40 protein-coding genes are annotated in these 47290 nt (G+C 62.2%); 31 read left to right on the forward strand and 9 right to left on the reverse strand.

All coding sequences use genetic code 11. The features are described 5' to 3' along the window. Nucleotides 1-2: 2 nt before the first annotated feature. Nucleotides 3-236: a DUF6894 family protein gene (locus tag Q3C01_RS36245; RefSeq protein WP_458150070.1), complete on the reverse strand. Its 234-nt coding sequence runs from the start codon at nt 234-236 to the stop codon at nt 3-5. Nucleotides 237-469: 233 nt separating this feature from the next. On the opposite strand from Q3C01_RS36245, the gene Q3C01_RS36250 reads away from it, so the two are divergent. The 6 genes from Q3C01_RS36250 (at nt 470) to Q3C01_RS36275 (ending at nt 8812) form a co-directional block, all read left to right on the forward strand. Further along, nucleotides 470-967, forward strand: a complete 498-nt coding sequence (locus Q3C01_RS36250) for a Crp/Fnr family transcriptional regulator (RefSeq protein WP_458150071.1) — start codon at nt 470-472, stop codon at nt 965-967. Between the two features lie 633 nt (nt 968-1600). Continuing rightward, nucleotides 1601-3511 (forward strand): bifunctional 5-dehydro-2-deoxygluconokinase/5-dehydro-2-deoxyphosphogluconate aldolase, encoded by a 1911-nt coding sequence (locus Q3C01_RS36255; RefSeq protein ID WP_458150072.1) that lies wholly within the window; start codon nt 1601-1603, stop codon nt 3509-3511. Between the two features lie 255 nt (nt 3512-3766). Further along, on the forward strand, nt 3767-4573 hold the full coding sequence (gene iolB, locus Q3C01_RS36260; RefSeq protein ID WP_458150073.1) for a 5-deoxy-glucuronate isomerase: 807 nt from the start codon (nt 3767-3769) through the stop codon (nt 4571-4573). Nucleotides 4574-5003: 430 nt separating this feature from the next. Beyond that, nucleotides 5004-6569 carry a sugar ABC transporter ATP-binding protein gene (locus Q3C01_RS36265; protein WP_458150074.1) on the forward strand — a complete coding sequence of 522 codons (1566 nt, stop codon included), beginning with the start codon at nt 5004-5006 and terminating at the stop codon, nt 6567-6569. Continuing rightward, nucleotides 6566-7558 (forward strand): ABC transporter permease, encoded by a 993-nt coding sequence (locus tag Q3C01_RS36270; protein WP_458150075.1) that lies wholly within the window; start codon nt 6566-6568, stop codon nt 7556-7558. The genes Q3C01_RS36265 and Q3C01_RS36270 overlap by 4 nt, the downstream gene beginning before the upstream one ends. 102 nt (nt 7559-7660) lie before the next feature. Continuing rightward, entirely contained in the window at nt 7661-8812 is a 1152-nt protein-coding gene (locus Q3C01_RS36275; RefSeq protein ID WP_458150076.1) for a substrate-binding domain-containing protein, read from the forward strand. 77 nt (nt 8813-8889) lie between these two features. Here the strand turns inward: Q3C01_RS36275 and Q3C01_RS36280 are convergent, their stop codons facing one another. Further along, nucleotides 8890-9684, reverse strand: a complete 795-nt coding sequence (locus Q3C01_RS36280; protein ID WP_458150077.1) for a DeoR/GlpR family DNA-binding transcription regulator — start codon at nt 9682-9684, stop codon at nt 8890-8892. A 264-nt stretch (nt 9685-9948) separates the two neighbouring features. Here Q3C01_RS36280 and deoC point away from each other — a divergent pair, with 264 nt between their 5' ends. From deoC to rbsK, 3 genes are all read left to right on the forward strand, one after another. Next, nucleotides 9949-10959: a deoxyribose-phosphate aldolase gene (gene deoC, locus Q3C01_RS36285; RefSeq protein ID WP_458150106.1), complete on the forward strand. Its 1011-nt coding sequence runs from the start codon at nt 9949-9951 to the stop codon at nt 10957-10959. Nucleotides 10960-10969: 10 nt separating this feature from the next. Next, on the forward strand, nt 10970-13357 hold the full coding sequence (locus tag Q3C01_RS36290) for an aldehyde dehydrogenase family protein (protein WP_458150078.1): 2388 nt from the start codon (nt 10970-10972) through the stop codon (nt 13355-13357). Between the two features lie 162 nt (nt 13358-13519). Continuing rightward, nucleotides 13520-14443, forward strand: a complete 924-nt coding sequence (gene rbsK / locus Q3C01_RS36295) for a ribokinase (RefSeq protein ID WP_458150079.1) — start codon at nt 13520-13522, stop codon at nt 14441-14443. Between the two features lie 91 nt (nt 14444-14534). On the opposite strand, the gene lpdA is transcribed toward rbsK, so the two are convergent. The 4 genes from lpdA to Q3C01_RS36315 are packed head-to-tail and all read right to left on the reverse strand — an operon-like array spanning nt 14535 to nt 19483. After that, nucleotides 14535-15932 (reverse strand): dihydrolipoyl dehydrogenase, encoded by a 1398-nt coding sequence (gene lpdA, locus Q3C01_RS36300; protein WP_458150080.1) that lies wholly within the window; start codon nt 15930-15932, stop codon nt 14535-14537. 4 nt (nt 15933-15936) lie between these two features. Further along, complete coding sequence (locus Q3C01_RS36305; RefSeq protein ID WP_458150081.1) at nt 15937-17208, reverse strand: dihydrolipoamide acetyltransferase family protein; 1272 nt, start codon at nt 17206-17208, stop codon at nt 15937-15939. Between the two features lies 1 nt (nt 17209). Next, nucleotides 17210-18223 (reverse strand): alpha-ketoacid dehydrogenase subunit beta, encoded by a 1014-nt coding sequence (locus Q3C01_RS36310; RefSeq protein ID WP_458150082.1) that lies wholly within the window; start codon nt 18221-18223, stop codon nt 17210-17212. A 3-nt stretch (nt 18224-18226) separates the two neighbouring features. Further along, on the reverse strand, nt 18227-19483 hold the full coding sequence (locus Q3C01_RS36315; RefSeq protein ID WP_458150107.1) for a 3-methyl-2-oxobutanoate dehydrogenase (2-methylpropanoyl-transferring) subunit alpha: 1257 nt from the start codon (nt 19481-19483) through the stop codon (nt 18227-18229). Between the two features lie 29 nt (nt 19484-19512). On the opposite strand from Q3C01_RS36315, the gene Q3C01_RS36320 reads away from it, so the two are divergent. From Q3C01_RS36320 to Q3C01_RS36350, 7 genes are all read left to right on the forward strand, one after another. After that, nucleotides 19513-19824, forward strand: coding sequence for a hypothetical protein (locus tag Q3C01_RS36320; protein WP_458150083.1), 312 nt, complete (start codon nt 19513-19515; stop codon nt 19822-19824). A gap of 56 nt (nt 19825-19880) precedes the next feature. Continuing rightward, a complete protein-coding gene (locus Q3C01_RS36325; protein WP_458150084.1) occupies nt 19881-20393 on the forward strand; it encodes an Lrp/AsnC family transcriptional regulator in 513 nt (170 codons plus the stop codon). A 284-nt stretch (nt 20394-20677) separates the two neighbouring features. Continuing rightward, on the forward strand, nt 20678-22279 hold the full coding sequence (locus Q3C01_RS36330) for an ABC transporter substrate-binding protein (RefSeq protein WP_458150085.1): 1602 nt from the start codon (nt 20678-20680) through the stop codon (nt 22277-22279). A gap of 80 nt (nt 22280-22359) precedes the next feature. Further along, entirely contained in the window at nt 22360-23370 is a 1011-nt protein-coding gene (locus Q3C01_RS36335; RefSeq protein ID WP_458150086.1) for an ABC transporter permease subunit, read from the forward strand. Further along, nucleotides 23367-24272, forward strand: a complete 906-nt coding sequence (locus Q3C01_RS36340) for an ABC transporter permease subunit (RefSeq protein WP_458150087.1) — start codon at nt 23367-23369, stop codon at nt 24270-24272. The genes Q3C01_RS36335 and Q3C01_RS36340 overlap by 4 nt, the downstream gene beginning before the upstream one ends. Before the next feature lie 28 nt (nt 24273-24300). Continuing rightward, nucleotides 24301-25338 (forward strand): ABC transporter ATP-binding protein, encoded by a 1038-nt coding sequence (locus tag Q3C01_RS36345; RefSeq protein WP_458150088.1) that lies wholly within the window; start codon nt 24301-24303, stop codon nt 25336-25338. Next, nucleotides 25335-26312 carry a peptide ABC transporter ATP-binding protein gene (locus tag Q3C01_RS36350; protein ID WP_458150089.1) on the forward strand — a complete coding sequence of 326 codons (978 nt, stop codon included), beginning with the start codon at nt 25335-25337 and terminating at the stop codon, nt 26310-26312. The genes Q3C01_RS36345 and Q3C01_RS36350 overlap by 4 nt, the downstream gene beginning before the upstream one ends. 683 nt (nt 26313-26995) lie before the next feature. Here the strand turns inward: Q3C01_RS36350 and Q3C01_RS36355 are convergent. After that, nucleotides 26996-27202 carry a hypothetical protein gene (locus Q3C01_RS36355; RefSeq protein WP_458150090.1) on the reverse strand — a complete coding sequence of 69 codons (207 nt, stop codon included), beginning with the start codon at nt 27200-27202 and terminating at the stop codon, nt 26996-26998. Between the two features lie 1181 nt (nt 27203-28383). Between Q3C01_RS36355 and Q3C01_RS36360 the strand changes: the two genes are divergently transcribed. The 15 genes from Q3C01_RS36360 (at nt 28384) to Q3C01_RS36430 (ending at nt 46213) form a co-directional block, all read left to right on the forward strand. Further along, complete coding sequence (locus Q3C01_RS36360; RefSeq protein ID WP_458150108.1) at nt 28384-30408, forward strand: TonB-dependent receptor; 2025 nt, start codon at nt 28384-28386, stop codon at nt 30406-30408. A gap of 69 nt (nt 30409-30477) precedes the next feature. Then, nucleotides 30478-30909, forward strand: coding sequence for a ParB N-terminal domain-containing protein (locus tag Q3C01_RS36365; RefSeq protein ID WP_458150109.1), 432 nt, complete (start codon nt 30478-30480; stop codon nt 30907-30909). Then, the gene (locus Q3C01_RS36370; protein WP_458150091.1) at nt 30906-32297 is read left to right on the forward strand and encodes a Y4yA family PLP-dependent enzyme; all 1392 of its coding nucleotides are present in this window, start codon (nt 30906-30908) and stop codon (nt 32295-32297) included. The genes Q3C01_RS36365 and Q3C01_RS36370 overlap by 4 nt, the downstream gene beginning before the upstream one ends. After that, complete coding sequence (locus tag Q3C01_RS36375) at nt 32279-33289, forward strand: PLP-dependent cysteine synthase family protein (RefSeq protein ID WP_458150092.1); 1011 nt, start codon at nt 32279-32281, stop codon at nt 33287-33289. Before Q3C01_RS36370 ends, Q3C01_RS36375 begins: the two co-directional genes overlap by 19 nt. Next, the gene (locus Q3C01_RS36380) at nt 33286-34425 is read left to right on the forward strand and encodes an NAD/NADP octopine/nopaline dehydrogenase family protein (protein ID WP_458150093.1); all 1140 of its coding nucleotides are present in this window, start codon (nt 33286-33288) and stop codon (nt 34423-34425) included. Before Q3C01_RS36375 ends, Q3C01_RS36380 begins: the two co-directional genes overlap by 4 nt. Then, the gene (locus Q3C01_RS36385) at nt 34425-36314 is read left to right on the forward strand and encodes an IucA/IucC family protein (protein ID WP_458150095.1); all 1890 of its coding nucleotides are present in this window, start codon (nt 34425-34427) and stop codon (nt 36312-36314) included. The genes Q3C01_RS36380 and Q3C01_RS36385 overlap by 1 nt, the downstream gene beginning before the upstream one ends. Then, the gene (locus Q3C01_RS36390; protein ID WP_458150096.1) at nt 36311-37528 is read left to right on the forward strand and encodes an MFS transporter; all 1218 of its coding nucleotides are present in this window, start codon (nt 36311-36313) and stop codon (nt 37526-37528) included. Before Q3C01_RS36385 ends, Q3C01_RS36390 begins: the two co-directional genes overlap by 4 nt. Nucleotides 37529-37530: 2 nt before the next feature. Then, a complete protein-coding gene (locus Q3C01_RS36395; protein WP_458150097.1) occupies nt 37531-38700 on the forward strand; it encodes an ABC transporter substrate-binding protein in 1170 nt (389 codons plus the stop codon). Next, nucleotides 38700-39767 carry a FecCD family ABC transporter permease gene (locus Q3C01_RS36400; RefSeq protein ID WP_458150098.1) on the forward strand — a complete coding sequence of 356 codons (1068 nt, stop codon included), beginning with the start codon at nt 38700-38702 and terminating at the stop codon, nt 39765-39767. Before Q3C01_RS36395 ends, Q3C01_RS36400 begins: the two co-directional genes overlap by 1 nt. Next, nucleotides 39761-40513, forward strand: coding sequence for an ABC transporter ATP-binding protein (locus Q3C01_RS36405; RefSeq protein ID WP_458150099.1), 753 nt, complete (start codon nt 39761-39763; stop codon nt 40511-40513). Before Q3C01_RS36400 ends, Q3C01_RS36405 begins: the two co-directional genes overlap by 7 nt. Before the next feature lie 537 nt (nt 40514-41050). After that, nucleotides 41051-42001, forward strand: coding sequence for a PDR/VanB family oxidoreductase (locus tag Q3C01_RS36410; RefSeq protein ID WP_458150100.1), 951 nt, complete (start codon nt 41051-41053; stop codon nt 41999-42001). Nucleotides 42002-42019: 18 nt separating this feature from the next. After that, complete coding sequence (locus Q3C01_RS36415; protein ID WP_458150101.1) at nt 42020-43360, forward strand: aromatic ring-hydroxylating dioxygenase subunit alpha; 1341 nt, start codon at nt 42020-42022, stop codon at nt 43358-43360. Next, nucleotides 43357-43833, forward strand: coding sequence for an aromatic-ring-hydroxylating dioxygenase subunit beta (locus Q3C01_RS36420; RefSeq protein ID WP_458150102.1), 477 nt, complete (start codon nt 43357-43359; stop codon nt 43831-43833). The genes Q3C01_RS36415 and Q3C01_RS36420 overlap by 4 nt, the downstream gene beginning before the upstream one ends. A 2-nt stretch (nt 43834-43835) precedes the next feature. Then, complete coding sequence (locus tag Q3C01_RS36425; RefSeq protein WP_458150110.1) at nt 43836-45458, forward strand: ATP-dependent acyl-CoA ligase; 1623 nt, start codon at nt 43836-43838, stop codon at nt 45456-45458. Nucleotides 45459-45484: 26 nt separating this feature from the next. Next, nucleotides 45485-46213: an SDR family NAD(P)-dependent oxidoreductase gene (locus Q3C01_RS36430; RefSeq protein ID WP_458150103.1), complete on the forward strand. Its 729-nt coding sequence runs from the start codon at nt 45485-45487 to the stop codon at nt 46211-46213. A 66-nt stretch (nt 46214-46279) separates the two neighbouring features. Here Q3C01_RS36430 and Q3C01_RS36435 read toward each other — a convergent pair whose 3' ends face one another. Both Q3C01_RS36435 and Q3C01_RS36440 read right to left on the reverse strand, forming a co-directional pair. Next, complete coding sequence (locus tag Q3C01_RS36435; protein ID WP_458150104.1) at nt 46280-46762, reverse strand: MarR family winged helix-turn-helix transcriptional regulator; 483 nt, start codon at nt 46760-46762, stop codon at nt 46280-46282. Beyond that, on the reverse strand, nt 46762-47290 hold a 529-nt coding region (locus tag Q3C01_RS36440), incomplete at its 5' end, for a MarR family winged helix-turn-helix transcriptional regulator (protein WP_458150105.1). The genes Q3C01_RS36440 and Q3C01_RS36435, both read right to left, overlap by 1 nt.

Raw genomic sequence — 47290 nt, forward strand, 5'->3', positions numbered from 1 at the left:
ACTCAGTGCGACTTGCCGAGCACGAATGCGAAAGGCAGCACGAAGATCTCGTCGCCGGCCTCATCGCTGACATGCAGGACCCAATGACGCCAGTCTTCCAGGGTGGTCGCTGTGACGAGCGATCGCACCCTGCGGGTAGCCTCTTCGCATGCTTCGATCAGATCCGACACGAATGTGCCGCGACGATCCATCAATACGCCCCGAGCATTGGAACAATGGAAATAAATCTGAGTCATGTACGCCTCCTGGCAACATCCGGGTGAGCAGGCTCGCCCTTGCATGCCGGAGTCATACTAGGCGGCCAAAGGGGGCGTCCGTGATCATGCGCACATGGTGCGGCGTGGCAGCCTGACAGGGCGTTGATCGGTCCGCCGCCAAACGTCGGTCCAGGCCAATGACTAACGTCAGCCGGCCTGCTGATCGGCCATGGCCCGCTTGTCGTCGCTGGGGGCTGGCATATACTAGGTCGATGGCTGTCAGCTCAACCGATCTGAAAGCGTTCTTACTCGCCACACCGTTTTTCGGTGGCCTCTCGGATGCGAGCCTCGAACTCTTGCTCTCAATGCTGATCGAGCGCCGCGTCGACGTCGGCGCCACCATCGTAGCGGAAGGGGAGGCGGGACGCTCGATGTTCATTGTTCACTCCGGCGAGCTCGTAGTGAGTAAGCTCGCGGAATCGGGACGCGTCATTCGCATGTCACGTCTCGAGCCGGGTGATTTTTTCGGTGAAATGACGCTTATCGAAATGCAGAACCGATCGGCTACCGTCGTCGCGGAGAGTCCAACCGTGCTGTATGAGCTCACGGCGGGAAAACTCTACGCCTACTACAAGGCCGATATCCACGCCTATGTGATGGTCATGCAGAATATCAACCGCGAGCTTTGTCGACGGCTCCGTCGCGCCGACAATCGGATTGCCAAACTGCTGACATTTCAAGAGAGGAATGACTCAAGTTCGTCTGCGTAGTCTGGTTGAGGGGCAACTGCGACTCAGGTCCCGGATGTCCTGTTCTCGGCTCGAACTACTTCTGGTACTCCAAGACGCCACTTGGCGGTGCGTTCGAGCTCGCTTGCCCAGTCATAGCGATTCCGGCTGATAGAGATGAGGTTCCAGAAAGCGCTGCCCCAGGCAGGCCGTCGCCGCGGCCCCGCGTGGGATTGACCATTAAAGACACGAGATCCCTGCTGAACTCCCTCATGCAGACCGCCAACAATGCGTAGGGATCAGACGGCGCAGCCCGGGATTCGGGCGTCAGCTCGTCGACTGCCTTACGGCTATGACATCCAGTGCGAAATCGTGGGTGAGGATGAAACGGCGCGCCTTCCTGAGCCGATGCGATTGAGTTGCGACTCGGCGCGAAATTGCAGAATGCTATGCTCGCCGATTGGAAGGATCGTTTCGTGGCCGCTTATGACGTGGAGCTTCAGAACTTCCTAAAGGCTGCGACGACGGGGACGGTTTCCGGTCCCAGCTCCTGGGACGGCTCTGCCGCAGCGATCGCCTCAGATGCCTGCGTCGCCGCACAAGCGGCCGAAGGCGCGTCCATCGCATCACCATGCCGGGTCGGCCGTCGCTCTTCCACTGACAAGGAGCTGGCTCATGAAAACACTTGACGTCATCACGATCGGAAGGTCTTCGGTCGATCTCTACGGCGCGCAGGTCGGCGGGCGGCTCGAGGATATGGGGTCGTTCAACAAGTATATCGGCGGCTCCCCGACCAACATTGCCTGCGGGGCGGCACGGCTCGGGCTGAAGTCGGGGCTGATCACCCGCGTCGGCGACGAGCACATGGGCCGGTTCATCCGCGAGCAGCTCCAGCGGGAAGGCGTCGACGTGCAGGGGATCAAGACCGACCCCGCGCGTCTGACCGCTTTGGTGCTGCTCGGCATCCGCGACGAGGACCAGTTCCCGTTGATCTTCTATCGCGAGAACTGCGCCGACATGGCCCTCTCCGAGGACGACATCGATGAGGCCTTCATCGCCTCCGCCCGCGCGGTCGTCGCCACCGGCACGCATCTGTCGAACCCGCGGACTGAAGCTGCCGTGCTGAAGGCGCTGCGGCTCGCCCGCGCCCACGGCGGCCGCACCGCGCTCGACATCGACTATCGCCCGAACCTCTGGGGCCTCGCCGGCCATGGCGCGGGTGAAAGCCGCTTCATCGAAAGCGCGGCGGTCACCAGGAAGCTCCAGGGCACGCTCCATATCTTCGATCTGATCGTCGGCACGGAGGAGGAATTCCACATCGCGGGCGGTTCGACCGACACGGTCGCGGCCCTCCGAGCGGTTCGTGCGCTAACCCCGGCGACGCTCGTCTGCAAACGCGGCGCGAAGGGTGCAGTCGCCTTCGCTGCCGCCATCCCCGACAGCCTCGACGACGGCGAGATGGGCCCGGGATTTCCGATCGAGGTCTTCAATGTGCTCGGCGCCGGCGACGGCTTCTTCGCCGGCCTGCTGCGCGGCTGGCTCGACGACGAGCGCTGGCCGAAGGCGCTTGAATACGCCAACGCGTGCGGCGCCTTTGCAGTCAGCCGCCACGGCTGCACGCCGGCCTATCCGTCCTGGGAGGAGCTCCAGTTCTTCCTGATCCGCGGCATCAAGGTGAAGGCGCTGCGCCACGACACCGAGCTCGAACAGGTCCACTGGGCCACCAATCGGTCGGGCGACTGGTCCGAATGCCGGGTGTTCGCCTTCGACCATCGCTCGCAGCTCGAGCAGATGGACGGCTATACGCTTGCCAAGGGGGGCGCCTTCAAGAAGCTGTGCCTCGAGGCCGCGCTCGAAGTGCAGGGCGGGCAGCCCGGCTACGGCATCCTTTGCGACAACCGCATCGGCCGGCGCGCGCTCCACGCCGCCTCCGGTTCGGGCCTCTGGATCGGCAGGCCCTGCGAATGGCCGGGCTCGCGGCCACTCTCCTTCGAGCCGGAGCTGGGGCCAGACTGTGGGGCTCTCGGTGAGTGGGCGCGCGAAAACGTCGTGAAGGTGCTCTGCTTCTGCCACCCGGACGATGACGCTGCGACGCGCGCCGCGCAGGAGGAGAGCGTCAAGCGCCTGTTTGAGGCGTCGCGGCGCAACAATCTCGAATTCCTGCTGGAGATCGTGGCCTCGAAAGTCGGGCCGGTCGACGATGCAACGACAGCGACGCTGATCCGGCAGTTCTACGCTGCCGGTATCTATCCCGACTGGTGGAAGCTCGAACCGCTGGCGAGCGCAGCCGCCTGGGATGCCGCCTGCAAGGCGATCGAGGAGCACGACCGCTATACCCGCGGCATCGTCGTGCTCGGTCTCGATGCGCCCGAGGCTGAACTTGCCGCAAGCTTCCGCGTCGCCGCCGGTTTCGCGCTGGTGAAGGGCTTTGCGGTGGGGCGCACCATCTTCGGCGAGGTGGCGCGGGCATGGTTCAAGGGGGAGACGTCCGACGAGGCGGCGGTCGCCGAGATGGCACGGCGCTACCGCCGGCTCTGCGAGATCTGGGACGAGGCGCGCGCGGTGGCGCGGGAGCAGGCGGCATGACCAAGACGATCCGACTGACCGCGGCGCATGCGGAGCGTTCACGGTACCGGGCGATCCGGAAGGCTGCATCGATTTCGAGCCGGCGCTGACGACTGCCGCCGAACATGGCTATTCTGGCTGGATCGTCATCGAGGCCGAGCAGGACAGCCTCGTTCGCGAGCCGCTGCACGCTCAAGGAGATTGCCGCACGCGTCGGGCTTGCGTAACACGATTGGTTGTCATGCCGTCGACCGTGCGGCACGTCGGGAGAGACACATGGCGGAATTGCTACGCAAGCCCTTTGGCACACACGGCAAGGTGCATGAGATCACGCCACAATCGGCCGGCTGGCGCTATGTCGGCTTCTCGCTCTACCGGCTGCGTCCGGGCGAGCGTGCCGCGGAAGCGACGGAAGACCGTGAGGTCGTCCTGGTCATGGTCGAGGGCAAGGCCTCCGTGACTGGCGGTGGGCAGGATTGGGGGAGTCTCGGCGAGCGCATGAGCGTGTTTGAAAAGACGCCACCACATTGCGTCTATCTGCCGAACGGTGCGGCTTGGGAGGCGACGGCGGAGACCGAGTGCACGATCGCCGTGTGTTCTGCCCCCGGCAGGGGGCTGCACGGGGCACGCCGGATCGGTCCACAGGGGATTGTTCTGACCGAGCGCGGCAAGGGAACGAATACGCGCTACATCAACAATATCGCGATGGAGAACGAGGACTACTGCGACAGCTTGCTGGTCACGGAGGTCTTCACCCCTGCGGGCCACTGGTCGAGTTACCCATCGCATCGCCACGACGAGGACGATTTCCCGCGTATCACCTATCTTGAGGAAACATACTATCATCGTATCAAACCATCGAGCGGCTTCGGTGTTCAGCGTGTCTACACCGACGATTCACAACTCGACGTGACGATGGCGGTGCACGACGGCGACGTAGTCCTGGTTCCGCGCGGGCACCATCCCTGCGGCGCCCCTCATGGTTTCGAGATGTACTATCTCAACGCGATGGCCGGCCCTTTACGCAAATGGCGTTTTGTGCCGAGCCCAGCGGTCGAATGGATCATGAAGCGTGATGCCTGAAATGAGGACGTCTGGTCATCCAGAGCGCAGGCTCGAGACCAGGGCGATTCGCTCTTCGAGAAAGTGACGTCAGCTTCAACGTCTCGTCTTTGCCAAAGAAAGACACCGCTTCGGTAAGGTCGACTGCCTCTTCCTCATGGTGAAGCCCGCAACCTCCAAGCCTTGAACCAATGAAGCTGTGGCGCAGAGGCCGGGTACGGCGAACCAGCCGCGCCCGCGCGTGGGCCGCATGTCGATGCCGACGATACTTCTCCGATTGCATGATGGTGACGGCCGCGTGAGGTGCGGCTGGATCGTCGTGTCCTCAGACGCTCGTCCGGGCGATCTCCCATTGACAGTCGGCCGATCTGATAGAATTATAACAAACGAAGTTGCAAAAATAACAAAATGTCACCATCGTACCAGCGGTGGGTTGACGACGGAGGAGAGCTTGGAGCCGTCTGGTTCGGTTGCCGCACGGCACCCGGCGCCGCTTGTGATGGTCAACGGCATCAACAAGCGCTTTGGCGGAGTGCGTGCGCTGCGCGACGTAAATCTCGAGGTGCGAGCCGGCGAGGTACACGCGCTGCTGGGCGAGAACGGCGCCGGAAAATCCACGCTGATCAAGATACTGAGCGGTGTTCATGCCCTCGACAGCGGCACGATCGAGATCGCGGGCAGGCCCGTGGCGTTCGACAGTCCCGCGAAATCGCGCGAGGCGGGGATCGCGGTCGTCTATCAGGACCTGAGCCTGGTTGAATCGCTTAGCGTCGCCGACAATCTCTTGCTCGGCCGGGAGCCACGCATGCGTTTCGGCTTTGTCCGCAAGCGCGAACTGATGGCGCAGGCCACGGCATTCCTGGCGGAGCTCGGCATTCCCCTGGATACGAAAGCGCCGGTCGGCTCGCTGCCGTTCGCCTATCGCCAGATGACCGAGATCGCAAAGGCGCTGATGGGCGAGGTGAGGCTGCTCATCCTCGACGAGCCGACATCGTCGCTGACGTCGGACGAGGTCCGAATCCTGTTTGATGCGATCGGGAAGGTGACGCGCCGCGGAGTCGGCGTGATCTATGTGACCCATCGGCTCAACGAGGTCTTCGAGATCTCGCAGCGTGTCACAGTGCTCCGTGATGGGGCCAATGCTGGCACTTTCGTCACCGCCGACACCGACATGAAGCGGCTGGTGAATGCGATCGTCGGAACCGATCGATTGGCGCCCGCAGCGTCGCGCACCGAGCCCGCAGCGAAGCGCGCATTCGATCCGTCGCCGGTGTTGTCCCTGTCGGGTGTGTTCAATGACCGGCTGCGCGCCGTCGATCTGTCCTTGCTGAAGGGCGAGATCCACGGCCTCGCCGGATTGATCGGCAGCGGACGCACGGAGATTCTCGAGACGGCGTTCGGCCTCCGGCCGCTCGAGAGCGGTGCAATCGAGATCGAGGGCCGGCAATGGCTACCGAAGAGCCCGGCCGATGCGATCGATCAGGGCATCGCGCTAGTGCCGGAAGATCGGCACGTGCAGGGCCTGGTCCTGGACCATTCGATTGAGCGCAACGTCACCCTGTCGCGTATTCCCTATTTCTCGCGGTGGGGCTGGATGCAGCAGCGCGCCGCAGCCAAGCGTGCGACGGCCGCGATCACCAAGCTCGCGGTAAAGGCGCAGGGCGCCTCCAGCCTGGTCCGGACGCTCTCCGGCGGCAACCAGCAGAAGGTCGTGTTCGCAAAGTGGAACGATCCGCGACCGCGCGTGCTGCTTCTGGACGAACCGACGGTTGGCGTCGACGTGGGCGCACGAGAGGAAATTTACGGTGTGATCCGGAATGCCGTTCGCGACGGCACCGGCGTCCTCGTCGTTTCGTCGGATCTCGTCGAATTGATCGAGCTCTGCGACCGCATCTCCGTGATCGTCAATGGCCATGTGGCTCGAACGCTCATGCGCGGGGAGATCGACGATGCCGAAGAGCTCCACCATCTTCTTCAAATGTACCAGGCTGGCGTATCGCAGGGGCTGCCCGCATGACTGAACTCACCGCGCCCAACGTTGTCGCCTCGTCGACCCGATCCGACCGACGCCGAAAGCTTCTGCATAGCCTGCTGCGGGGCGAGCGGCCCTACATGCTCTACATCGCCTTCGTGGTCCTGCTCGTCGTATTCAGCCTGTCCTCACCCTGGTTCCTGTCGGTTGACAACTTTCTGAATATCGGACGCCAGACGACGCTGGTGTCGATCATTGCGGTGGGCATGACGTTCATCATCGTCGCGCGCCAGATCGATCTTTCAGTCGCATCGACGTTGGCGCTATCAGGCATGGCGGCCGCGCTCGCGATGAGCCAGATCAACAACAGCTGGGTTGTGGGAGCGGTCGCAGGGCTGGGCACCGGCGCGCTGATCGGGCTGCTCAATGGCATCCTGACCACACAGCTGTCGATCCCATCCTTCCTGGTGACGCTCGGCTCGTTGAGCATGGCGCGGGGACTGGCGATGATGGTCACCAACACCAAGCCGGTGATCATCACCAACGAGACCTATTTTGCAATCTTCGGCGAAGGCACCTTCCTCGGCATACCGGTGCCGATCGCCTGGACGCTGGTCGCGACGATCCTTGGCATCCTGCTGCTGCACTACAACGTGTTCGGCCGTCGCATCTACGCGGTCGGCGGCAACCCGACTGCGGCGCTCTATTCCGGAATCAACACCAAGTGGGTGACGACAGCGGCCTTTGTCCTGACGGGCACGCTGGCCGGCCTCGCGGCGCTGGTGCTGTCGGCGCGTTCACATGCCGCGCGGCCCGACGTCGTGCAGGGAATGGAGCTCGACGTCATCGCCGCGGTGATCCTCGGTGGCTGCAGCTTGTTCGGGGGGCGTGGCTACATCCTGGGGACGCTGTTCGGCAGCCTGATGATCGGCACCCTCAACAACGGTCTTGTGCTGCTCGGCGTGAGCTCGCCGATGCAACTCGTGATCAAGGGCGCGATCATCGTTGCCGCGGTCGCCTTCACGAAACGCTAGTCAGACTAAAGCGCAGCGCATGAGCACAGGATCATTGCGCTGCTTGGGTGGGGGCAAGGCCGCCGGCCCTCCAGTGAATCGGCGGCCAAAATGGAGGAAATAATGAAGCCAATCTTACGACAAACCTTGCCGCTGACCGCGCTGATCGCGGCGACAGCCGTCTCGATCGTCCCCTCGGCCCGCGCCGAAGTGCCTGCGACCTGCGTCAAGGGCGTCGATCTCGCGACGCTTGGACCGAAATCGATCGTCGGTCAGGGGCCCCACGGCGAAAAGGCGGCGTCGCCCGAGGTGCTCGCGCTGTCGGAAGCTGACGCCGCAAAAATCAAGGAGAAGCACTTCAAGGTCGGCATTTCCATGCAGACGGTCAACCTCGACTGGTCGCAGCTCCAGATCCAGGGCATCACCGATACGCTGAAGAAGTACGGTGTCACGGTGACGGGCGTCGCATCCGCCGAATATCAGGTGGACAAGCAGATCGCCGACATCGAGAACACCATCCAGCAGCATCCCGACGGCATTATCTCGATCCCGGTCGATTTCACGGCGACGGCACCGACCTATAAGAAGATCGCCATGGCCGGCATCAAACTGGTCTTGATGGACAGCATCCCGACCGGCCTGAAGCACCCAGAAGAGTATGCCTCGATGGTCTCTGCGGACAGCCAGGGCAACGGCCAGATCGCGGCACAGATCCTTGCTTCCTGTGTTGCGCAAGGCGGCACCATCGGCCTCGTCAATTTCGGCGTCGACTATTTCAGCACCAACGAGCGCACAAAGGGCGTTCGGGAATGGATGAAGGCGAACCGTCCGGACATCAAAATGAAGCAGGTCGATTTCACCGATCCGCCGAAAGTCTCGCAGATCGCGGGCGACTTCCTCACCGGCAATCCCGATGTGAAGGGATTGTTCGCCGTCTGGGATCAGCCCGCGCTGGATACGCTGAGCTCGATGCGGGCGCAGAGCATCGACATTCCCGTCACCACGGTCGATCTCGGCCTGCAATCGGCGATCGAGATCGCCAAGGGTGGTCCGTTGAAGGCGACGGGCTCGCAGCGCCCCTATGACCAGGGCGTGGCGGAAGCGATGGCAATGATGAACGCGCTGCTCGGCAAGGAAACGCCGGGCTGGATCGGTGTGCAGTCGCTGCCGGTGACGCAGTCCAACGTGCTGGAATCCTACCGGACGGTTTTCAAGAAGGAGCCGCCGCAGGAGCTGGCTGACGCTTGCAACAAGGCGAAGCCCGCCTGCAACTGAGCGACCGGGATGCGTGGTCACAGGAGGCCGCGCATCGCCAAGCAGACCTGATCCGGGCGAACCAGCCCCCGTCCGGATCAGGCTGCGCTGGTGATGTATTCCACGGGAAGGCTGCGGAAATGCTTGCGCATGTCTGACGATGCCGAGCCGCCGACGATGATCCGCGAAAACGCGCCGATATCGGAGAAGAAGGCCGGCTTGAGGCTGCCGAGCTTGCTGGCATCGACGACCAGAATGCTCTCCATCGCGGTCGCGATCACAGTCTGCTTGATCGCTACCTCATGAAAGTTGGAGCAGCTGGTGCCGCGGGTCCAGTGTACGCCACCGGCGGATATGAACGCCTTGTTGATTCCGAGCCGGCGCAGGTAGGAAAGGCCGTCGTCCGATGCAAATGACTGCGATGACGGGTGGTAGAGCCCGCCCATCAGCATCACCTGCGTGGCCGGTCGCCGCGTGACGATCGTGGCCACGTTCAGCGAATAGCAGATAATCGAGAGCGGCAGATCTTCGGGCAGGCAGTCCGCCAGCGACTGCATCGTGGTGCCGCAGTCGATGAAGATTGTGTCGCCTTCCTTGATTGAGGCGGCAGCAGACCGGCAGGCGAGGCGCTTGTCCTGGGTGTGCTGGTCGATCTCCTGCTCGAACGCGTACTTGATTCCGGTCGGCGCAGCCGCGTTGACGACGTAGCCGCCAAGCAAAGCGAGCGCTGCCTCCGGTCCGGCGAGGTCGCGTCGAACCGTCATTTCGGAAACCTTGAGAAGCCCGGCCGCGTCCTTCAAGTGCAGCGCTCCGCTCGTCTCGACGGCGCGGCGCAGTCTCTGCAGGCGCTGGACGCGCGTTTCGCTTGATCGAGCGTTCGGTGTTTCGGCCATTTTGGTCACCGAGCTTGCTTATCCGGTTGACAATGATCTTACAATGTTGTGAGTTTGCCAACGCTGAAATGTTATAATTATAACATGCTGTCCGTCGAGGGTTAACGGAACATCCCAGCGATGCCATCCGTCGCCCATGCGGCAAACCCCCGGGCAGACAGGACCAGGGAGGATCACATGCTGCGATCAGCTCATTCAATCTATCTGGCGATCTGGTCGATTCGCTAGGACTGCACGGGCGCGTCGATGAAGCAGAGCGTCTTGATACAGGATGCGTCCGCTGTAGCCGTGCAGCCTCATGCGCGGGGCGAGGGGCATACGCACTCGGTCTTGCGCAACAGCGGCCACGCGCTCGAGATGGATTGGGTCGACGAGATCAGGATCAACCTATCGGCGGCCGAAAGGCGTGTTGCGAGCTTGCCGGGCCGGCGAACGGTCAAGAAAGACGCGCAGGCCGCTTGGCTTCTGAAGGCGGTTACCTGCATCGACCTGACGACGCTCAACGGCGACGATACGACCGAGCGGGTGAAACGCCTCTGCGCCAAGGCCAAGGCCCCCGTGCGCGGCGATCTCCTCGCGGCGCTCGGCTTTGCCGCGCGCGAGCTGCATACTGGCGCTGTCTGCGTCTATCATCGCTTCGTTGCGACCGCCGTCGAGGCGCTCAACGGATCCGGCATCCCGGTCGCTGCGGTCTCCACCGGATTTCCCGCAGGTCTTGTGCCGCATGACCTGAAGCTCAAGGAGATCGAGGCGTCCGTCCGGGACGGCGCGCGGGAGATCGACATCGTCATCACCCGTGAGCATGTGTTGACCGGCGATTGGCGAGCCCTCTACGCGGAGGTTCGCGATTTTCGCGCCGCTTGCGGCGACGCGCATCTGAAGACGATCCTTGCCACGGGCGATCTCAAGACGCTGCGCAATGTCGCAAAGGCGTCGATGGTCTGCATGATGGCCGGTGCCGACTTCATCAAGACATCCACTGGCAAGGAAGGCGTGAATGCGACGCTGCCGGTGACGCTCGCGATGCTACGGATGATCCGCGTGTATCAGGAGCGCACGGGACACAGGATCGGCTTCAAGCCGGCCGGCGGAATTTCGACGGCAAAGGACGTGCTCAACTATCAGTTCCTGATGAAGGAGGAGTTGGGGCGCGACTGGCTCGAGCCGGATCTGTTCCGTATCGGCGCGTCGAGCCTGCTCGCCGACATCGAGCGGCAGCTCGAGCATCACGTCACCGGTCGCTACTCGGCCTTCAACCGCCACCCCGTGGGATGAGACCCCAGCGATGAGCGTCGCAGATTATTTCGAGACGATGGAATACGGTCCCGCCCCCGAGGCAGACGGTGAGGCGCGCGCCTGGCTGGCGCGGCATGACGCCTCGTTCGGGCATTTCATCGACGGCAAATTTGTCGCGCCGCATTCGGGCGAGCACCTCACGACGATCGAGCCTGCCACCGGCAAGACGCTGGCCCGGATTGCGCAAGGCTCTTCCGCCGATGTGGAGGCGGCGGTCAGCGCCGCGCGCACTGCGCAGTTGCCATGGGCAAAGCTCGGCGGTCACGGCCGGGCGCGCCATCTCTATGCGTTGGCGCGCATGTTGCAGCGTCAGGCACGGCTGTTTGCCGTGCTCGAGGCGATCGACAATGGCAAGCCGATCCGGGAAACCCGGGATCTCGATGTGCCGCTCGCCGCGCGCCATTTCCTGCATCACGCCGGCTGGGCCCAATTGCAGGAGCGCGAATTCGCCGACCAGGTTGCGATCGGTGTGATCGGGCAGATCATCCCGTGGAATTTTCCGCTGCTGATGCTGGCCTGGAAGATCGCACCCGCGCTGGCCGCGGGCAACACGGTGGTGCTGAAGCCGGCAGAGTTTACCTCCCTTACCGCCTTGCTGTTCGCCGAGCTTGCGGCCGAGGCCGGTCTGCCGTCGGGTGTGTTGAACGTCGTGACGGGCGACGGTGCGACTGGCGCCTTGCTCGTTGAGAATCCCGGCGTCGACAAGATCGCCTTTACCGGATCGACCGAGGTCGGGCGGCTGATCCGTCAATCGACTGCCGGCTCCGGCAAATCCCTGACGCTCGAGCTCGGTGGCAAATCGCCGTTCATCGTCTTCGACGATGCCGACATCGATGGCGCGGTGGAGGGCGTCGTCGACGCTATCTGGTTCAACCAGGGACAGGTCTGCTGCGCCGGCTCGCGCCTGCTCTTGCAGGAGGGAATCGCGGAGACCTTCCGCAAGCGACTGATCCGTCGCATGGAGACGCTTCGTGTCGGCATGCCGCTCGACAAGGCGATCGACATGGGCGCGGTAGTGGCGCCGGTGCAGCTCGAGCGGATCACCTCGCTGGTCGAGACCGGGGTGAGGGAAGGGGCCGAGAAGTACCAGGCGTCCGGCGCGATGCCGACGGAAGGATGGTTCTATCCGCCGACCCTGCTTTGGAACGTGCATCCGTCGTCAACAGTCGCGATCGAAGAGATATTCGGCCCGGTGCTCGTGGCGATGACGTTCCGCACGCCCGACGAGGCCGTGATGCTTGCCAACAATACGCGTTACGGACTTGCCGCCAGCGTGTGGAGCGAGACGATTGGTCTTGCGCTGGACATCGCGCCGAAACTGTTGGCCGGCGTGGTCTGGGTCAACGCGACCAACCTGTTCGACGCGAGCGTCGGATTCGGTGGCTATCGCGAGTCGGGCTTCGGCCGCGAGGGTGGCCGTGAAGGCATGTATGAATATCTCAAGCCGAAGGCATGGAGCGGACGCAAGGCGAGGGTCAAGGCATCGCCACTGCCGGCTGCTTCTGGCGACGGCGCCGGATTTGGCGTGCCGCCGATCGATCGGACGGCCAAACTTTTCGTCGGCGGCAAGCAGGTGCGTCCCGACGGAAACTACTCGCGTGCTGTGCTGTCGCCGAAGGGCCGGCATCTGGGCGAGGCCGGCGAAGGCAACCGCAAGGATATCCGTAATGCCGTTGCCGCGGCGCGCTCCGCCGAGTCATGGGCGAGGACCACGGCGCATAATCGGGCTCAAATCCTCTATTACCTTGCCGAGAACCTTTCCGCACGCGGCGACGAGTTTGCCCGGCGTGTCGCCGACATGACGGGTTTATCAGGCGCAAAGGCGCGCGCCGAAATCGATGCAAGCATCGAGCGGCTGTTCAGCTATGGTGCCTGGGCCGACAAATTCGAGGGGACCGTCCATGCACCGCCGCTGCGCGGTGTGGCGCTCGCGATGCATGAGCCGATCGGCGTGGTTGGCGTCGCCTGTCCCGATGAGGCGCCGCTACTTGCCTTCGTCAGTCTGGTCGCGCCGCTGGTAGCGATGGGCAACCGGGTCGTTGTCGTGCCGAGCGAGCAGCATCCGCTCGCCGCGACCGATTTTTACCAGGTGCTGGAGACGTCTGATGTGCCGGCGGGCGTCGTCAATATTGTCACTGGCGCTCGCGACGGACTTGCGAAGGTTCTTGCCGAACACGACGATGTCGACGCGCTCTGGGTTTTTGGATCGCAGGACACCTCGGAAGCAGCCGAACGGCTCTCGATCGGCAATCTCAAGCGCACTCTGGTCGATCATGGCCTCGCGCTCGACTGGTACGACAAGGCCGCAAGTGAGGGGCCGATCCTGCTCCGCCATGCCGTGCAGGTGAAGAACATCTGGATTCCGTATGGAGACTAGAGAAGCCGCCTCATAATGACGGCAACCGGGTCCTGGACCGCCAGAGTCCGGACGATTTCGAACAAAGGGAGGGAGGCAACATGCCAAAGAGCATCGATTCGCTGCTCGACGCCGACGTTCTCTGTGCGCTGTGTGCCATCTGGCTGAACGGAGAGTGATGACATGAACAAGAATGGTGTCGCCGTCCTTGGGGTTTTTGTCGTCGACCTGGCGTTCCGCGCCGGCAACATGCCCGCGATCGGTGAGACGATTGCGGGATCGGGATTTGCGATGGGACCCGGCGGCAAGGGATCGAACCAGGCTGTGGCCGCCGCGCGCGCCGGCGCCAGCGTGAGCTTCATCTCCCGGATCGGTAGCGATGCCTTCGGCGAGCTTGCGATCAAGACCTGGGAGGCCGAGGGAATCAAGCCGTGCGTGGCCAGGACCACGGAGGCCCCGACCGGCGCCGCGTTCATTTATGTCCACGAGACGCGCGGTGACAACGCGATCATCGTGGTGCCCGGGGCGGCCGGCGGTATCGGCCCGGCCGATGTCGACAGGGCGGCTGATGCTATCCGGACCAGCCGCGTATTCGTGACGCAGCTTGAGCAGCCAGTGGATGCAGCGCAGCGAGGGCTCGAAATCGCGCGCGCCGCAGGAAGCATCACGGTGTTCAACCCGGCCCCTGCGATCAAGTTTGATAGCAGTCTGTTTGCGCTGTGCGACTACGTCGTCCCCAACGAAACCGAGGCTGAGGCGTTGACCGGGATTGCCGTGAGCGACCTTGCGGGCGCTCGCCGAGCCGGAGATGTGCTGCTGGCCAAGGGAGCCGGAACAGCTCTGATCACGCTCGGCGAGCGTGGAGCGCTGTTTCACGCGCCGGACCGCTCGCTGCACGTGCCGCCCTTTGACGCGGGCAGAGTGGTCGAGACCACGGGCGCGGGCGATGCATTCGTCGGCGGCTTCGCGGCGGCTCTCGCGGACGGCGTCGATCCGCTCGAGGCCGCGCGCTTCGGTTCGGCCACGGCGGGAATCTCGGTGACGCGCGCCGGGACTGCGCCTGCCATGCCGCGACGTGCGGAGATCGAAGCAGTGTTGAAGGGGTAATTTCCTCCGGCTTCGCGCACGAGGAGCGGACACGCGCCGATGAGATCCAGCAGCACGCGGCAATGCACCAGGCCGGCATCAAGCAACACGTTCAGATATGAATCGCGTGACCTAGCGACCTTAGCGCAGCCTCGTGAAGAGCTTCGCTTTGGGTGGGATGCGCATGGATGGTCATGGCGACATCCTCCAGGCGCGCGCCCATCTCCAGCGCAAGGCTGAAAGCGGCCGAAAGCTCGGCGATCCCGGCTCCCACACCTTGGATGCCGAGCAAGAGATGATTGTCGGCCCGCACCACGGTTCGGATGAAACCGTCCTCCCGATCCAGTGTCAGGGCACGGCCGTTGGCCTTGAACGGAAAGAGGTCTGTCTTGACGTCGAAACCCTTGCCGCTTGCCTCGCCCGGTGACAGGCCGACGGTGACAATCTCGGGATCGGTGAAGCAAATAGCCGGGATCGATACCCGGTCCCAGGCGCGACGACGGCCGGCGATGATCTCGGCCACCATCTCGCCTTGCGCCATGGCGCGATGGGCCAGCATCGGCTCTCCCGTGACATCGCCGATCGCCGAGATGCCGTGCATCGAGGTGCGGCATCGGTCGTCGATCCGGATGAAAGATCCGTCCATGTCGAGATCGAGCGTCTCGAGGCCAAAACCTCTTGTCGCGGGCCTGCGGCCAGCCGTAACGAGGATCTTGTCGGCTTCGAGTGACGTCTGCTCGCCGCTCGCGGTCTCGATCGCGAGCGCCGTGCCGTCAGCGACGAGCGCTTTCGCCTTTGCCCCTGTCAGGACCGTAACTCCCAACGCGCTTAGGCGCCTTGCGACTGGCTCGCTCAGGTCGCCATCATATTGCGGGAGAATTCGTGGTGCGGCCTCGACGACGGTGACGGCCGCCCCCATTTTCGCGAACGCGGTGCCAAGCTCGAGGCCGATATAACCGCCGCCGACCACGACAAGCCTCTCCGGAACTTCGGTGAGCGCCAAAGCCTCGGTCGATGAGATCACGCGGCCCCCGAACGGTAAGAACGGAAGCGCAACCGGCTCGGAGCCAGTCGCGATCACCACCGTTTCGGCATGGATCACCTGTGCGCCGGATTGCGTCTCGACCTCGACGGTTTTGCCGTCGCGAAATCGAGCGTACCCGGCCATGAGCCTCACTCCGGCTCTCTTGAGGAGGCCGGCCACGCCGCCGTTCAGGCGCCGGACGATACCGTCCTTCCAGGCGATGGTCTTGGCGAAGTCGAGCGCTGGCTTTGCAGTGGAAATACCGAGCGCGCTCGTCCCCTCCGCGGCACGAGCAATCGCTTCATATTCGCCGGCCGCATGGATCAGGGCCTTGGAAGGAATGCAGCCGACATTGAGACAGGTGCCGCCCGGCTTCTGGGCTTCGACGATGATCGTATCGATGCCGAGCTGGCCAGCGCGGATCGCGCAGGTGTATCCGCCGGGGCCAGCGCCGATGACAAGCAGCTTGCAGGTAACTTCGGTCATCGTCCTACGCGTCAATGAAAATCATGGCGGGCGTTTCAAGAAGCAGTTTGATGCGCTGCACGAACTGGGCCGCGTCGAACCCATCGATAACCCGATGATCGAAGCTGGACGACAGATTCATCATCTGGCGCGGCACGAAGGCGGCGGCACCGTCCCAATGCGGACGGATGGCGATACGGTTGACGCCGATGATCGCGACCTCAGGGTGATTGATGATGGGAGTCGTCACGAGCCCGCCCAGTGCGCCGAGCGAGGTGATCGTGATGGTCGAGCCGGTGAGTTCGTCGCGGGTGGCGTTGCCATTCCGTGCCGCTTCGGCGAGCCGCGCGACCTCGGCGGCGCAAGTCCAGAGGTCGAGCGCTTCCGCATGCCGAACGACGGGTACCACCAGGCCGGTCGGCGTCTGCGTGGCGATCCCGATATGGACGCCGGCGTGCTGGTGGACGATCCCAGCCTCATCGTCGAAATGGGCATTGAGACGAGGCTGCTCGGCGATCGCGCGCACCATCGCGCGCATCAGGAACGGCAAAAGCGTCAGCTTCGGCTTGTCGGAGCGCCGCTGGCTGTTGAGCTTGCCGCGCAAATCCTCGAGCGCAGTGACATCGACCTCTTCGACATAGGTGATGTGCGGAATGCGCGAGCTTGCAATGGACATTTTCTCGGCGATCTTGCGGCGCAAGCCGACGATCTTGATGTCTTCAACCGCTGTTCTCGCCGGATAGCGCGTCGTTGCCGCGCCGGTGCGGGCGAGATGGGCATCAAGATCATCGTGGGTGATCCGCCCGGCCGGGCCCGTGCCGCGAAGCTGGCGCAAGTCGACGCCCGCTTCTCGCGCCCGGAGCCGGACCGCGGGGGCGGCCAAAGGCCGTTCGTCTGCGCGGAGTTGCGGCGCTGCGGTGGGCCGCGGCCTCAGTGCGACGGTCGGCTCGCTCGACGGTGCGCGCGGGGCACTTGCGGCATGATCAGGCGTTTTGGCCGAAGGGTTAGCCGCATGCGGCGCCGGTTTCGTCTCCTCCGTCGCCGGCTCGCTCTTTCCATCCACCTCAAGCCGAACGAAGTCCGAGCCGATGGCGAGCAGGTCGCCAACCTTGCCGGCGAGCCAGATGATGCGACCCTCCGCCGGAGAGGGAATTTCCACCGTCGCCTTGTCGGTCATGACGGCGCCGAGCACGGCATCCTCGCGCACGACATCGCCAACCTTCACATGCCATTCCACCAGCTCGGCTTCCGCGATGCCTTCGCCGACGTCGGGCAGCTTGACGGCACGCTCCGCCATCTCAGGCCTCCAACGTTTCGATCAGCGCGCGGCCGATTCGCGCGGGCCCCGGGAAGTAGTCCCATTCCTGCGCATGCGGGTAGGGCGTGTCCCAGCCGGCGACGCGCACGATCGGCGCTTCCAGATGATAGAAGCATCGCGCCTGGACCAGCGCGCAGAGCTCGGCGCCGAAGCCCGAGGTCAACGTCGCCTCGTGCACGATCACGCAGCGTCCGGTCTTCTTGACCGACGTCTCGATGGTGTCGAGATCGAGCGGCAGCAGCGTGCGAAGGTCGATGATCTCTGCGTCGATTCCGGTCTCGGTTACGGCGCTCTCGGCGACGTGAACCATCGTGCCGTAGGCGAGAATGGTGACGGCGCTTCCCTGTCGGCGGATCGCGGCAGTGCCGAGCTGAATCGCAAAATGTCCGTCGTCGACCTCGCCGAGATCATGCTTCGACCATGGCGTCACCGGCTGGTCATGATGGCCATCGAACGGGCCGTTATAGAGCCGCTTCGGCTCGAGGAAGATGACCGGATCGGGATCCTCGATGGCCGCGATCAGGAGACCCTTGGCGTCGCGCGGATTCGAGGGGACCACCGTTTTGATGCCGCAGACATGGGTAAACAGCGCTTCCGGGCTCTGGCTGTGCGTCTGCCCGCCAAAAATGCCACCGCCGGTCGGCATGCGGACCACGAGCGGGCAGGTGAACTGGCCGTTGGAGCGATAGCGAAGCCGCGCGGCCTCGGAGACGATCTGATCGTAAGCTGGATACATGTAATCGGCGAACTGGATCTCGACACAAGGTTTCAATCCATAGGCCGCCATGCCAACGGCGATGCCGACGATGCCGAGCTCGCTGATCGGGGTATCGAAGCAGCGGCTCGTTCCGTATTTCGCTTGCAGGCCCTGACTTGCACGAAACACGCCGCCGAAATAGCCGACGTCCTCGCCGAATACGACGACGTCTTCGTCGCGCGACATCATGACGTCCATGGCGTCGCGGATCGCTTCGATCATTGTCCGTCGTGGCATGGTTCAGACCCCGGCTTCCTGGCGCTGGCGACGCAGATGCGGCGGCATCTCCGCGAACACGCCCTCGAACATGTCGCGCGCGGAAGGTCGCTGCTCGGAATGGAGCGTGCCGTAGCTTTCAGCTTCCTTCTGTGCCGAGACCACGGTGTCAAGGATCTCGGCTTCGGTCTGCTTGTGCCGTTCCTCCGACCAGGCGCCGCGCACGACCAGATGGTTCTTCAGCCTGATCACGGGATCTCCCAACGGCCATGCCTCTGATTCCGTCTTCGGCCGATAGCCCGCGGGATCATCCGAGGTGGAATGGGCGCCGACGCGATAGGTCACGTGCTCGATTAGGGTCGGGCCGAGGTTGCGGCGTGCACGCTCGCAGGCCCATTTCGCGACCGCATGGACCGCAAGGTAATCATTGCCGTCGACGCGCAGCGCCGGAATGCCGAAGCCAAGACCGCGCGCTGCGAACGTGCCGGAGCCGCCGCGTGCGATGCCCTGGAAGGTCGAGATGGCCCACTGATTGTTGACGATATTGAGCACGACCGGCGCGCGATAGGTCGAGGCGAACACCAGCGCCGCGTGGAAGTCGGACTCGGCGGTTGCGCCGTCGCCGATCCACGCAACGGCGATCTTGGTATCATTCTTGATCGCAGATGCCATGGCCCAGCCGACCGCCTGGATGTACTGGGTGGCAAGATTGCCGGAGATGGAAAAGAAGCCGTGCTCCCGTGAGGAATACATCACAGGCAGCTGGCGCCCCTTCAGGGGATCATGCGTGTTGGAGTAGATCTGACAGGCCATCTCGATCAGCGAATAGCCGCCGGCGATCAAGAGTCCCGCTTGGCGGTAGGTCGGAAAATTCATGTCGCCCGGAAGAAGCGCCTTGCGGAAGGCGCAGCTCACCGCTTCTTCGCCCATATGCTGCATGTAGAATGACGTCTTGCCCTGACGTTGTGCCATCTGCATGCGCGCGTCGAATGCGCGCAATGTCATCATGTGGCGCAAGCCTGTGAGCAATTCGTCGTCGCTAAGCTGGCCCGCCCAGGGACCCACAGCCTCGCCGTCGCGATTGAGCACGCGGATGACGGAAAAGGCGAGGTCGCGGATCGCTTCGGCGTCGACATCGACTTCGGGACGATCGACCTGGCCTGCGCGCGGGATGCGGATGTTCGAGAAATCGGGCGTGCCGCCCGGGCGCACCGCCGGTTCCGGAACGTGGAGCTTCAGAGGCGGATGCTCGGAACGAACTGCCTCGCGCCGCGGGCTCATGGTGTCATGTGTGAGGTCGGAGTCGGGCATTGGCATTCACCTCTCACCTCGATCGCATCGATGCAGAACAACGCGCCAACCCGACGAACGAGCCGGTCGATGATGTCGCGGTCATCGATGTCTATGGAAGCCGAGATGCGGCATTCGCTCGCGTCGGCCCGCGCGCTGACGGCAGCAAGCCGAAGCCCGGCGACGCGAGTCTGGTCGAGCAGGCGGCCGAGCGCGGCGTGCATATCGCTGGTCCGAAGTTCGAGAACAAACACCGCTTATGTCTCGTTTTGTTGGCATACCGTACTGGAAAAGGTCAGGATTGTTGTTCTTTTAATCTGGGTATAGTCTAAATTGGCAGTATGGATGTTCTGCATATCGGTCGTAAGTCGAGAATGGAGTTCTTGGTATGGTGCCAGTCGGACGTGCCACAGGGCCGGTCAAGACTCCGCGCAAGGATGCGCTTCGGCTCGACGAGATCGATCGCAAGATCCTCCGCGCCTTGCAGCAGGATGCACGCCTGACGACGGCGCAACTCGCCGACAGGGTCGGGCTCTCCACCACGCCGTGCTGGAACAGGCTGAAGCGTTTGGAGACGCAGGGCTACATCGATGGCTACGTCGCGCTGCTCAATCAGGACAAGCTGGGCCTGCCTGAAACGGTCATCATCGAGCTGACGCTCGATCGCCACGACGAGGAGATGCTCGAACGTTTCGGTCAGCTGCTCACGAGCTTGCCGGAGGTGATCGAGGCCTATCTCACCACCGGCGATTACGACTACGTCGTGAAGGTCGCGGTCGAAAGTACCGCCGGCTACGAACGCTTTTTGCGCGAGAAGCTCTATCGCATTCCGGGTATCCGCCACAGCCGATCATCGTTTGCGCTGCGCTGCCTGAAGAAACTGAGCTCGGTGCAGGTCTAGCCTGGATACGCCGGCGGCGATGGGAAGACATCATTTGGTGCATTGCTGGCCAAGCCCCCTCATGCGAAGGATTGGATGAGATAGCGTAGTTTGGTTGGTGTGAGATCAGGCGGCAGCGCTCCCCGCCTCGAACCCCGATGAGCTGTCAGGGGTCGATGCAAGGCTGGCGGTCCGCAGCGCGCACCGGCTACGCATTGACAGCGGCAATACCCGATAGCAAGCTCGTTCGCCGTCTTGGGCGCCTCGGCCCACCGCGCCCAAAGAATTCACCTGGAGTTCCAACAGTGGACAGATCGATTCTGCTCGCCACCGTCTGCGCTTCGGCGCTTGTGTTCGCTTCGGCTGCTTCTGCCAAAACCCTGGTTTTCTGCTCGGAGGGCAGCCCCGAGAACTTCTATCCCGGTGTCAACACCACCGGCACCTCGTTCGACGGCAATGAGCCGATCTACAACCGCATCGTCGAGTTCGAACGTGGCGGCACGCAAGTGGTGCCGGCCCTCGCAGAAAAATGGACGATCTCGCCGGACGGCATCACCTATACCTTCGACCTGCGCAAGGGCGTGAAGTGGCATTCGACGTCCAAGTCGTTCAAGCCGACGCGCGACTTCAACGCCGACGACGTCATATTTTCGATCGAGCGGCAATGGAAGGAGGACAATCCGTATTTCAAGGTGACGAGTCCGAACCATTCCTATTTCGGCGACATGGGGATGCCGAAATTGTTGAAGTCGGTCGAGAAGGTCGACGATTACACCATCAAGGTGACGCTCAATCAACCGGAAGCCCCATTTCTTGCCGACCTCGCGATGCCTTTCGCGGCCATCCAGTCGAAGGAATATGCCGATGCAATGCTGAAGGCCGGCACGCCCGAAAAGATCGACCAGGATCCGATCGGCACAGGACCGTTTTATCTGGTGCAGTATCAAAAGGACGCCGTGATCCGGTACAAGGCGTTCCCCGGATATTGGGGCGGAAAGGCGAAGATCGACGACCTCGTTTACGCGATCACGCCGGATGCATCCGTTCGCTGGGCCAAGCTCCAGAAGGGCGAATGCGACGTGATGCCTTATCCGAATCCGGCCGACATCGACGCGATGAAGAAAGATCCGAACGTCACCATCCTGGAACAGCCGGGCCTCAACGTCGGTTATTTGGCCTTCCAGACGCAAAAAAAGCCCTTCGACGACGTGCGCGTGCGCAAGGCCATCAGCATGGCGATCGACAAGAAGGCGATCATCGACGCCGTCTATTTGTCGACCGGCATCGCGGCCAAAAATCCCATCCCACCCTCGATGTGGTCGTATAACGACGACGTCAAGGACGATCCCTATGATCCGGCCGCGGCAAAGAAACTTCTGGCCGACGCAGGATTTCCGAACGGGTTCGAAACTGATCTATGGGCCATGCCGGTGCAACGCCCCTACAATCCGAATGCTAAGCGCATTGCCGAGCTGATGCAGGCCGACCTCGCCAAGATCGGCGTGAAAGCCGAAATCAAGTCATTTGAATGGGGCGAGTACCGCAAGCGGATGCAGGCCGGCGAGCACCAGATGGGTATGCTGGGCTGGACCGGCGACAACGGCGATCCTGACAACTTCCTGCACACATTGCTGGGCTGCGACTCGGCGCAATCGGCATCTGGTTCGAATATCGCCAAGTTCTGCTACAAGCCGTTCGACGACCTGGTCGTAAAGGCCAAGGCCGTCAGCGATCAGGCCGAGCGGGCCAAGTTGTATGCGCAGGCCCAGGTAATCTTCAAGGAACAGGCTCCGTGGTTCACCATCGCGCACGCGGTGCAGTTGAAGCCCGTCAGTAAGAGGGTTGTCGACTTCAAGCTGTCGCCGTTCGGGCGCCACAACTTCTACGGCGTCGACGTCAAGGAGTAGGAGGCCAGAGCGGGGAGCGGCCTTCACCGCTCCGCCGTTTTTCTTGCCCGTCTCCTTCCTTCGAGATGACTGAGGACGGCATGCTCCGGTTCGCTCTTACCCGGCTGAGTCTCGTGGTTCCGACCTTCATAGGGATCACGTTGCTTGTGTTCGTTCTCATCCGCTTGATACCCGGCGATCCTATCGAGACCATGGCGGGCGAACACGGCATCGATCCGGCTCGGCTCGCGCAATTGCGCGCTGACTACGGCTTCGATCAGCCCGTGCTGGTCCAGTACGGCCTCTATCTGTCACGGATGGCGCATGGCGACCTCGGCCGCTCGATCGTCACCCATGAGCCGGTGATCTCCGAATTTTTGATGCTTTTCCCGGCGACGATCGAGCTGTCTGTTTGCGCGATCCTGTTTGCATTGTGCCTCGGATTGCCGGCCGGCATCATCGCTGCGGTTCGCCGCAACTCTATTTTCGATCATGGCGTGATGGGGATATCGCTCACCGGATATTCGATGCCGATTTTCTGGTGGGGATTGCTGTTGATCCTTCTTTTTTCAGTGCAGCTCGGATGGACTCCCGTGTCGGGCCGGATCGCGGTGCAGTACTTCATCGAACCAGTGACCGGTTTTCTGCTGATCGATACGCTGCTGGACGGCGATTTCGGCGCGTTTCGTTCGGCCTTGTCACATCTCGTGCTGCCGACGATCGTGCTCGGCACCGTGCCGCTCGCCGTGATCGCCCGCATGACACGGTCCGCCATGCTGGAGGTTTTGGGCGAAGATTACATTCGCACCGCTCGCGCCAAGGGGCTGCCGCGCTTCCGGGTGATCGCGATCCATGCGCTGCGCAATGCGCTGATTCCGGTGGTGACGGTGATCGGGCTGCAGGTCGGTGTCCTGTTTACGGGCGCGATCCTCACGGAGACCATCTTCTCATGGCCCGGCGTGGGCAAATGGCTGATCGAGGGTATCAATCGCCGCGACTATCCGGTGTTGCAGGGCGGCACGCTCTTGATCGGTGCGATCGTCATGATCGTCAATCTACTGGTCGACGTCACGTACGGGCTGATCAATCCCCGAATCCGGTACACGAGATGACCGCCGAAGCCCTCGAGAATCCCGTCGTCGCAGCCGGCGCTCCGCCGCATCCGCTGTTGGAATTCTGGTTGGATTTCAAGGCAAATTTCGGCGCCGTGACGGGTCTCGCCGTGATCGTGGTTCTGATCCTCCTTGCACTGTTCGCCGATTTCGTTGCGCCGCATTCTCCGATCGTCACCAACAATGCGGCCTTTCTGAAACCTCCGTTCTGGCAGCAGGGAGGATCGATGGCCTATCCGCTCGGCACTGACGCGATCGGCCGCGATATCCTTTCCCGTCTTATTCACGGAGCAAGGCTTTCGCTTCTGATCGGAATCGCGGTGGTGACGCTGTCGGTGGTCGCCGGAACGATCCTTGGGCTGGTGGCGGGTTTTTTTCGCGGTGTCATCGAGATCGCGATCATGCGGCTGATGGACATTACGTTGACGCTGCCAAGCCTTTTGCTCGCGATCGTGATCGTTGCGATCCTTGGGCCCGGCCTGATGAATGCCATGCTGGCGGTCGCGATCGTGCTCCTGCCGCACTATGTGCGGATCGCGCGCGCTGCAGTGATCAGCGAAGTCTCGAAAGACTACGTCACCGCGGCCAAAGTCGCGGGCGCCGGCCGGCTTCGCTTGATGTTCAAGGAGGTGTTACCGAATTGCGCCGCGCCGCTGATCGTCCAGGCGACGCTCGGCATCTCGACGGCGATCCTGGACGCCGCCGCGCTTGGCTTTCTCGGTCTCGGTGCGCAGCCGCCCTTGCCCGAATGGGGGACCATGCTGGCGGATGCGCGCGAATTTGTGCTGCGGGCCTGGTGGGTCGTCACACTTCCAGGCCTGGCGATTCTCATAACCGTGCTGGCATTCAACCTTCTCGGGGACGGACTGCGTGACGCGCTCGATCCCAAGCTCAAGCGATAGCGCATGATCACTGTCGAAAGGCGACCTGATGCCGCTCCTCGAGATTGAAAATCTATCGGTCGCGTTTCCATCGCAAAGCGGGATGGTGCGCGCTGTGGATGGCATCGACCTCACGCTCGAAAGAGGCGATGTGCTGGGGATCGTCGGAGAATCCGGATCCGGCAAGAGCGTTACCATGTTGGCCTTGATGGGACTTGTGCCATACCCGGGGCGCGTCGAGGCCGACAAGCTGCGGTTCGAGGGGCGGGATCTGCTGACCTTGACCGATCGCGAGCGGCGCGCGCTCACCGGCAAGGACGTCGCGATGATCTTCCAGGAACCGACGACGTCGCTCAATCCCTCCTTCACGATCGGCTATCAGCTTGCCGAGACATTGCACATCCACGAAGGGATGGATCGCAAGGCTGCGCGGCGGCGCGTGGTCGAACTCCTCGAGCAAGTCGGCATTCCGTCCCCCGAGAAGCGGCTGTCGGCCTATCCGCACCAGCTCTCGGGGGGCATGAACCAGCGCGTCATGATCGCGATGGCGATCGCGTGCAATCCGAAGCTGCTGATCGCCGACGAGCCAACGACAGCGCTCGATGTCACCATCCAGGCGCAGATCCTCGATCTTCTGTTGTCCCTGCAACGCGACCGCGGCATGGCGCTGATCCTTATCACTCACAACATGGGCGTGGTCTCGGACACGACCAAGCGCGTCGCCGTGATGTATGCCGGCCAGATCATGGAACAGCGCCCGACCACAAGCCTGTTCGCCTCGCCGCAGCATCCCTATACGGCCGCTTTGCTGGCGGCGCGCCCGGAGGCGAGCGACGGCGGACGGCTCGCCACCATTCCCGGCGTTGTACCCGGGGTTTACGATCGGCCGCGGGGGTGTCTGTTCAATCCACGTTGCACCTATGCAACGCAGCTGGCCGACAAGGTGCGTCCCGACCTGCGCCCCTGGATGGACGGCCTGATCCGTTGTCACTATCCGCTCGGCGACCCGACACGGAACGAGCGCATCGCGGCCGATCGGGCCGGCACCGGCGGGGCGTCCACCCTCAAGCGTGAGACCGTGTCATGACGGCGCTTGTGACGGCCACCGATCTCAAGCGCAGCTACGAGATGAAGCAAGGCTGGTTCCGAGCCCGCGCGCATCTGCAGGCCGTGGGCGGAGTGTCGTTCGCGCTCGAGGCCGGCAAGACGCTGGCGATCGTCGGCGAGTCCGGGTGCGGCAAGTCGACGCTCGCAAGGCTCGTGACGCTGATCGAGAAGCCGAGCGCCGGTACACTGATGCTCGATGGGGTGGATGCGATCAATCCTTCGGCCAGCACCGCAAAGATGTTGCGCCGGGCCGTACAGATCGTGTTCCAAAACCCCTATGGGTCGCTCAACCCGCGTAAGCGCGTCGGCGCCATACTGGAAGAGCCGTTGATCATCAACACCGGGCTCTCGAAGCAGGAGCGGCTGGCGCAGGCGCTCGACATGATGGCGAGGGTAGGGTTGCGGCCGGAGCAATATGGCCGCTATCCGCACATGTTCTCGGGCGGCCAGCGCCAGCGCATCGCGATCGCGCGCGCCTTGATGTTGCGGCCGAAGCTGCTGGTTGCCGACGAGCCCGTCTCCGCGCTCGACATGTCGGTGCAGGCGCAGGTTATCAATCTCCTGGTCGATCTCCAGCGTGAACTGGGGCTGGCTTACCTCTTCATCTCGCACGATCTCGGCGTGGTGCGTCACATCGCAGATGACGTGATGATCATGTATCTGGGAATCGCAGTTGAGCACGGATCGAAAGAGCGCATTTTTGCGCGGCCGCTGCACCCCTATGCGCAGGCCTTGCTCGACGCGACGCCGGGTCTTGGCCGCAAACGCCAGCGTGTCGTGCCGAAGGGCGAGGTGCCTTCGCCGCTCGATCCACCAAAGGGCTGCGTCTTCTCGACCCGCTGTCCCCATGTGACAGACCTCTGCCGCTCGCAGCGTCCACCCTTGCGCCCGCTCGACGGCCGCCTCGTCGCCTGCCATTACGCCGAGCGTTTCCTGGAAGCTCACGCGGCTTAACGATCGGTCCGTCAAGGTATCTCACCAAACCCTGGTCGGCATAGGTTCGTTGCGCGAACTACCTGGACGCATAGGTGCTCCCGCGCTTTACTTATTCTTAAGGAAGAGAAGCGTGTGAGAACCAACTCTTGGTAACGCGATTTGGCTCTCTTAATTTCCGTTTCCGCCAACGCGGCACAGCGCGCAAGTATTTCAGCGCGCGTGGAGCGAGAGCGCCGAAAATCACTCGCGCAAAATCACTGCATCATTGCTGCGATTCTATAGATAACTTGTAAACGCTCGGGACTGAAATTGTCGCCGCGCTTCCCACCAATGACTGGACGGCGGAGCTGGACGAGTGCCAACTATGCCCAGCCAGTGGGATCCGCGCACGCACCCTCATCCCAAGATCAATGGCGAGCGGAACCAAAGCAGAGGCGTTCGAAGTTAGCTGCGTTAGTTCTCTCACGGGGATCGCGATGATCAGAGGAGCAGTCCCAGCCTTTGTAGCATTGATTGCGCTCACTCAAACGGCCACAGCAGGCGTCTCCTGCGCCGTTGTTCGGTTCTATGTCGCCAAATACTCGGAAGCAACCGCTGAGAAGTGGGCACGAAATCACGGCGCCAGCGACGGCGAAATCGAAACGGCACGTCGTTGTCTGCATCACAGCGCTAACGTGCAGACTGCGAGCTCAGCTGAAAGGTCACAGGTGCCCGCTCCTGTAATCGAGCAGGAGCGCGCCCGGCACGAGCCAATCGAACGCGGACCGGATCTGGACGCGCCACAGGTCGTATCCGTGCAGGGTCAGCGCGCCGGTCCCGAGAAGGATAGTCAGGACGACGAACCACGCGTTCAGGATATCAACCGCACGAAGGATATTGAGGATCGTTCCGCTGGGCATATCGGCCACGAGATCAAGGCTCTCGTTTCCTCCGATCGAAAGACTACCACACTGCGTACACGCTATGTGGGCCCGGCTCATCGCGACGGTAAGAGAGTGGCGGCCCACGTGAAATGGTTCAAACGACTCTGGGATCAACTCGTTGGGCGGCATCGCTCCAGCACCGTCCTTTTTGCAACGTCTCGATGGGGATCGCATAAGGCACCGCATCATCTCAGCGGGACCGTGCCGGGGCACGGGGCAGGGTGAGCTGTATCGCCGGATCCGCACTGAGGATGCTGCAGACGAGCAGATATATGAGACTGGCGATGCCGAAGGTCTCGAACTCCTTAAAAAGGTATCGGGCACGATCCGGTTGGCGACGTAGGTCAATTCCTGATAGCCGACGACGATCATAAAGGACGACGATCTGAACTGCGTGATCGCCGTGGTCGTTGCTCCGGTGTGCGCAGCGTGACGTCAAGAAGGTCGCACATCTTGTGCTGCGGTACGTCGTCGCAGTGAGGGCGGCAGGAGCGAAATGGTGACGCGCAGCAGCCTGTCCACGACGAGGTCCGGAGCGTTGCCGCGTCAAGGGAAAGCATGGCTCTCTGGCGAGAGCGCTCTCGAATATCTTTCCTGAAAAACTTCGACAGTCTCGATTTGCAATCTTCCAGCGGACCTTTGGAATCTCTCCAAGCACGGTGTCGACTGACTCGAGACGTCGATGATCGAGACATTCTAAGTCGCAGCGCACGCATTTGCGTTGCGGTCACGATAGCGCCTCTCTAAAGAGGCGATGCAGACCATCGCAATCTGACATTGCAATACAAGGATCGAGCAACCGATCCGAAGTTCGAGTCTGCGGAGAATCTGATTCACGCGCCACAGATGTCGGTCGGGCGCGGATTTGTTTCGCGTGGCGACGTGCTGTTGATGAGGGACTTTCTGGAATGCGACGTGCAGGTGAGGTTGGGGCGGCAGTTCGCCTTGGTGCGAAATTGCTGAGTGGGGTGGCTTTGCTAGGCTGGTTAGAGTCGCCTGCTCGATCTCAAACAGCGCAGGACGCCAACTCCCTTCCACCAGTTACGGTCGACGCTCCGACGCAGCAGTCGGTCCGCCGCGCGCCAGCCAAACGAAGCGCTGTCCGGGTCCAGTCAACGTCACGCCGCGCCAGGGTGCCTGGTGCTCCGCAACCGGAGACGGTCGCGATGCAATCGAAGCCGTCGCAGTCGGGTGTCGTGCCCGCGTTTGCAGGCGGTCAGGTCGCTCAGGGCGGACGGCTTGGACTGCTCGGAAACACCGACACAATGAAGTCACCGTTCAACGTGACGAGCTTCACGGACAAATTCATCCGGGACCAGCAGGCGGCGACGGCTGCGGGTGCCTTGATCCTGGATCCATCCGTGCGTAGTTCCCATCCCACGGGTGGCGTTCTGGATTCCTTCTACATTCGCGGCTTCCCGGTCAACGAAGGCAACAACGGTGAGTTCGCCTTCGAGGGCCTCTACGGGATCGCGCCGACATATCGCATCTTTACGGACTACGTCGAGCGCATCGAAGTGCTCAAGGGTCCCTCAGCCGCGCTCTCGGGCATCGCGCCCAATGGCGGCGTCGGCGGCGTCATCAATGTCGTGCCTAAGCGCGCAGGAGAAGATTTGACCCGCTTCACCGTGGACTATGGCTCGGCCGCACAGTTCGGCGGTCATTGGGATGTTGCGAGGCGATACGGCGACAGCAAGGAATGGGGCGTGCGTGCCAGCGGCAGCGCGCGCGACGGCGATACGCCCATTGACCGCCAATCTGAAGCGACGGGCGTCGGATCGCTGGCCCTCGACTATCAAGGTGAGCGATTCAGGTCTTGGCTCTACCTCATCGCCCAGACCGATCGCTTCGACGCTCCATCACGTCCCTTTCTTATGGCTTCCGGCCTACAAGTGCCAAAGGCACCGGACGGTCGGCTGAACGTGACGCAACCCTGGGAATGGTCGCGCATCAACGATCAATCTGCCTTGCTGCGGAACGAATACGATATAAGCGATCAGGTTACGCTGTTCGCCGACGTGGGCGGATCGCGAACCAATGTCGAGCGATTCTTTGGTCTCCCGACGATTATCAACACGAGCGGAGATACCACCTCGACGCCTCAATTCTTCGGGCTTAGCATCGATCGAACCACATATGATGGCGGTGTCCGCGCCCGTTTCGATACCGGCTTCGTCCACCATGCCGTCGCCTTCCAGGCCTCGGTCTATCATGATGCACTGTACCGGCGGTTGACCAATGGCACTTTGGTCACCTCGAATATCTATAGTCCGACCGAGGCGTCGACTCAGTTCGCAAACGAGATCGCTGGACGCCCTCGGCTCTCGGACAGTGAACTCACTGGGCTCTCGATTGCCGACACCTTGTCCGTACTCGATGAGCGCGTCCTGTTGACTTTGGGTGTACGGCGCCAGGGCATTGAAGCGAACAACTATCTCTCAAACGTCGGAACGCTGACGTCGTCCTACGACAAGAGCGCGACCACGCCTGTGGTCGGTCTCGTCATCCGGCCCCGGGACAACGTCTCTTTGTACGCGAACTACATCGAAGGTCTGAGCCGGGGCGATGTCGCGCCGCAGACCGCCTCCAATTTCGGCGAAGTGCTTGCACCGTACATCGCCAAGCAGTACGAGGCCGGCATCAAGGTAGACTTTGGCCGGTTCGCAACCACCTTCAGCGCATTCGAGATATCGAAGGCGAGCGGAGAATTGTCCGCCGGGCGTTTCGCGGCGACCGCCGAACAGCAAGTCCGAGGGCTCGAGTTCAACGTCTACGGCGAACTCATGCCTGATGTTCGTCTACTCGGAGGCGTTTCGTTGCTGGATGGCACCCTGACCAAGACGGCCGTTGCGGCAAATGTGGGCAACACGCCAATCGGGGTTCCGAACATACAGGCAAATATCGGAGCCGAGTGGGATCTCCCATGGATGAGGGGGCTCACTTTGAATGGCGCAGTCATCTACACGGGCAAGCAGTTCATCGATAGCGCAAACAAGCAGCCGATCCCGGATTGGACGCGGCTCGATCTCGGCGCCCGCTACACGACGGCGATCAACGGCAGGAAGACGGTTTTTCGCGCGAACGTTCAGAATGTGACCGGCGCGACTTACTGGTCCAGCGTGGCTTCTTTCGGAACGTTTTTCCTCGGTGCACCGCGCACATATCTCCTGTCGATGACCGTCGACATGTAATCGCTGCTCTTACTGCTTGGTAGGGCGTTTCATGAACGGATGCTGCTGACAAGGATCAGGCTGGTCGATATGCAAGTTTGCCTCCTTTCGCCAACATGCTTGATCCCCACCGAAGAGGTCGATCCGGACAGGGTAGCGGAGCTGCAGGCGCAGATCCTCAGCGCAGGTTGCTGGACGGTTCCGATTACGGCAGAGAAGGATGTCCTCTGTGTGATGGACGGTCATCACCGGCTGACCGTCGCGCACCGTCTGCAACTGCCGTTCGTGCCGGTGGTTCTCTTGGGTTACGGCGCGGTGCGGGTCGAGAGCTGGCGGCCGGGGCTGACGATCACGCCTGCGAGCATCCTCGCGATGGCGCGCAGTGGTCGAAAGTTTCCCTGCAAGACGACGCGACATATTTTTGATCAGAGCCTTCCCAGCTGCAACCTGTCGTTGGAGAGCTTGCGCCACCTGGCTCCGACGGAACGCACTGTCGCCCATGCCGAAAGGGCGGGGGCGTGACCTTGCATGGCCATAAGCCCGGTGTGGGTCTCTTGCCGATTCTGCGGCCAGGCACGGCAGAGCTGCTGGCGGGCAACGGCCCGCTGCTGATCGATTGGGTTATCCAACATGGGTCCCCGGTCAATCTGATCTGGCCCGATGAGCTGCAGACCAATCTCGCCGCACTCAAAGACGTCTTGCGAGAGAGCGGTGTCGCGAACGCGATCTACTACGGAGCGAAAGTCAACAAATCGCACGCTCTGTTGGCCGGAGCTTTGCGCGCAGGAGCGGGCATTGACGTCTCAAGCCTTTATGAGTTGCGGGATGCCAGACGGCTTGGTGCCGATGGCACACAACTTGTGGCAACCGGCCCGGCGAAGACGGCTCTGTTCCACAAAGAGCTTATCGACTGCAGTGCTCTCATATCGGTGGATTCACCGGAAGAGCTCGAGGATCTGATCCGCTGCATTCCGGCAGTGGGCCCGGCTCAGGCGGTACTGCTGCGCTTGCGTCCTACTAACCAGACGCAGAGTCGCTTCGGCATGCCGGCGGCGGCCATCCAGCAATGTCTGTCGCGCATTGCTGGTGATAGCAGGTTGCGCTTTGACGGGCTGCACTTCCACCTGAGTGGCTATAGCTGGGAATCTCGTGCGCAAGCCATTAGAGAAGCCGCTGGCCTGATCGACGAATCCCGCGCGCAAGGCTTTGCGCCGCGCATGATCGACATTGGGGGCGGGCTGCCGATCCAATATGTCGATCGATATGCCTATCAAGCGCATCTTGCGAGGCAGATGCCCGAGGACTACCGCACGGGGAAGGTGCCGGGCTCCTTCTATCCTTACGGTGGAGCGCTTTCTGCTGCCGGCTGGCTACGGAGCCTCCTGCACGCGCCGATGGCCGATGGCCGCAGCATCGCGAACTATCTTGTCCAGGAAGGGCTGATGCTGGGGATGGAGCCCGGTCGAGCACTGGCCGATCAAGCCGCTATATCCGTCTTCCGGGTATTACGCGTGAAAGCGGTTGGCGCTGATGCTCATGTCATCTTCGTGGAGGGCAGCAGCTTCAGCGCTTGCGAAACCTGGTTTGGCTCCGAATTCCTCGTCGATCCCATCCTGATTCCGGCCACATCGCCGCCGGCCGCTACGAAACCTATCCGGGCCTATCTGGCGGGCCATAGTTGCCTGGACGAAGACGTCCTTAGCAATCGATGGCTCACCTTTCCCATCGCTCCGCGGGCGGGAGATCTTCTGGTTTATGCCAATACCAGCGGCTACCAGATGGACCTCCTTGAGAACCAATTCCATCGCCACCCGATGCCGAGCCGTCTTTGCGTGGTTCAGGACGCAAAAGGGCAGCTAGCGCTCGTTCCCGACACAATAGGAGAGGCACAATGCTTTGCACGACAGTAAGCCAGTTGATCGGCCAAACTCCGGTGATGCCGATTGCCGTACCCAACAGTGGCACCACGCTCGTGCTGAAGCTTGAAAAGAACAACCCGGGCGGCTCTATGAAAGACCGCATGGCGCACAGCATGGTGCTTGCGGCACTCGAGGACGGGCGGCTCGTGCCGGGCGGCACGATCGTTGAATCGTCGTCCGGAAATACCGGGATTGGACTGGCGATAGCCGCCTTGGAATTGGGCCTGCGCTTCATTGCCGTTGTCGATCATCACGCCGCGCCGGACAAGATCCGCACGATGCGCGCGCTGGGCGCGGAAATTCGTTATGTCGAAGGCGACTATCGGGAGGACGAGGTTGCGGTGGTGGAGCGCCAACGACTGGCCGCGCAACTCGGTGCCCAGCTTCCTGGCGCGTTGTTCATGAACCAGTCCGACAATCCGGCAAATCCGGAAGGCTATGCTGGCTTCGTCGACGAACTCCTGGCACAGCTTCCAGATGGCGTCGACGCATTTGTCGGCTGCGTCGGCACCGGCGGGTCAATGACCGGCATCGCCCAGCGTCTGAAGCGGGTTAACCCAGCGGTCCGCACGATCGCCGTGGAGCCGGCCGGCTCGATCGTCTTCGGCAAACCCGGCCATCCCTACTACCAGTCGGGCACGGGAACGCCCGCCGGCGATGAAATCGGCAAGGTGCTCGACTATGGATGCATCGATGAAGGGGTACAGGTTACCGATACCCAAGCCTTCGAAACAGCACGTTTCATCGCACGGCGCTACGGTCTTCTGGTTGGAGGCTCGACCGGGGGCACCATATACAAGGCGCTCGAATACATTGCGGCCGGCAAGCTGTCCGGCACGGTGGTCACGCCAGTTGCGGACGGGGGCGAGAAATATCTCGGCTCGGTCTTCGACGATGAATGGATGGCCAAGCGCGATTTGCTGGATCCGACAATCGCCGCACAGCTCGATGCGTGGCTACCGGGTAGGGCGCGCGCAGCATGAAGGTGACGATCTGCGGTGCAGGGCGCACGGGGCATTTGAACGCCGTGCTCTTCAAGCAGCGTGCAGGCATCACCGTTTCCGTGCTGACCGGAGCGGCTGCCGTTGCCGAACGGTGGACGAGCGGAGACGGTGTTTGGCAGGCCCAAACGCCCGACGGCCACGTCTTGACCGGGCGGCCCGACTATGTCGGCACCGATCCGAGAGAGGCACTCATCAACGCAGACATGGTGATCGTGACGCAGCCGGCCCAGGCGCGGCCTGCGCTTCTCCACGACTTCGCGCGGCATCTCCCCCGGGACAGGCGCGTCTATGTCGGTGCGATTCCCGGCTTTTGCGGCTTCAACTGGCTGGCAGCCAAAGCCCTAACAGGCACAGACAATGTGGTGATCTGGGGCTTGAAGGACGTGCCCCATACGGCTTTCGACCTGGTCCCAGGCGAGCGGGTACGGATGGGAGGGGCCAAGGCGCAGCTCTTCGCGGCGCTTCATCGTCGCGAGGTCGCAGCGAGCGGCGCCATACTGCAGGCGATGCTGAGCCGCCTTTATGAAGCTCCCGTCACGCTGCTGCAGGACTATCTGGAAATCACGCTGACGCCGGGCAACGCCTTGATGCATCCCGCCGTGCTCTATGCTTTGGTCGGTCCCGGCGCACCTTGGGAAAACAAGCCGTTCGATCGCCCCCTTTGCTGGTGGAGCGATTGCCCGCGCGCCGGCGCCGAATTGCTGGAGGCGTGCGATGCGGAAAACCAGGCAATCCGCCGTGCGGTCGAATTACGCCTCGGCATTGATCTGAGTTCGGTGAAGCCGCTTCGCCAGGAATTGATCGAGGCTTATGGCAGCCAGATCCAGGACAAGCGGACCATGTATACGCTGCTGCGAACCAACCGTGCTTACGCCGGCATTCACGCCCCACTTGTTCCTAACCCGGACGGGCCGGGCCTTGTCATCGATCGCGCAAGCCGCGCTTTCCACGAAGACATAGCCTTCGGACAGGCGCTGCTCGTGGAATTGGCCGCGCGGCTTGATGTGACAACTCCCGCGATCACGAAAACCTACAACTGGGCGCTGCAATACCACGGTGGGTTCACCGAAGGCGTGCCCGCTTGCTTGCCCGCCAACTGGCCTGAGGAAGCGTAATGAACAAGAGGATGTCTTCTTCCGCAGATGCCGAAGCTGAGGCGCAGGCCGCGCAGCTTTGGTTGGCCGCATCGCGCAATGCGCTCGCACGGCTGGTCCGCTGCCTGTTCGCCGAGCGTCTTCTTGTACCAGACGCGTTATTGTGGTCGCGCGACGGAAACCAGGCATGGCTTCCCCTCTGGCAGTCGCGCCGCGTCCTGCATTTCGCTGACCTGCGTCGTGCGCCCGCCGGAATGTTGCAAAATCGTGGTTCTATCGAAGCGCTGGACGAGGCCGGTGTCCGGTACCGGATCGATGATCCATCCGACTTCATCCGGGAGGTCGCCCCCGCCTTGGCGATCTCGCCTGCATCGGACGGCGTCCAGCGTTTGATACGCGACGTCGAGGACAGCATGCGCAACGATGTCCTGGCGCGCCGTCACCGGGAGGAATGGAGCGCCGAGCTGCGAGGGAAGGTAGCCGCAGTAGGCGCGCCAGGATTCCTCGCATATCTGGAAAAGAGCCTGCCGCCGCATCTGGCGGCCATGACTCTCGATCAATGGGGCGCGTTGGAAGGTCACCCCTTCTATCCGACGTGGAAGGCCAAACCCGACCTGTCGCCCGAGGACGTCACCGCCTTGTCGCCTGAGTTCGGTGCCCGTGTGCGCGTCCGAGTCGCAGCGCTGCGCAGAGAATGGTCCTATGTGGAGAAGATGCCGCATGTTGGCAGCTATTCGGAATGGTTCGCACAAAATTTTCCCGAGTTCTGGCGCGACTGGGCCGAAGGATTGAATAAACGCGGAAAGTCTCCCGAGGACTGGCTGCCTCTACCTGTCCATATCTGGCACCTTGAAAATTTCGTGCTCCGTGAATTCGCATCTGAAATAGCTTCCGGAGTTTTCGACCCGGATGGCCCGGAGGTCGTGACACTGCCGTCGATGTCGTTCCGCACAATGCTGCCGAACACGCAGGAGCCGAGGCCCTTCATCAAGCTGCCGGTGGCGCTCTGGATGACCAGCGAGCAGCGCACCCTGCAGGCCAAGTCGATCCACATGGGGCCGCGTCTCAGCACCCTGATTTCCGATATTCTGTCGAAAGAGCCGGATATTTCCGACAGGTTGGAGATCTTCACCGAAGAGCTAGGGGCGATCCTGCACCACCCCGTAACGGGCGACGAGCATCCGGGGCGCTTTCTTTCGGTTGTCTACCGTAACTCTGACGCTCTCGCCCGCAAAGACGGACTGCTGCCGGTCACCGTCGCGTCACTCTTGACGGCAAGCCCGATCAACGGCCGCCCGCTCATTTGCGAATTGATTGCGAGAGGCGGCGATGAGAGCGAAGCAGCGATATTTGCGTTCTTCCGCGCCTATGTAACGACGGTCCTCCGGCCGACGCTCGCCATGTATCTGCTTTATGGAATAGCCTTCGAGGCGCATCAGCAAAACAGCACGATTCTGTTCGATGAAGCCGGCCGTCCGCGAAAGCTGTTGATCCGCGATTTCGGCGATGGCCGCAGCTTTGCGCCCCTGCTTAGGGAGCGAGGGCATCAGCTCAAGCCCTTCACGCGCAAGGGGATCTTACCGACCACATTTGATGACGATATCAGCCTCGTGCGCTCATTCGTCATCGATGCCTGCTTCGTCTGCCATCTTCATGAAGTCGCATTGTGCCTCGACGAACATTATGCACTTCCAAACACAAACCTTTGGCGCATCTTGCGGGAAGAAACCGAGGCAGCTTTCGATACGCTCAGGCCGCGCATGTTGTCGGATGCGTTCTGGCTGGAAGAACGCAAGGCCTTTCTCGAGAGACCCTGGCCGAGCCGCTCTGTGCTACGGATGCATCTGGAACGCTATCGCGATTATCGTCTTGAGCACGAGCTGCCAAATCCAATGGCGGGAGCGGAATGACTAATGCTTCCGCCGCGGTGCGCGGCTTCGGACCCGTTTTTGTTTTGCTGTTCGGCCTGCAATTCGTTTCCATGGGGGCCATGGAAATGAGTGGTCCGTTCTGGCCGATCCAAATCAAGGTGCTTAGCCCTTCCGACAGCGTCTTCGGACTGGCAAGTGTTGGCGTCTACGTTGGTCCGATGATCGGCATGTCACTGACCAGCGCCCTTTGGGGGCGAATCGGCGATCGTTACGGCAATCGGCTGATGATGGTTCGCGCGCTTGGCGGTCTGGCGGTCACGCAACTCCTTGTTGCCGTTGCACAGGATGTCTGGGCTATCATGGCGCTGCGTTTCTTGCAGGGAGCCTGCGCCGGATATATCGCCCCAGCGCAGGCCTATGGCGTGCAGATTACCGGCGGGAAGGATCGCGCAAGCCTCTTCGCCTGGCTTCAGGTTGCCACCAATGTGGGCTCGCTGGCCGGCGCTTTCCTGGGCGGCCTAATTCTCGATCGCTTCCCTTTTGCCGCAGTAAATCTGACGGCCGGGATAATTTGTGCGCTGTGTGCTGCCGTTGCCTGGTCGAGCCTGCCCGTACCGGCGCTGGGAGCCGTTGTCGTCAATCGCGGAAGCGCAGCTACCGCAAAACATACGGCGTCGGCGGGTGTTCCGATCGCAGCTGTTCTCGCCTTGATGGGGATGCTGCTCGCCAGTCGCATGGTCCTGCAGGTTCCTTTTTCACTGTACATGACCCAAATATTTGGCGCCCGGCACTGGGTCGCCGGCTTCACTTACGGGCTGCTCGCGTGCGGCTTTGTCGTGGCCGCACCCTCATGGGCGCGACTCTTCGAGAATCGCGCGCCTTCCTACGTACTGGGCGGAAACGTGCTCATTTCGGCCGCGTGCGTTTTGGTGACGCATCTGGCGGGCAGCACGGGCTCCGTTGCCGTATTCGCACTCCTGTATTTCATCTGGGGCGCGCTTCTTGGGGGAACGACTCCGACGCTTCTCGCGCTCATTTCGGGAGCCGTGTCGAATGATCGGCAAGGTTCGGTTCTGGGCCTTGCGCAAGCTTCCCAGCAGATCGCTTCCGCGAGCGGCATCGTTGCCGGCGTCGGCATCACGCAGCTCTTTGGTCTTGAAGCTGCGTTTCCGCTCGTCGCCACGCTCTACGCCTTGTCATTCGTGTCGGCGCTCGGCATCTGGCTCAAGACTGCGCGCCCCAAAGGAAGCTGACCATGACAGATTACCGATCGCTGGTGCATTCCGTGGTGAGGGCTCTTGTCCTGCTCGCTTTGCTTCCAACGGTGGCATTTGCAGCCGAGCCTGATCCGGCGCAGACACAGGCGGCGCTTACCCTGACTGATATCGCGGGCCGACGGGTGACGCTCAACGCGCCCGTCAAGCGCATGCTTCTGGGCGAGGGCCGGCAGCTCTATCTCGTCGCCTCGCTGGAGCCCAAAAATCCCTTGGCCCATCTGGTTGCCTGGCGCAGCGATCTGATTGCGGCAGATCCGGCCACTTACGCGCAGTATCTCGAAGTGTTTCCCGAGCTATCGAAGCTCCCTTCCTTCAAAGGGCAGGAGGACAGCCTGATCGACATCGAATCGGCGATCATCCAAAAGCCTGATGTCGTGCTGCTCAACCTTGAAGCCATGGAGGCCAACAAGGACGCCAACTACATCGAGAAGCTCGCGGCACTGAACATACCGGTTCTCTATATCGATTTTCGCCACCGCCCCCTGGAAAACACCGAGCCGACCATTCGGCTCCTCGGCAGGATCATGCGGCGCGAGGCGCGCGCGGAGGAGATCATCGCATTCCGCCACCAAGCCATGGCCGCGGTTGCCAATGTCCTCGCCGCCAAGCAACCGAAACGCCCCAATGTGTTCGTCGAACGGATCGGTGGCTACTCGCAGGATTGCTGCCTGTCTTTCGGTGCCGAGAATTTCGGCAAATATGTCGAACTCGCAGGCGGCCATAATATCGGCAGCGACATCATTCCTTCGACCTTCGGGCAGATCAGTCCCGAGCAGGTCATCGTCGCAGATCCCGAACATGTGGTGGTGACCAGCGCCGACTGGAAAGCCTATGTGCCGGGCGGCCATTGGATTCCGCTCGGACCCGGGGCAGATTCTCGGGTGACGCGCAAGAAGCTCGAATGGTTCGCTACTCGCGACGCCTATACCGGTATCGCGGCTAAGAAGACACGGAATTTTCACGGCATTTGGCACCAGTTCTACAACAGCCCATATGAATTTGTCGCCGTCCAACAATTGGCGAAGTGGTTTCACCCCGACCTGTTTGCGGATCTGGACCCCAATGCAACCTTTGCTGAATACCATCGCCGCTTCCTGCCCATAGGCTTCCGCCCCGGCTATAGCGTCAGCCTTTCGGACAGCCAGTGATGACAGATGTCCACACCGAAGCCCTGTCTTTAGCCGGGCGCGACGCCTATCGGGCGCTCAGCGCCAGGCGGTGGATCGTTCTCCTCATGCTGGTGGTCGGGGTATGCATCGCATTGGTCGGCGACCTCTCGACGGGACCTGCAAGCTATGGGCTTGGAGAGGTTGTGCGTGCCCTCGTTCTGTCGGCGGAGGTGGATGCGCAGACGCGCGTCATTGTTTGGTCGATCCGCATGCCATCGGCCCTCATGGGCGTCGTAGTCGGTGTGGCGCTTGCCATCGGCGGCGCTCAGATGCAGACCATCCTGAACAATCCGCTGGCGAGCCCGTTCACGCTGGGCATTTCTGCCGGTGCCAGCTTCGGCGCGGCCCTGGCGCTCGCGTTCGGTGTCGCGCTGGTTCCCATGGCAGGCGACTACATCGTCGCGGCCAATGCATTCGTCGTGGCGATGGCAACCGCTTTCCTGATCCATCTGGCAAGCCTTCGGCGCGGGGCCTCGATCCAGATGATCGTGCTGTTGGGCATAGCGCTGGTTTTCAGTTTCAACACGGCGCTCGCGATCACCCAATATTTCGCGGCCGAGCAGGCGGTCGGGGCCATCATCTTCTGGACCATGGGCAGTCTCACCAAGGCGACATGGCCCAAGCTTGCCATCACCGCGCTCGTCGTGTGTCTGACCTTGCCGGTCTTTCTGCGCCGCCGGTGGCAATTGACGGCGTTGCGTCTTGGCGAGGCGCGTGCGGCGAGCTTCGGCATTCCTGTGCGGCGCCTGCGGCTTGAAACCCTGATCCTTGTTTCCCTTCTGTCGGCGATCCCCGTCGCGTTTGTCGGCACGATCGGCTTTATCGGTCTGGTCGGTCCGCACATCGCCCGCATGATGGTCGGCGAGGACCAACGCTTCCTGCTGCCCGCGAGCGCGCTGACTGGTGCGCTGATCATGTCGGTCAGCTCAATCCTGGCCAAGATCGCGGTACCCGGCGCAGTCCTGCCGATCGGCATCGTCACCTCAGCGATCGGTTTGCCGGTTTTCCTCTGTCTGATCCTGAAAAGCGGAAGAGACATATGGTAGTGCTGAGCACGCATCGCCTCGGCGCTCGCTTCGGTTCGCGCCAGGTCCTGCGCGATGTGACGCTCCCGCCGTGTCATGGCGGCGAAGTGGTGGCCGTCATTGGACCGAATGCTGCGGGCAAGTCGACGCTGTTCCGGCGCCTGGCAGCCATTCTTCCAGGGCCCGGCGAGTGCCGGTTGGAAGGTGTGCGCGATGCGGATCGCGCGATCGCCTACATGCCCCAGGATCAATCGGCAAGCGCAGTTCTGACTGTATTCGAGTCCGTCCTTCTTGCGCGAAAGCAGGTCAGCGGCTGGCGTCTTGAGAGGTCTGATCTGGTGGCGGTAGACCGGGCGCTGGCTGCACTCGATATCGGCGATCTTGCCAGTGAAATCCTTTCCGAGCTGAGCGGTGGACAGCGCCAGCTCGTCGGGCTTGCCCAATGTCTCGTGCGCGAACCGCAGGTGTTGCTCTTGGACGAGCCGACGAGCGCACTCGACATGCACCGTCAGCTGGGAGCGCTGCGGCAGGTGCGCAGCCTTGCGCATGAAGGCGGTATGCTCGTGCTAATCGCGCTGCATCATCTCGACCTGGCACTCAAATTCGCCGACAAGGTCGCTATCCTCTCTGATGGAACGTTGCACGATTTCGGCACGGCGGCCGACGTCTTGACGCCGGAAAACCTTGCCGCAACCTTTCGCATTAGGGCACGTGTCGAATCCTGCTCACAAGGCAAGCCCCATTTGATCGTCGACGACGCGATCTGACGCCTACGTCTCGAGGCGGGCCGGAGTCAGAGGGCCGTCATGAACGGCAACTTCACCTCAGCGGCGCACCCAGTAATCGTTATCAAAATCGTTCTCGACCAATGTCAGGAAATGCTTCTCGCTAGAATCGGTCCTACTTGCCTTGAACTGGATCAAATTGGCCCATGATGGATTGGAGCGAGCGACCAGATTTTTCAATTGGTTAGAAGGCGGCGCGTGCGCGACGTGTGCACCGCAAAATCAAGAGAAATCTACTGTCGGCAAAGCCGAGCACTCGTTCGCACGCGATCCGCTGCTTCGACGGTTTGATGGGAGCTCGGTCCAACTGAGAGCGAACGCACTGAGGCGCCGCGTGCATCTTGCGGTTTTCGCAAGGTAGTCACCGAAGGCGCGTTGCCCGCTGAACGGAATGGGCGCGTTGCTTGCCGTAGCCCAAGCCGGCGCCTTGTTGCAATTCCAGTCTCGCCGCAACGACGATTGACAGCCAGTTATTACATGTATAAAAATATGCAAATTCATATATTGTGAGATGCCTGAATGGACACGCATCCGCTCAAGCTCAAGGTGCAGTCGGTTGTTGCGGAGACGCCGTTCATTCGGAGCCTTGTGTTCGGCGTGGAGGGCGGAGCCGTGCCGCGATGGCAAGCGGGTGCGCACATCCGCGTGTCGCTCCCGAACGGGGGCGACCGGCCGTATTCCCTGATGGCTTTGCCGGGCCTGCCCCAAGGCACTGTTGCGCTGGGGGTGCTGCGCGAGGAGGTGTCAACCGGCGGCTCGCAGTTCATGCATGCGCTGAAGACCGGCGACATTGTGAGAGCGACCGCGCCGGTCAACAATTTCCCTCTGCAAGAAGGAGCCGCGCCGGTGCTGCTGTTCGCCGGCGGCATCGGCGTCACGCCGATCCTGTCCATGGCTGCGGAGCTGAACGCGCGGGGAATCCCATACCGCCTGCATTATGCCGGACGAACGCCGGGGCGGCTGGCCTTCCTGCCGCAGTTGCAGGCCATCTGCCCCAAGGGCTTGTCCGTTCATTACGACAGCGACGAGTCCCGCCTGGATATTGCGGCGGCGCTCGGCGATGCGCCAGTAGATACTCACGTCTACGTCTGCGGCCCTGCCGGCATGATCGACGCGGTGAAGGCGGGCGCGCTCTCCAGGGGCATCCCGGCAGATCGCATCCATTTCGAGCTGTTCAAGGCGGAGCGGCCCGGCTCTCCCAACAAGCCGTTCGAGGTCGAGCTCAAATCGACGGGGCAGGTCATTAGTGTTGCCGCAGATCAAAGCATCATCGATGCGCTGGTGGCCGCAGGGCGCGACGTCCTCTACGACTGCCAGCGGGGCGATTGCGGCATCTGCCAGTGTGACGTGATCGCAGGCGTGCCCGATCATCGCGACGTCATTCTCAGCGACGACGAAAAGGCATCCAACAAGGTCATGCAGATCTGCGTGTCGCGTGCGAAATCGGAACGGCTCGTGTTGGATCTCTAACGGGGAGCAAGGGACGCCATGGCGAAATATGGAAAGAACGCCCGCGCGATCGAGCGGCTGGTGCGTGACGCCGAGGTGCATCGCGACGTCTACGTCGACCCTGAAATCTTCGAGCTCGAGATGGAGCATCTGTTCCCGAATAGCTGGATCTATGTCGGGCATGCCAGCCAGCTGTCGAAACCCGGCGATTTCATCACCGCCAATATCGGCCGGCAACCGGTCATGGCGAGCCGTCATAGCGACAGCTCCATCCACGTGTTCTACAATCGTTGTCCGCACAAGGGCGTCAAGATCGCCTCCGAGCCGTGCGGCAACACCGGCAAGTTCTTCCGCTGTCCCTATCATGCCTGGTCGTTCAAGACCGACGGCTCGCTGCTCGCGATCCCCCTGAAGAAGGGCTACGAGGGAACCGGCTTCACGGACACCCAGGCGAACGAGGGGCTATCGAAGGTCAAGAACGTCGTCATCTATCGCGATTTCATCTTCGCGCGACTGAGCGACAGCGGCGTCTCCTTCGAGGACTATTTTGGCGAAAGCCTGTCGACGATCGACAACATGGTCGACCGTTCGCCGGAGGGGAAGCTCGCCGTCGAGGCCGCACCGATCCGCTACATGCACACCTGCAATTGGAAGATGCTGGTCGAGAATCAGACCGACACCTGCCATCCGATGGTGGCGCATGAGAGCTCGGCCGGCACCGCCGTCAAGGTCTGGAAGCGCGAGCAGGGCGACTCCACGGAGACGCCGATGGCCGTGCAGCTCTACGGGCCCTTCATGAGCCCGTACGAGTTCTATGAGCAGAGCGGCATCCGGATCTGGCCGAACGGCCATGGTCACACCGGCGTCGCCAATTCCATCCATTCCAACTATTCGGACATCGACGGCTATCTAGGCCGGATGGTCGCAGCCTACGGCGAGCAGCGGACCCACGAGATCCTGGGAGAGGTCCGGCACAACACGGTCTATTTCCCGAACATCATGGTCAAGGGTGCGGTGCAGATTCTTCGCAATTTCATCCCGATTGCGGTGGACAAGACGCTGGTGGAGAGCTGGGTCTATCGTCTGGTCGGCGCGCCCGACAAACTCTATGAGCGCGCGCTGATGTACAATCGCTTCATCAACGCGCCGACCTCGATCGTCGGGCATGACGATCTCGAAATGTACGAGCGCGCGCAGGAAGGCCTGAAGTCCAACGGCAATCAATGGGTCAATCTGCGTCGGCTCTACGAGAGCAATGAGGAGCAGGACGTCACTGCGGTCATCAACGGCACGTCGGAGCGGCAGATGCGGAACCAGTTTCATGCTTGGGCCAAATTCATGACCATGGACATGGACAAGCACTTCGAGGCCGCGGAATGATCAACGAGAAAACCATCGCGGACTTCATCTATCGCGAGGCGGAGCTTCTCGACACGATGCAATGGCAGCCGTGGCTCGACCTGTTTCATCCCGAAGGGCGCTACTGGATGCCGCTGGAATGGCAGCAGCAGGACCCGGTGCTACAGCCCTCGTTGATGTACGAGGACCTGCTGCTGTTGAAGGTGCGTGTCGAGCGATTGGCTGGTGAGCGTACTTTCAGCCAGAAGCCGAAGAGCCGCTGCCACCATCTGCTCCAGGCGCCGCAGATCGTTGCGTGCGATGCCGCGGCCGGCGTGTTCAAGGCGCGCACGTCCTACATCTACACCGAGACGCGCGGCGACTTGCTGGAACGCTATTCGGGGTGGGCGTCGCACGACCTCGTCCAGGTCGGCGATAGCCTGAAAATCAAGCTCAAGCGTGTCGATCTCGTCAATTTCGACGCGCCGTTCGGCAATATCCAGCTCTTCATGTGAGTATGCCCTTGGCCGCTGCGTCCACAGTCCATGCCCGCTTCCGCGAGATCGCCCTCCGCCGGGGGGAGGCCGGCTTTCTCAACGTGCTGCCGGAGACAGCCGACATCTACGGCATCGCGGCCGGCGAGATTTCCTATCGTGCCATGCTCGAACGGGTGGAGCGCTGGCGCACGGCGCTTGCGGGCCGCGGCTATGGCGAAGGCCATCGGGTCGGGCTTCTGCTCCAGAACAGGCCGGTCTTCGTCGAACTGTGGTTCGCGCTGAACGCGCTCGGTGTTTCCGTGGTGCCGATCAACCCGGATTTGCGGCTCAACGAGCTCGAATACATCATCGCGCATTCCGAGATGAATGCGGCATTTGTCCTCGCTGAACGGCGCGACGAGGTCGAGACGGCGTCGCGCCAGGCCGGACGGCCGATTCCGGTGGTGACGGACAGCGGCGACATTCCGCCTCCGTTCGGTGGCGCGCGGCCGGCGAGTGCGGGTGACGGCTCGAGCGAATGCGCGTTGCTCTATACCTCGGGAACGACCGGCCAGCCCAAGGGCTGCGTGCTCACCAACACCTATTTTCTGCATTCCGGAAACTGGTATCGTGATGTCGGCGGGTTGATCGATCTCAGGAGCGATGGCGAGCGGATGATCACGCCGTTGCCGCTGTTCCATATGAACGCGATGGCGGTCTCGCTGATGGCGATGCTGTCGGTCGGTGGCAGCTTGACCATGCTCGATCGCTTCCATCCGCGCACCTGGTGGAATTCGGTGCGGGACAGCCGGGCGACCTGCCTGCATTATCTCGGCGTCATGCCCTCCATGCTGATGAGCACGCCGCCGTCTGCGCAGGATCGCGCGCACACCGTGCGGTTCGGCTTCGGCGCTGGCGTGGACAAGCTGCTGCACGCGCCGTTCGAGGCGCGCTTCGGCTTTCCGCTGCTGGAGGCCTGGGCGATGACCGAGACCGGAAGCGGCGGCGTGATTGCCGCCAATGTCGAGCCGCGCAAGGTTGGCACGAGCTGTTTCGGCCGTCCGGCGCCCGAAGTCGATGTTCGGATCGTGGACGAGGGCGGCAAAGATACGCCGGCGGGAACGCCGGGTGAGCTGCTGGTGCGGCGCGCCGGTGTCGACCCGCGCTACGGCTTCTTCAGGGAGTACCTGAAGAATCCGGAAGCTACCGCCGAGGCCTGGAAGGACGGATGGCTCCACACCGGCGATATCGTGTCGCGCGATGTGGATGGCGACCTCCATTTCGTCGATCGCAAGAAGAACGTGATCCGGCGCTCCGGCGAGAACATTGCCGCGGTCGAGGTGGAATCCGTTCTGAACCGCCATCCCGCGATCCGGCAGGCCGCGGTCGCCGCAACGCCCGATCAGGTGCGGGGTGACGAGGTCGCGGCTGTCATCATCACTGAAGAGTCTGGCGCCGACCGCGCGCTCGCCGAAGACATCGTGCGCTGGAGCCTGGACCAGATGGCTTATTACAAGGCGCCGGGCTGGATCTGCTTCGTCGATCAACTCCCGCTGACCGCGACCGAGAAGATCCAGCGCGGCGGACTGAAGGATTTCGTCGCAAAGCTGATGCGCGATGGCGCGTTCTTCGATCTCCGCGACCTCAAGCGGCGGCAGGTGTGACACATGTCGTCTGCAGGGAGCCGATCATGAGCCAGGCCCGCACCACACTCATCACCGGAGGCAATTCGGGGATCGGCGAAGCGCTGGCGAAGAAGCTCGTCGACAAAGGACAGCGGGTCGTCTCGGTCGGGCTGGAGAAGCCGGACTGGACCCACGATTTGCTCACGGCCTATCGCGCCGACCTGACCAGCATCGCGGAGACGCGGGCAATTGCGCAGGAGGTCTGCCGGGATCATGCCGTCGATTGTCTCGTGCACAATGCGGGCATCATCCTGCCGAACCTGCTGCCCGACGCGAAGCCGGAAGACATCTTGACGCTGGCGCAGTTGCATCTGGGGGCACCGATGCTGCTGACCCAGGCGGCGATGGAGGGAATGCGCGCGCGTCGCTTCGGGCGGATAGTTTTCGTGAGCTCGCGCGCCGCCATGGGTGCGGCCACGCGCTCGGCCTATTCCGCCACCAAGGCCGGCGTGCATGGCATGGCGCGGACGTGGGCGCTGGAGCTGGCGTCGAGCGGGATCACGGTGAACGTGGTCGCGCCGGGTCCGATACTGACCGACAATTTCTGGGGCGTGATCCCGAAGGGTTCCGAGCAGCAGGAGCGGATGGCGCGCAACGTTCCGGTCGGGCGGCTCGGCTCACGCGAGGACGTGGCGCACGCGATCAGTTTCTTCCTCGACGAGCATTCGGACTTCGTGACCGGGCAGGTGCTCTATGTCTGTGGTGGCACCAGCCTCGTTGGTCTCAGTCCCTGATCGCAGAGCATGATCCGGAAAAGTGTGAAGCGGTTTTCCGAAAAGATCATGCTCAAACAAACGGGGTCAGATCTGGTTCTGGCGGATGTTCTCGACCATCTTGGCCAGCACGCGGGCGCAGACCTCGATATCGTCGGGATCGATGCCCACGGTCAGCCGGTCATAGTTCTTCTCCATGATAGGCCAGATCTTTCGCAGGAGGGCCTCGCCATCAGGTGTCAAGCCAACGACGCGGCGACGCTGGTCCTCCTCGGCGATCTCGCGCTTGACGAGGCCAGCTGACACCATCGACTCGACCATGCGGCTCGCGGTCGACTGCTCGGTGACGGCGAGAACGGCGATCTCGTTCACGGTCAGGGTCTTGTAGATGAACAGGACCGACAGCGTCCGGAATACGACGTTGTTGATGTTGTGCTCGCTCAGGTCGCGGTTCTGATCGAGGTTCCAGCGATTGGCGAGCCGGTTGAAAAGATAGGGAACATAGCTTTGCAGCTGGTCCCGTGTCCGCGGTGGACCGGATCTCCATCTGCTCCTGGATTCTTTGGCCATTATTTCCTGCGACTCTGCTTCTTGCTCTCGGTGCGAAGTTTCGAGGAGAGGGACCGCAGCACCGAAAGCGCGGTTTCCAGCTCCTGGGCGGGAATACTCTCGAGCCGTTCGCTGAGATGCTTCTTGTGTAAAGCAGCCGCCTTCCTGAACAGCGCTTCGCCCTTCGGCGTCACGCGCACGATGAACGACCGGCGGTCCTCGCCCGACATTTCCTTGCTGATGAGATCGTCAGCCAGAAGACGCTGCACCAGCCCCGAGACGTTGCCGCCGGACACTTTCAAGTTCTGCGACAACTGTCCGAGCGCCATTCCGTCCCGGTAGCGATCGAGCTGGGCGAGCACGTCGAACTTCGCCAGCGATAAGCCGAACTCCGAGTTCAGCATGGAATTCAGGGACGCAAAGAGTTCGCTGTGCAGAGACAGCAGTTGCAGCCAAAGCCGGGTCTCAATCTGCCCAAACGCGGGACCAATGCTCTCTTTGAGTGCTGCCGGCATCGCATAACCATCGAGTACAGAGTGTCTCAGGGAG

It is taken from the genome of Bradyrhizobium sp. UFLA05-109 (assembly GCF_054185165.1).

Bases quoted from the DNA above. Each gene is read 5' to 3' on its own strand.
- Q3C01_RS36405 (WP_458150099.1), top strand. From the start codon at position 39,761: ATGGTAGTGCTGAGCACGCATCGCCTCGGCGCTCGCTTCGGTTCGCGC.
- Q3C01_RS36325 (WP_458150084.1), top strand. From the start codon at position 19,881: ATGGTGCCAGTCGGACGTGCCACAGGGCCGGTCAAGACTCCGCGCAAG.
- Q3C01_RS36425 (WP_458150110.1), top strand. From the start codon at position 43,836: ATGCCCTTGGCCGCTGCGTCCACAGTCCATGCCCGCTTCCGCGAGATC.
- Q3C01_RS36310 (WP_458150082.1), bottom strand. From the start codon at position 18,223: ATGCCACGACGGACAATGATCGAAGCGATCCGCGACGCCATGGACGTC.
- Q3C01_RS36420 (WP_458150102.1), top strand. From the start codon at position 43,357: ATGATCAACGAGAAAACCATCGCGGACTTCATCTATCGCGAGGCGGAG.
- Q3C01_RS36430 (WP_458150103.1), top strand. From the start codon at position 45,485: ATGAGCCAGGCCCGCACCACACTCATCACCGGAGGCAATTCGGGGATC.
- Q3C01_RS36245 (WP_458150070.1), bottom strand. From the start codon at position 236: ATGACTCAGATTTATTTCCATTGTTCCAATGCTCGGGGCGTATTGATG.
- Q3C01_RS36315 (WP_458150107.1), bottom strand. From the start codon at position 19,483: ATGAGCCCGCGGCGCGAGGCAGTTCGTTCCGAGCATCCGCCTCTGAAG.
- Q3C01_RS36270 (WP_458150075.1), top strand. From the start codon at position 6,566: ATGACTGAACTCACCGCGCCCAACGTTGTCGCCTCGTCGACCCGATCC.
- Q3C01_RS36345 (WP_458150088.1), top strand. From the start codon at position 24,301: ATGCCGCTCCTCGAGATTGAAAATCTATCGGTCGCGTTTCCATCGCAA.
- Q3C01_RS36250 (WP_458150071.1), top strand. From the start codon at position 470: ATGGCTGTCAGCTCAACCGATCTGAAAGCGTTCTTACTCGCCACACCG.
- Q3C01_RS36360 (WP_458150108.1), top strand. From the start codon at position 28,384: ATGCAATCGAAGCCGTCGCAGTCGGGTGTCGTGCCCGCGTTTGCAGGC.
- Q3C01_RS36340 (WP_458150087.1), top strand. From the start codon at position 23,367: ATGACCGCCGAAGCCCTCGAGAATCCCGTCGTCGCAGCCGGCGCTCCG.
- Q3C01_RS36390 (WP_458150096.1), top strand. From the start codon at position 36,311: ATGACTAATGCTTCCGCCGCGGTGCGCGGCTTCGGACCCGTTTTTGTT.
- rbsK (WP_458150079.1), top strand. From the start codon at position 13,520: ATGAACAAGAATGGTGTCGCCGTCCTTGGGGTTTTTGTCGTCGACCTG.
- Q3C01_RS36395 (WP_458150097.1), top strand. From the start codon at position 37,531: ATGACAGATTACCGATCGCTGGTGCATTCCGTGGTGAGGGCTCTTGTC.
- Q3C01_RS36385 (WP_458150095.1), top strand. From the start codon at position 34,425: ATGAACAAGAGGATGTCTTCTTCCGCAGATGCCGAAGCTGAGGCGCAG.
- Q3C01_RS36290 (WP_458150078.1), top strand. From the start codon at position 10,970: ATGAGCGTCGCAGATTATTTCGAGACGATGGAATACGGTCCCGCCCCC.
- Q3C01_RS36415 (WP_458150101.1), top strand. From the start codon at position 42,020: ATGGCGAAATATGGAAAGAACGCCCGCGCGATCGAGCGGCTGGTGCGT.
- Q3C01_RS36280 (WP_458150077.1), bottom strand. From the start codon at position 9,684: ATGGCCGAAACACCGAACGCTCGATCAAGCGAAACGCGCGTCCAGCGC.
- Q3C01_RS36380 (WP_458150093.1), top strand. From the start codon at position 33,286: ATGAAGGTGACGATCTGCGGTGCAGGGCGCACGGGGCATTTGAACGCC.
- Q3C01_RS36275 (WP_458150076.1), top strand. From the start codon at position 7,661: ATGAAGCCAATCTTACGACAAACCTTGCCGCTGACCGCGCTGATCGCG.
- Q3C01_RS36350 (WP_458150089.1), top strand. From the start codon at position 25,335: ATGACGGCGCTTGTGACGGCCACCGATCTCAAGCGCAGCTACGAGATG.
- Q3C01_RS36335 (WP_458150086.1), top strand. From the start codon at position 22,360: ATGCTCCGGTTCGCTCTTACCCGGCTGAGTCTCGTGGTTCCGACCTTC.
- Q3C01_RS36400 (WP_458150098.1), top strand. From the start codon at position 38,700: ATGACAGATGTCCACACCGAAGCCCTGTCTTTAGCCGGGCGCGACGCC.
- Q3C01_RS36410 (WP_458150100.1), top strand. From the start codon at position 41,051: ATGGACACGCATCCGCTCAAGCTCAAGGTGCAGTCGGTTGTTGCGGAG.
- Q3C01_RS36365 (WP_458150109.1), top strand. From the start codon at position 30,478: ATGCAAGTTTGCCTCCTTTCGCCAACATGCTTGATCCCCACCGAAGAG.
- lpdA (WP_458150080.1), bottom strand. From the start codon at position 15,932: ATGACCGAAGTTACCTGCAAGCTGCTTGTCATCGGCGCTGGCCCCGGC.
- Q3C01_RS36255 (WP_458150072.1), top strand. From the start codon at position 1,601: ATGAAAACACTTGACGTCATCACGATCGGAAGGTCTTCGGTCGATCTC.
- Q3C01_RS36375 (WP_458150092.1), top strand. From the start codon at position 32,279: ATGCTTTGCACGACAGTAAGCCAGTTGATCGGCCAAACTCCGGTGATG.
- Q3C01_RS36305 (WP_458150081.1), bottom strand. From the start codon at position 17,208: ATGGCGGAGCGTGCCGTCAAGCTGCCCGACGTCGGCGAAGGCATCGCG.
- Q3C01_RS36435 (WP_458150104.1), bottom strand. From the start codon at position 46,762: ATGGCCAAAGAATCCAGGAGCAGATGGAGATCCGGTCCACCGCGGACA.
- iolB (WP_458150073.1), top strand. From the start codon at position 3,767: ATGGCGGAATTGCTACGCAAGCCCTTTGGCACACACGGCAAGGTGCAT.